The 44,288-nt window shown below is 68.6% G+C and carries 48 protein-coding genes, 3 pseudogenes and 2 riboswitches (1 of these 53 only partly in view); of the genes and pseudogenes, 23 read left to right on the plus strand and 28 right to left on the minus strand.

Annotation, left to right across the window (positions count from 1 at the left end):
• Window positions 1–907, plus strand: the 3' portion of a protein-coding gene (locus H7F49_RS03260) for a CpaF family protein (protein WP_185682123.1). 614 nt of this gene lie to the left of the window's left edge; 907 of the gene's 1,521 nt are visible here — the last part of the coding sequence; the start codon falls outside the window, past its left edge; it ends in the stop codon at window positions 905–907.
• 382 nt (window positions 908–1,289) lie between these two features.
• Here the strand turns inward: H7F49_RS03260 and H7F49_RS03265 are convergent, their stop codons facing one another.
• Entirely contained in the window at window positions 1,290–1,502 is a 213-nt protein-coding gene (locus tag H7F49_RS03265; RefSeq protein WP_185682124.1) for a hypothetical protein, read from the minus strand.
• Between the two features lie 43 nt (window positions 1,503–1,545).
• On the opposite strand from H7F49_RS03265, the gene H7F49_RS03270 reads away from it, so the two are divergent.
• Complete coding sequence (locus H7F49_RS03270; protein WP_328806489.1) at window positions 1,546–2,457, plus strand: DMT family transporter; 912 nt, start codon at window positions 1,546–1,548, stop codon at window positions 2,455–2,457.
• 107 nt (window positions 2,458–2,564) lie between these two features.
• The gene (locus H7F49_RS19745; protein ID WP_268958928.1) at window positions 2,565–2,699 is read left to right on the plus strand and encodes a hypothetical protein; all 135 of its coding nucleotides are present in this window, start codon (window positions 2,565–2,567) and stop codon (window positions 2,697–2,699) included.
• A 31-nt stretch (window positions 2,700–2,730) separates the two neighbouring features.
• On the opposite strand, the gene H7F49_RS03275 is transcribed toward H7F49_RS19745, so the two are convergent.
• From H7F49_RS03275 to H7F49_RS03340, 14 genes are all read right to left on the minus strand, one after another.
• Window positions 2,731–3,228 carry a CcdC protein domain-containing protein gene (locus H7F49_RS03275; RefSeq protein ID WP_185682125.1) on the minus strand — a complete coding sequence of 166 codons (498 nt, stop codon included), beginning with the start codon at window positions 3,226–3,228 and terminating at the stop codon, window positions 2,731–2,733.
• Window positions 3,229–3,235: 7 nt separating this feature from the next.
• Complete coding sequence (gcvPB, locus tag H7F49_RS03280) at window positions 3,236–4,789, minus strand: aminomethyl-transferring glycine dehydrogenase subunit GcvPB (RefSeq protein WP_185682126.1); 1,554 nt, start codon at window positions 4,787–4,789, stop codon at window positions 3,236–3,238.
• A complete protein-coding gene (gcvPA, locus tag H7F49_RS03285) occupies window positions 4,786–6,168 on the minus strand; it encodes an aminomethyl-transferring glycine dehydrogenase subunit GcvPA (protein WP_185682127.1) in 1,383 nt (460 codons plus the stop codon). The genes gcvPB and gcvPA overlap by 4 nt, the downstream gene beginning before the upstream one ends.
• Window positions 6,169–6,313: 145 nt before the next feature.
• Window positions 6,314–6,685 carry a glycine cleavage system protein GcvH gene (gene gcvH, locus H7F49_RS03290; RefSeq protein ID WP_185682128.1) on the minus strand — a complete coding sequence of 124 codons (372 nt, stop codon included), beginning with the start codon at window positions 6,683–6,685 and terminating at the stop codon, window positions 6,314–6,316.
• Between the two features lie 11 nt (window positions 6,686–6,696).
• Window positions 6,697–7,839, minus strand: coding sequence for a glycine cleavage system aminomethyltransferase GcvT (gene gcvT / locus H7F49_RS03295; protein ID WP_185682129.1), 1,143 nt, complete (start codon window positions 7,837–7,839; stop codon window positions 6,697–6,699).
• A 34-nt stretch (window positions 7,840–7,873) separates the two neighbouring features.
• A riboswitch (glycine riboswitch) is annotated at window positions 7,874–7,997 on the minus strand.
• A gap of 1 nt (window position 7,998) precedes the next feature.
• A riboswitch (glycine riboswitch) is annotated at window positions 7,999–8,120 on the minus strand.
• Between the two features lie 53 nt (window positions 8,121–8,173).
• Complete coding sequence (locus H7F49_RS03300) at window positions 8,174–8,887, minus strand: NAD(P)H-binding protein (protein WP_185682130.1); 714 nt, start codon at window positions 8,885–8,887, stop codon at window positions 8,174–8,176.
• Window positions 8,880–10,046: a deoxyguanosinetriphosphate triphosphohydrolase gene (locus tag H7F49_RS03305; RefSeq protein WP_328806491.1), complete on the minus strand. Its 1,167-nt coding sequence runs from the start codon at window positions 10,044–10,046 to the stop codon at window positions 8,880–8,882. Before H7F49_RS03305 ends, H7F49_RS03300 begins: the two co-directional genes overlap by 8 nt.
• Before the next feature lie 11 nt (window positions 10,047–10,057).
• A complete protein-coding gene (locus H7F49_RS03310; RefSeq protein ID WP_185682132.1) occupies window positions 10,058–10,750 on the minus strand; it encodes an aspartate/glutamate racemase family protein in 693 nt (230 codons plus the stop codon).
• Between the two features lie 105 nt (window positions 10,751–10,855).
• Window positions 10,856–11,188, minus strand: a complete 333-nt coding sequence (locus H7F49_RS03315) for a hypothetical protein (RefSeq protein ID WP_235981696.1) — start codon at window positions 11,186–11,188, stop codon at window positions 10,856–10,858.
• Entirely contained in the window at window positions 11,188–12,639 is a 1,452-nt protein-coding gene (locus H7F49_RS03320) for an NAD(P)(+) transhydrogenase (Re/Si-specific) subunit beta (RefSeq protein ID WP_185682133.1), read from the minus strand. The genes H7F49_RS03315 and H7F49_RS03320 overlap by 1 nt, the downstream gene beginning before the upstream one ends.
• Window positions 12,639–12,935, minus strand: coding sequence for an NAD(P) transhydrogenase subunit alpha (locus H7F49_RS03325; protein ID WP_185678558.1), 297 nt, complete (start codon window positions 12,933–12,935; stop codon window positions 12,639–12,641). The genes H7F49_RS03320 and H7F49_RS03325 overlap by 1 nt, the downstream gene beginning before the upstream one ends.
• The gene (locus H7F49_RS03330; protein ID WP_214647617.1) at window positions 12,935–13,315 is read right to left on the minus strand and encodes a hypothetical protein; all 381 of its coding nucleotides are present in this window, start codon (window positions 13,313–13,315) and stop codon (window positions 12,935–12,937) included. Before H7F49_RS03330 ends, H7F49_RS03325 begins: the two co-directional genes overlap by 1 nt.
• A complete protein-coding gene (locus tag H7F49_RS03335) occupies window positions 13,312–14,427 on the minus strand; it encodes an NAD(P) transhydrogenase subunit alpha (RefSeq protein WP_185682134.1) in 1,116 nt (371 codons plus the stop codon). The genes H7F49_RS03330 and H7F49_RS03335 overlap by 4 nt, the downstream gene beginning before the upstream one ends.
• A gap of 14 nt (window positions 14,428–14,441) precedes the next feature.
• Entirely contained in the window at window positions 14,442–14,579 is a 138-nt protein-coding gene (locus tag H7F49_RS03340; RefSeq protein WP_235981698.1) for an aa3-type cytochrome c oxidase subunit IV, read from the minus strand.
• Between the two features lie 186 nt (window positions 14,580–14,765).
• Between H7F49_RS03340 and H7F49_RS03345 the strand changes: the two genes are divergently transcribed.
• The 3 genes from H7F49_RS03345 to H7F49_RS03355 all read left to right on the plus strand — a co-directional run bounded on the left by H7F49_RS03345 (window position 14,766) and on the right by H7F49_RS03355 (window position 16,750).
• A complete protein-coding gene (locus H7F49_RS03345) occupies window positions 14,766–16,166 on the plus strand; it encodes a sigma-54-dependent transcriptional regulator (protein WP_214647632.1) in 1,401 nt (466 codons plus the stop codon).
• A gap of 62 nt (window positions 16,167–16,228) precedes the next feature.
• Complete coding sequence (locus H7F49_RS03350; protein WP_185682135.1) at window positions 16,229–16,432, plus strand: hypothetical protein; 204 nt, start codon at window positions 16,229–16,231, stop codon at window positions 16,430–16,432.
• 90 nt (window positions 16,433–16,522) lie between these two features.
• Entirely contained in the window at window positions 16,523–16,750 is a 228-nt protein-coding gene (locus H7F49_RS03355) for a hypothetical protein (protein WP_185682136.1), read from the plus strand.
• On the opposite strand, the gene folP is transcribed toward H7F49_RS03355, so the two are convergent.
• The 3 genes from folP to H7F49_RS03370 form a co-directional block, all read right to left on the minus strand.
• Window positions 16,721–17,818 (minus strand): dihydropteroate synthase, encoded by a 1,098-nt coding sequence (gene folP / locus H7F49_RS03360; protein ID WP_185682137.1) that lies wholly within the window; start codon window positions 17,816–17,818, stop codon window positions 16,721–16,723. The two genes, H7F49_RS03355 and folP, sit on opposite strands and share 30 nt — an antisense overlap.
• 192 nt (window positions 17,819–18,010) lie before the next feature.
• On the minus strand, window positions 18,011–19,168 hold the full coding sequence (locus tag H7F49_RS03365; RefSeq protein ID WP_185682138.1) for a site-specific DNA-methyltransferase: 1,158 nt from the start codon (window positions 19,166–19,168) through the stop codon (window positions 18,011–18,013).
• 239 nt (window positions 19,169–19,407) lie between these two features.
• Window positions 19,408–20,034, minus strand: a complete 627-nt coding sequence (locus H7F49_RS03370) for a ribonuclease HII (protein WP_185682139.1) — start codon at window positions 20,032–20,034, stop codon at window positions 19,408–19,410.
• A gap of 84 nt (window positions 20,035–20,118) precedes the next feature.
• Here H7F49_RS03370 and H7F49_RS03375 point away from each other — a divergent pair, with 84 nt between their 5' ends.
• The 5 genes from H7F49_RS03375 to H7F49_RS03395 all read left to right on the plus strand — a co-directional run bounded on the left by H7F49_RS03375 (window position 20,119) and on the right by H7F49_RS03395 (window position 23,662).
• Entirely contained in the window at window positions 20,119–20,637 is a 519-nt protein-coding gene (locus H7F49_RS03375) for a GNAT family N-acetyltransferase (protein WP_185682140.1), read from the plus strand.
• Between the two features lie 22 nt (window positions 20,638–20,659).
• Window positions 20,660–21,199, plus strand: a complete 540-nt coding sequence (locus H7F49_RS03380; protein ID WP_185682141.1) for a DUF1285 domain-containing protein — start codon at window positions 20,660–20,662, stop codon at window positions 21,197–21,199.
• On the plus strand, window positions 21,196–21,792 hold the full coding sequence (locus tag H7F49_RS03385; protein ID WP_328806493.1) for a CoA pyrophosphatase: 597 nt from the start codon (window positions 21,196–21,198) through the stop codon (window positions 21,790–21,792). The genes H7F49_RS03380 and H7F49_RS03385 overlap by 4 nt, the downstream gene beginning before the upstream one ends.
• Window positions 21,785–22,954, plus strand: a complete 1,170-nt coding sequence (locus tag H7F49_RS03390) for a CCA tRNA nucleotidyltransferase (RefSeq protein WP_185682142.1) — start codon at window positions 21,785–21,787, stop codon at window positions 22,952–22,954. The genes H7F49_RS03385 and H7F49_RS03390 overlap by 8 nt, the downstream gene beginning before the upstream one ends.
• Before the next feature lie 63 nt (window positions 22,955–23,017).
• On the plus strand, window positions 23,018–23,662 hold the full coding sequence (locus tag H7F49_RS03395) for a retropepsin-like aspartic protease family protein (RefSeq protein WP_185682143.1): 645 nt from the start codon (window positions 23,018–23,020) through the stop codon (window positions 23,660–23,662).
• A 259-nt stretch (window positions 23,663–23,921) separates the two neighbouring features.
• Here H7F49_RS03395 and H7F49_RS03400 read toward each other — a convergent pair.
• Window positions 23,922–24,230: pseudogene (locus H7F49_RS03400) on the minus strand (integrase core domain-containing protein); the annotation flags it as partial.
• 240 nt (window positions 24,231–24,470) lie between these two features.
• Between H7F49_RS03400 and H7F49_RS03405 the strand changes: the two are divergent.
• A pseudogene (locus H7F49_RS03405) lies at window positions 24,471–25,767 on the plus strand (IS110 family RNA-guided transposase).
• Between the two features lie 209 nt (window positions 25,768–25,976).
• Here the strand turns inward: H7F49_RS03405 and H7F49_RS03410 are convergent.
• Window positions 25,977–26,567, minus strand: a pseudogene (locus H7F49_RS03410) (DDE-type integrase/transposase/recombinase); the annotation flags it as partial.
• Between the two features lie 65 nt (window positions 26,568–26,632).
• Between H7F49_RS03410 and H7F49_RS03415 the strand changes: the two are divergent.
• Window positions 26,633–27,262 carry an HNH endonuclease gene (locus H7F49_RS03415; RefSeq protein WP_185686732.1) on the plus strand — a complete coding sequence of 210 codons (630 nt, stop codon included), beginning with the start codon at window positions 26,633–26,635 and terminating at the stop codon, window positions 27,260–27,262.
• 164 nt (window positions 27,263–27,426) lie between these two features.
• Here H7F49_RS03415 and parC read toward each other — a convergent pair whose 3' ends face one another.
• The 5 genes from parC to H7F49_RS03440 form a co-directional block, all read right to left on the minus strand.
• A complete protein-coding gene (parC, locus tag H7F49_RS03420) occupies window positions 27,427–29,715 on the minus strand; it encodes a DNA topoisomerase IV subunit A (protein WP_185682185.1) in 2,289 nt (762 codons plus the stop codon).
• A 148-nt stretch (window positions 29,716–29,863) separates the two neighbouring features.
• Complete coding sequence (locus H7F49_RS03425; RefSeq protein ID WP_185682145.1) at window positions 29,864–30,037, minus strand: Flp family type IVb pilin; 174 nt, start codon at window positions 30,035–30,037, stop codon at window positions 29,864–29,866.
• A gap of 116 nt (window positions 30,038–30,153) precedes the next feature.
• Window positions 30,154–30,486: a 2Fe-2S iron-sulfur cluster-binding protein gene (locus H7F49_RS03430; RefSeq protein ID WP_185682146.1), complete on the minus strand. Its 333-nt coding sequence runs from the start codon at window positions 30,484–30,486 to the stop codon at window positions 30,154–30,156.
• A 24-nt stretch (window positions 30,487–30,510) separates the two neighbouring features.
• Complete coding sequence (locus H7F49_RS03435) at window positions 30,511–31,584, minus strand: cysteine desulfurase family protein (RefSeq protein WP_185682147.1); 1,074 nt, start codon at window positions 31,582–31,584, stop codon at window positions 30,511–30,513.
• Complete coding sequence (locus H7F49_RS03440; protein WP_185682148.1) at window positions 31,581–32,636, minus strand: aminotransferase class V-fold PLP-dependent enzyme; 1,056 nt, start codon at window positions 32,634–32,636, stop codon at window positions 31,581–31,583. The genes H7F49_RS03435 and H7F49_RS03440 overlap by 4 nt, the downstream gene beginning before the upstream one ends.
• Before the next feature lie 136 nt (window positions 32,637–32,772).
• Between H7F49_RS03440 and H7F49_RS03445 the strand changes: the two genes are divergently transcribed.
• The gene (locus H7F49_RS03445; RefSeq protein ID WP_185682149.1) at window positions 32,773–33,429 is read left to right on the plus strand and encodes an alpha/beta hydrolase; all 657 of its coding nucleotides are present in this window, start codon (window positions 32,773–32,775) and stop codon (window positions 33,427–33,429) included.
• Between the two features lie 21 nt (window positions 33,430–33,450).
• Here H7F49_RS03445 and H7F49_RS03450 read toward each other — a convergent pair whose 3' ends face one another.
• The gene (locus tag H7F49_RS03450; RefSeq protein ID WP_185682150.1) at window positions 33,451–33,651 is read right to left on the minus strand and encodes a hypothetical protein; all 201 of its coding nucleotides are present in this window, start codon (window positions 33,649–33,651) and stop codon (window positions 33,451–33,453) included.
• A gap of 98 nt (window positions 33,652–33,749) precedes the next feature.
• Between H7F49_RS03450 and H7F49_RS03455 the strand changes: the two genes are divergently transcribed.
• Window positions 33,750–35,591 carry a DUF885 domain-containing protein gene (locus tag H7F49_RS03455; protein ID WP_235981700.1) on the plus strand — a complete coding sequence of 614 codons (1,842 nt, stop codon included), beginning with the start codon at window positions 33,750–33,752 and terminating at the stop codon, window positions 35,589–35,591.
• Between the two features lie 300 nt (window positions 35,592–35,891).
• On the opposite strand, the gene H7F49_RS03460 is transcribed toward H7F49_RS03455, so the two are convergent.
• Together H7F49_RS03460 and H7F49_RS03465 are read right to left on the minus strand one after the other, a co-directional pair.
• Window positions 35,892–36,248, minus strand: a complete 357-nt coding sequence (locus H7F49_RS03460) for a hypothetical protein (RefSeq protein ID WP_185682151.1) — start codon at window positions 36,246–36,248, stop codon at window positions 35,892–35,894.
• Between the two features lie 168 nt (window positions 36,249–36,416).
• Window positions 36,417–38,027 (minus strand): phosphoenolpyruvate carboxykinase, encoded by a 1,611-nt coding sequence (locus H7F49_RS03465; RefSeq protein ID WP_185682152.1) that lies wholly within the window; start codon window positions 38,025–38,027, stop codon window positions 36,417–36,419.
• Between the two features lie 285 nt (window positions 38,028–38,312).
• On the opposite strand from H7F49_RS03465, the gene H7F49_RS03470 reads away from it, so the two are divergent.
• From H7F49_RS03470 to H7F49_RS03505, 8 genes are all read left to right on the plus strand, one after another.
• On the plus strand, window positions 38,313–39,065 hold the full coding sequence (locus tag H7F49_RS03470; RefSeq protein ID WP_185682153.1) for a response regulator transcription factor: 753 nt from the start codon (window positions 38,313–38,315) through the stop codon (window positions 39,063–39,065).
• A complete protein-coding gene (locus H7F49_RS03475) occupies window positions 39,046–40,617 on the plus strand; it encodes an ATP-binding protein (RefSeq protein ID WP_407940285.1) in 1,572 nt (523 codons plus the stop codon). The genes H7F49_RS03470 and H7F49_RS03475 overlap by 20 nt, the downstream gene beginning before the upstream one ends.
• Window positions 40,617–41,027, plus strand: coding sequence for an HPr kinase/phosphorylase (locus H7F49_RS03480; RefSeq protein ID WP_185682154.1), 411 nt, complete (start codon window positions 40,617–40,619; stop codon window positions 41,025–41,027). Before H7F49_RS03475 ends, H7F49_RS03480 begins: the two co-directional genes overlap by 1 nt.
• Before the next feature lie 91 nt (window positions 41,028–41,118).
• The gene (rapZ, locus tag H7F49_RS03485; RefSeq protein ID WP_185682155.1) at window positions 41,119–42,042 is read left to right on the plus strand and encodes an RNase adapter RapZ; all 924 of its coding nucleotides are present in this window, start codon (window positions 41,119–41,121) and stop codon (window positions 42,040–42,042) included.
• 61 nt (window positions 42,043–42,103) lie between these two features.
• Entirely contained in the window at window positions 42,104–42,508 is a 405-nt protein-coding gene (locus tag H7F49_RS03490) for a PTS sugar transporter subunit IIA (protein WP_185682156.1), read from the plus strand.
• Window positions 42,509–42,547: 39 nt separating this feature from the next.
• Window positions 42,548–42,820, plus strand: a complete 273-nt coding sequence (locus H7F49_RS03495) for an HPr family phosphocarrier protein (RefSeq protein ID WP_185682157.1) — start codon at window positions 42,548–42,550, stop codon at window positions 42,818–42,820.
• A gap of 45 nt (window positions 42,821–42,865) precedes the next feature.
• Window positions 42,866–43,681, plus strand: a complete 816-nt coding sequence (locus tag H7F49_RS03500) for a TrmH family RNA methyltransferase (protein ID WP_185682188.1) — start codon at window positions 42,866–42,868, stop codon at window positions 43,679–43,681.
• A 189-nt stretch (window positions 43,682–43,870) separates the two neighbouring features.
• Window positions 43,871–44,288 (plus strand): IS110 family transposase (locus tag H7F49_RS03505; RefSeq protein ID WP_185682158.1); only part of this gene is annotated, 418 nt, incomplete at its 3' end.

A 44,288-nucleotide genomic window follows, 5' to 3' on the forward strand; every position in this document is an offset into this window, starting at 1 on the left:
CCAGCGCATCGTCAACCAGGTCGGCCGCCGCGTCGACCAGACCACGCCGCTGGCCGACGCCCGCCTCAAGGACGGCAGCCGCGTCAACGTGATCGTCCCCCCGCTGTCGCTGCGCGGCACGGCCATCTCGATCCGTAAGTTTTCCGAGAAGCCGATCACGCTCGACATGCTGCGCGATTTCGGTTCGATGTCGGACAAGATGTGCACCGCGCTGAAGATCGCGGGCGCGTGCCGCATGAACATCGTCATCTCGGGCGGTACGGGTTCGGGCAAGACAACCATGCTCAACGCCCTGTCGAAGATGATCGACCCGGGCGAGCGCGTGCTGACCATCGAGGACGCGGCGGAACTGCGCCTGCAACAGCCGCACTGGCTGCCGCTGGAAACCCGCCCGCCCAACCTGGAAGGCCAGGGCGCCATCACCATCGGCGATCTCGTCAAGAACGCGCTGCGTATGCGCCCGGACCGGATCATCCTGGGCGAAATCCGCGGCGCCGAGTGCTTCGACCTGCTCGCGGCGATGAACACCGGCCACGACGGATCGATGTGCACACTTCACGCGAACTCCCCGCGCGAATGCCTTGGCCGTATGGAAAACATGATCCTGATGGGCGACATCAAGATCCCCAAGGAAGCAATCAGCCGCCAGATCGCCGAATCGGTCGACCTGATCGTCCAGGTCAAGCGCCTGCGCGATGGTTCGCGCCGCACGACCAACATCACCGAGGTGATCGGAATGGAAGGCGACGTGATCGTGACCCAGGAGCTGTTCAAGTTCGAATATCTGGACGAGAGCGAGGACGGCAAGATCATCGGCGAGTTCCGCTCCACCGGCCTGCGCCCCTACACGCTCGAAAAGGCCCGCCAGTTCGGATTCGACCAGGCCTATCTCGAGGCTTGCCTCTGAGCACGGCCCGGCGCTGAGCCGAGGGCTGGCGCAGGGCAGCGGACCTTTTCCGCCAAGATGAGGACGGTCCCGAAGGTGCGCGTGGGTTACCGGTCCAGGCGGCCACGGGCCAGCCGGATCGCCAGCCGTGATGGGAACGGCCGTTTGCGCCCGGGATCGGACATTCCGATCCTTCCCCGTTTTGCGAAGCACAACGGGGAAGGGGGACCGCGCTGCCGCAGGCAGCGGGGTGGATGGGGACAGCAACCGGCCCCCTCCGTCAGCCACCTGCGGCGGCTGACACCTCCCCCGTTGCATCCTGCGGATGAAACAGGGGAGGATCGAAGAACGCCAGCTCCCCACCCCAGCCTGCCGCCATCCGCCTGGGCCCTGTCCCCGCAGGCTAGCGTCCGCCGAACCAGCCCTGCAGCCCCGCCGCACCGAGCAGCACCGCCGCTAGCAGCGCCCAGAAGAACAGGCCTTCCCACGGCATCAGCCCTACACGATCGAGATCGGCGCGGCGCAGGCGGCGGCGATCGCCCCACCAGGCGAACAGCGCCACGGCCAGCGCGACAAGGGCCGCGGCGAGAGCGGGATGGTCGGCCAGGAAATCCATTCGCGGCCCTTGCCTCAAACCCGCACCGGGCTAAAGCCGCAATGTGGCAACGCAGCAAAAACCGTTCCTGGCCCTGGGTTTGCGCCTGCTGGCGATGGTCGCGATGTCGTTCATGCTGCTGTTTTCCAAGCTGACGGGCACCTATGGCCTGCCCCTGCCGGAAACTCTGTTCTGGCGGCAGATGCTCCCAGCGCTGGGGATCCTCGGCTGGCTCGGGCTGCACGGCGAGCTTGGCCGCCTCAAGACACAGCGCTTCTGGGTGCACCTGCGCCGGGCCTTCATCGGCACCGCCGGCATGTTCACCACCCTGGGCGTGGTGCGCATCCTCCCGCTCGCCGAGGCGACGATCCTCAGCTTCACCACCCCGATGTTCGCGGTGGTGCTGGCCGCGGTGTTCCTGCGCGAGGCGGTCGGCCCCTGGCGCTGGGGGGCAGTGCTGCTGGGTCTGGTCGGCGTGCTGGTGATCGTCGGCCCCGATCGCGCGCACATGCCGGTGCTGGGCGTCGCGGTGGGCCTGACGGCCGCCTTTTCCGTGGCGCTGGTCTCGATCCAACTGCGCGATCTGGGCCGTACCGAGGAGCCGCTGACGGTCGTGTTCTACTTCTCGGCGCTGGGCGCGCTGATGCTGTTGCCTGGCGCGGTCGTCACCGGTGGGGCCCATACGCGTTTCGAATGGATGCTGCTGGCCGGGATCGGCGCGACCGGGCTGGTCACCCAACTGCTGCTGACCGCCGCGCTGCGCTATGGCAGCGTCGCCAGCGTGATCGTGATGGATTACAGCCAGTTGATCTGGTCGACGCTGTGGGGCTTCCTGTTCTTCCAGCAGCTCCCCCCGGCGACCAGTTGGCTGGGCGCGCCGCTGATCATCACCGCCGGGCTGGTGATCGCCTGGCGTGAGCACGTGCTGCATCGCCGCGCGCCGATCGATCCGGCCATCCCGATGAACGCCGACTGAGCCGGGAACAGGGCCGCAGCAGGGGCCCGGGGCATGGAACCGTGGGCGGCCCGGCCCGTTGCGCTGGCAGTGGCGTGGTCCCCGCGCCTCAGCGAAAGGATTCCGCCATGCTCCGCAAGACCCTGCTCACCCTCGCCGCCGGGACCATGCTGCTGTCGGTTGCGGCCTGCAACACGGTCAAGGGCGCCGGCAAGGACCTGCAATCGGCCAGCGATTCGACCAAGGACGCGATCAACAAGTAACCGGCCCCAGGGGTCGCCCGGGGCGCCGCGTTCACGCCAGGCCGCGGGCGCGGCGCCACAATTCGATGCGGCTGGCCCAGACCAACCCCACCGCGAAACCGAGCGACGCATAGAGCGCCAGCAAGGCTGGCAGGCTGTGCCTCAGGTCTGCCCCGGGGCTGACCCCGGCCTCCCACAACAGCAGGCGCCGTCCAGCGAGCAGGCCCAGCACCAGCAGGAGAGCCAGCGGGGAATTGCGCACCATGACTTGGCCGGATTCCGGATCGCGCTCCAGCCGCATCAGGCGGGAGCGCTGCCACCCGGCTACCGCCCCCAGCGCCAGCCCGGTGAGCAGGACCGGCAGCGCCCACTGCGCGGGCGGCAGGGTGAACAGGACCAGCCCGGCCACCATCGCCATGACCAGCGGCAGCGCGATCAACAGGGCCGGCCGCAGCACCCGAGGCCGGTTGATCGTCCGCCAGCGCAGGACCAGCACCCCCGCGATCACCGCGTAGGGGAACAGGACCTGCCAGTCGGCGGACGACGTCACCGCGCTGTCACTGCGGCTGGACCAGCACCGGCTTGCGCGCCGCCTGGGTCTCATCGAGACGGCGCCGCGGGGCCAGGTGCGGCGCCGACTTCAGCGCCGGATCGGCATTGCGGGCCCGCGCCGCGAGGCTGCGCATCGAGGCGATGAAGCGATCGAGCCCGGCCTTGCTTTCGGTCTCGGTCGGCTCGACCAGCATGGCGCCGTGGACGACCAGCGGGAAATAGACCGTCATCGGGTGGAAGCCCTCGTCGATCAGTCCCTTGGCCAGGTCCAGCGTCGAAAAGCCCTCGGCGAAACCCTCGTCGCTGAACAGCGCCTCGTGCATGCACGGCCCCGCCGCTCCGAACGGGGCGTCCAGGACGTCCTCGAGACTGCGCAGCACGTAATTGGCGTTGAGCACCGCGTCCTCGGCCACCTGGCGCAGGCCATCGGCGCCGTGGCTGAGGATATAGGTCAGGGCGCGGGTGAACATGCCCATCTGGCCATGGAACGCGGCCATGCGCCCGAAGCTCTGCGGGTGGTGCTGCGGAGCGTCCTCCTCCTCGACCAGGCGGATGATCCCGTCGGGGCCGCGCATGGCGAAGGGCAGCGGGGCAAAGGGGGCCAGCGCGGCCGACAGCACCACCGGCCCGGAACCCGGCCCGCCGCCGCCGTGCGGGGTGGAGAAGGTCTTGTGCAGGTTGATGTGCATGGCGTCCACGCCAAGGTCACCCGGACGGACCTTGCCGACGATCGCGTTGAAGTTGGCGCCGTCGCAATAGACCAGCCCGCCCGCGGCGTGGACCGCGTCCGAGATCGCCTTCATGTCGCGCTCGAACAGGCCGCAGGTGTTGGGGTTGGTGATCATCACCGCCGCCACGTCGGGCCCGAGCCGCGCGGTCAGCGCCGCCAGATCGACCCGGCCGTCCGCCGTCGCCGGGATGTTCTCGACCCGGTAGCCGGCGAAGGCCGCCGTCGCCGGGTTGGTCCCGTGGGCACTCTCCGGCACCAGCACCACCTCGCGCGCGTCGCCGCGCGCCTCCAGTGCGGCACGGATGCAGAGCAGGCCGCACAGCTCGCCATGGGCGCCGGCCTTGGGCGTCATTGCCACGGCGGCCATCCCGGTCAGCGTGACCAGCCAGTCGGCCAGTTCCGAGATCACCCCGATCGCGCCGCGCACCGTGTGCTGCGGCTGCAGCGGGTGGATATCGGCGAAGCCGGGCAGCCGGGCGACCTTCTCGTTGAGGCGCGGGTTGTGCTTCATCGTGCACGAACCGAGCGGAAACGGCCCGAGATCGATCGCATAGTTCTGCCGCGACAGCCGGGTGTAGTGCCGCACGGTCTCCGGCTCGGTCAGCCCGGGCAGGGCCGGCGGCTCGGCGCGGAGGAACCGGGCAAGTCCGGGCGCGATCTCGCCGCGCGGCTCGTCCAGATCGACCCCGCAGGTGCCGGGACGGCCCAGTTCGAAGATCAGCGGCTCTTCCAGGGTCAGCCCGCGGTCACCGCTGACGGTCAGGATTGCGGGGGCCTCGCCGCCCTCGCCCATGGCGGGACGCCAGCCGGATGCGTTGGGAGCGTTCATGTCGGGCTTCCTTCATGGGCGTTGGCGAGGACCTCGCCGAGGATCGCGGCAAGGGCGTGGATGTCCTGATCGGTCGTGGTCTCGGTGGCGGTCACCAGCAGGGCATGGCCCAGCTCCGGCCGGTCGGGATAGAGCCGGCCCAGCGAAACGCCGCCCAGCACGCCATAATCCGCCAGTTCGCGCACCACTTCGCGCGCGTCGCGCCGCAGCAGCACGGTGAACTCGTTGACGAAGGCGCTGTTCAGCACCTCCACCCCGCCGACCGCCGACAGGGCCTCGGCAGTCTGCCGGGCGCGGTCGTGATTGACCCGCGCCAGCCTGGCCAGCCCCTCGCCGCCCAGCAGGGTCATGTGGATCGAAAAGGCCAGGGCGCAGAGCCCGGCATTGGTGCAGATGTTGCTGGTCGCCTTCTCGCGCCGGATGTGCTGTTCGCGGGTCGAGAGCGTCAGCACGAAGCCGCGCCGCCCATCGGCATCGACGGTCTGGCCGCAGAGCCGCCCGGGCATCTGCCGGACAAACTTTTCGCGGCACCCGAACAGGCCGAGGTAGGGACCGCCGAACTGCAGCCCGACGCTCAGCGACTGGCCTTCGCCCACCACGATGTCGGCGCCCAGCTTGCCGGGCGCCTCGATCAGGCCAAGCGCGACCGGCTCGGTCACCACCGCGATCAGCAGCGCGCCGTGGGCCTGGGCCGCGGCGGCGATGGCCGGAAGATCGGGGATGCGCCCGAGGATGTCGGGATACTGCACGACCACGCACGAGGTCTCGCCATCGATCGCCGCGATCAGCGCGCCATGGTCGGGCTCGGCGGTGAGCACGGGCACCTGCCGCTCGATCTGGTCGCCGGTGAACTTCGCCATGGTCTCGATCGTGGCGCCATAGTGCGGGTGCAGGCCGCCGCAGAGCACCACCTTCCTGCGCCGGGTGATCCGCCCGGCCATGGCCACGGCTTCCCAGCACGCGGTCGAGCCATCGTACATCGAGGCGTTGGCGACCTCGGTGCCGAACAGCCGGGCCACCTGGGTCTGGAACTCGAACAGGACCTGCAACGTGCCCTGCGCGATTTCCGGCTGGTAGGGCGTGTAGGCGGTCAGGAACTCGCCGCGCTGGATCAGGTGATCGACCGAGGCGGGGATATGGTGGCGATAGGCCCCTGCCCCCAGGAAGAACGGCGCGGTGCCGGCCGACAGGTTCTGGGCCGCGAGGGCGCTCATGTGCCGCTCGACCGCCATCTCGCTGGCGTGGTTGGGCAGGCCGGGGACCGGTCCGGGCAGGCGCGCCTCGGCGGGCACGTCGGCGAACAGGTCATCGATCGTCGCGGCGCCGATCACGGTCAGCATCTCGGACCGTTCGGCGGGGGTCAGGGGAAGGTATCTCATAGCGATGTCCCATCAATCGGTTCTGCCGAACCGAACCAACCCCGCTCAGCCTGAGCTTGTCGAAGGCCACACGTCGGGCTGGCCTGGCGCGCGTGCTTCGACAGGCTCAGCACGAGCGGGGGTATGGTGAGCAACTGCGCGGCCATTACAGCCCCGCGACGTAAGCCTCGTAGGCGGCGCGATCCATCAGCCCGTCCAGCTCGGACGGGTTGGACAGGGTCAGGCGGAACAGCCAGCCCCCGGTCTCGGCCTCGCCGTTGACCAGTTCGGGGGCGTCACCCAGGGCCTCGTTGACCTCGGTCACGGTCCCGCTGACCGGGGCATAGACGTCCGAGGCCGCCTTGACGCTATCGACCACGCAGGGGGCATCCCCCTTGCCGATGGTCGCGCCGGGGCTGGGCAGGTCGACATAGGTGATGTCGCCAAGCTGGCTCTGGGCATAGTCGGTGATGCCGACCGTGCCGGTGTCTCCGTCAACGGCGATCCACTCGTGGTCCTTGGTGTAATAGGTGGGCACGGATCAGCTCCTCAGCGATGATAACGATGGGGGACGAACGGCAGCGGCACCACCCGGGCGGGCAGGCGCTTGCCGCGCATGTCGATGGTCAGGTCGGTGCCTTCGGCGGCATGGGCGGCATCGACGTAGGCCATGGCGATGGGGTGATTGAGGCTGGGCGAGAAGCCGCCCGAGGTCACCGTGCCGATGACAGCATCACCGGCCAGCACGCTGGCCCCTTCCCGCGCCGCCATGCGGCCTTCGAGGGTCAGCCCCACCCGGCGGCGGGCCGGACCGGCGGCCAAGGCCGCGAGCACCCGATCGGCCCCGGGGAACCCACCCTCGGCCTTGCGCCGCTTGTTGATGGCGAAGGTCAGCCCGGCCTCGACCGGATCGGTCTCGGGGCTGAGATCGTGCCCATAGAGGGGCAGCCCCGCCTCGAGCCGCAGGCTGTCGCGCGCGCCGAGGCCAATCGGCTTCACCTCGGGCTGGGCGCAGAGCGCATCGCAGACCGCCGCGGCGGCATCGGCGGGGATCGAAATCTCGAACCCGTCCTCCCCGGTGTAGCCCGAGCGGCTGATCCAGGCGTCGACGCCGGCCAGCTTGAAGGTGCTGCCCTTCATGAAGGTCAGGGCCTCCAGCGCGGTCTCACCCGTGGTCAGGCGGGCCAGCGCGGTGACCGCCTCGGGGCCCTGCAGCGCGATCAGGGCGCTGTCAGCCAGGTGGTTGATCGTCACCTCGTCGGGCAGATGCTCGCGCAGGTGGGCGATGTCGTCCCACTTGGTCGCCCCGTTGACCACCAGGTAAAGGCCGGTCTCCCAGCGCGTGACCATCAGATCGTCCAGCACGCCGCCGTTTGCGTCCAGCAGCAGCGAATAGCGCGGGGCATAGGGCTTCAGCGTGGCAAGATCGATCGGCAGCACCGCCTCGAGCGCGGCCTCGACGCCCTCTCCGCTGATGTAGAGCTGGCCCATATGGCTGACATCGAACAGCCCCGCATGCTCGCGCGTCCACAGGTGCTCGGCGATGATGCCTTCGTACTGGACCGGCATCCAGTACCCCGCAAAGGGCACCATGCGAGCCGAACGGGCGCGATGCCACGCATCCAGCGGCAGGGTCTCGGGCTCCAGCGGAGCCTCATCGGCAGAATCGATCGAATCGCTCTCAGCGCTCACAGGGCACAGCTCCGCACAGGTTGGCACACGTTTCCGTGCCCCCTCTGTCACGGAAGCCTGAGAGCTTTCCCCCGTCGGCGCCGAGCGAAACGACGCGAAACCGGGTTACCCCTTCGGCGGCACCACCCGAAGGCGGGGCACTTTCCAGAGCGACGCTATCGACCCATCGCGGTCCTGAAGCCTGAGAGATTCCGGGGCGGTTGCTCCTTCGGCGCCCAGCGAACCCACAGACCCCGAATGAAAGGGCAGCGATTCGCGTGGGACTCTCCCGCGCGGTCAGCGTCAGGCCCCGGTTGGACGCGCGGCGAGCCGAAGTCAACCGCCCGAAAGACGCTTAGTCCACAGCCTCTCCGGCACCCAGCGATCGCTCGAAGGCGTGGCGGCGCAGCACCCGGAGCATGCCGTCATGGTCATGGACGAACCGCCCCCGGGCCTTCTGGTGGGCCAGGGCCAGGATCACCTCGGCCAGGGTGGAACCGTGGATCGGCCGGAACCGGCGCGCGCCGCCATGCAGCAGCAGCGGGCCAAGGAAGGCCAGCGCACGCCCTACGGCCTCGGCCGGCCGTCGCTCCGCCCGGGGGCCGAGCAGCAGGCTGGGCTGCAGGATGTCAAGGCGCGCCTGGCCGGTCCGGGCCAGCGCCGCTTCGGTCTCGCCCTTGACCCGCAGGTAGAAGTTGCGCGCGTGGGGGTCGGCCCCGATCGAACTGACCACGATGAACTGCCGGGCCCCCGCCTCCACCGCCCAGCCGGCGCAGGCCAGAACCAGATCCTGATCGACCGCGCGGAAAGCGGCCTCATCGCCGCCAGCCTTCGCGCGGGTTGTGCCCAGGGCGCAGACCACCACGTCGGGTCGCGCGGCGGCGATCGCATCGGCCCAGTGCTCCGGCTCGGCCAGCAGGACCTCCATCGTCGCGCCCCGCGGCAGCGGCAGCTCACGGCGGGCGACAGCGACCAGCCGGATGTCGGTCCGGCCGACGCAGGCCGCGATCAGCGCGGTGCCGACCAGCCCGCTCGCACCGACCAGGCAGATGCGGGTCGGCCTAGACATTGCGCAGCCCTTCCGGCGCATGACCGGTGATCCGCGCATAGGCCGTGGCGGCGAAGCGGTCGGTCATGCCCGCGATATAGTCGACGATGTGGCGGGTGCGGTCGGGCTCGGCCTCGTCCAGGCGCCCCGCCCAGCCCTCACCCATCAGCGCCGGATCGGCCTGGTAAGCGCGGAGCAGCACGGTCATCACCTCGCGCGCGCGCTCGGCAGCGGCGGTCTGTTCGGGGTGGTAATAGAGCCGCTGGTACATGAAGGCCTTGAGCACCCGCTCATGCTCGGCCAGCTCCGGCGAGAAGGCGGCGGTCGCCCGGCCGGCGGCGCGAACCTCGTCGGCACTGGCAAGACCGGCGACCCGGGTGCGGGTCGCCTCGATCAGGTCATTCACCATCCACCCGATCTGCCCGCGGACCAGCTCGCGCAGTTGGCGATCGCGCGGCGCATGCGGGAACCGCCGTTCGACCGCACGCCATTGATCCGCCACGAAGTCGAGCGTCAGCAGATCATCGAGCGCCAGGAACCCGGCGCGCAGACCGTCGTCGATATCGTGGTTGTCGTAGGCGATGTCGTCCGCCAGCGAGGCCACCTGCGCCTCCAGCCCCGGCCACTGCCCCAGCTCGAGCGGCCAGGCGGCGTCCAGCTCGGCCAGGGCCCAGTTCGGCCTGGTCACCGGGCCGTTGTGCTTGGCCAGGCCTTCCAGCAGCTCCCAGGTCAGGTTGAGCCCGTCGAACTCGCAATAGGGGCTTTCCAGCCGCATCAGGGTGCGCAGGCAATGGGCATTGTGGTCCCACCCGCCGTGCGGCGCCAGCGCCGCATCGAGCGCCTCCTCGCCGGCATGGCCGAACGGCGGATGGCCGATGTCATGGGCCAGGCACAGCGCTTCGGTCAGGTCCTCGTCCAGGCCCAGCGCGCGGGCGATCACCCGGCCGATCTGCGCCACTTCCAGGCTGTGGGTCAGGCGCACCCGGTAATGATCGCCGTCCGGGGCGATGAACACCTGGGTCTTGTGGCGCAGCCGGCGGAACGCGATCGAATGGATGATCCGGTCACGGTCGCGCTGATAGGGCCCGCGCGGCCCCCGGGTGACCGTGTCATCAGCCGCGAACTCGCGCCCCCGGCTCCGGGCCGGGTCGGCCGCATAGGGTGCGCGCGAACCGTTCACCCCGGCGTCCGTCAATCGCCGAGGATCCATTCCACCGCCGCCTCAGCGTGAATGCGGGTGCAGTCATAGATCGGCAGGACGTTGGCATCGACGTCGACGATCATCTCCAGCTCGGTGCAGCCCAGCACCACCGCCTCGGCCCCGTCGCGTTCCAGCTCGACCAGCATGGTCTTCAGCTCGCGCTCGGACTGGCGGGTCGCCTTGCCCAGCATCAGCTCGTCGTAAATGATCCGGTCGAGCGTATCGACAAACGTCATCTCGGGTGGCAGCAGCTCCACATCCTGCGCGATCAGCTTCTTGCGATAGAAGCTTTCGATCATGACGTTGCGCGTGCCGATCAGCGCGGCCTTCTTTACCCCGTTCGCGGCAAGGCGCCGGCCGACGCATTCGGCGATGTGCAGCACCGGGACCGAGACGGCCGTGGCCACCTGGTCATAGACCTTGTGCATGGCATTGGCGCCAATCAGGATCGCGGTCGCCCCGGCCGCCTCGAGCCGCGCGGCGCTGTCGGCCAGGGTGGCCCCAGCGCGGGCCCATTCCTCGGGCCCCTGCAGCCGTTGCAGGCTGGTATAGTCCAGGCTTTCGATCAGCAGCGGCGCGCTCGCCTGCCGGCCGACCTTCGCCTGGACCAGCTTGTTGATGTGTTCATAGTAAGTGCGGGTCGACAGCCAGGACATGCCGCCGATCAGGCCAAGCTTGCGCAAAACGGGATACTCCCAAACGAGCCAGGACCAAGGTCGTCCGTCGGCGCGGGTCTTAGGCAAGCGGGACCGCAAGGTCCAGCCACAAGGGCATCCGGTCGGCCTGGCTCAGCCGAACCCGGTCGCACAGAGCGCGGCGGAGCTGGCCGTCACCTCGAGCACTTGCCGGTCCCCCACCTTGCGCACCGCCGCGACATAGTCCGCGACCGAACGCTTGGGCCCCTGCAGCGCCTGGAGCTTGCGCAACTGGCTGATCGTCAGGCGATCGACCATGCGTTTGGCCATGCAGTCCGACGTGGTCTCGGACAGGCCGGCACCGACCAGCGCCGAGCGCACCCGGCTCTCGGCGATCTTTTCCACGCAGCCGGACAGCAGCGGCCCGGCCAGCAGCAGCGGGGCCGCCAGCAGCGCCATCGCGCGCAGGGCAGCCCCGCGAGCCATCAATGGGCCAGCGCCTTGACGATATCCTCCACCATCTTCTTGGCATCGGCGAGGAGCATCATCGTCTGGTCCATGTAGAACACGTCGTTGTCGACACCGGCATAGCCGACCCCGCCCATCGAGCGCTTGACGAAGAAGATGGTCTTGGCCTTGTCCACGTCGAACACCGGCATGCCGTAGATCGGGCTGGACTTGTCGGTCTTGGCGGCCGGATTGACCACGTCGTTGGCGCCGATGATGAAGGCCACGTCGGCCTGGGCGAACTCGCTGTTGATGTCTTCCAGCTCGAACACCTCGTCATAGGGCACGTTCGCCTCGGCGAGCAGCACGTTCATGTGCCCGGGCATGCGCCCTGCCACCGGGTGGATCGCGTACTTGACGCTGACGCCTTCCTTCTTGAGCGTATCGGCCATCTCGCGCAGCGCGTGCTGCGCCTGGCTGACCGCCATGCCGTAGCCCGGGATGATGATCACGCTTTCGGCCTGCTTCATCATGTAGGCCGCGTCCTCGGCCGAGCCCCGCTTCCACGGGCGCTGTTCCTTGGCCGGACCGCCCGAGGCGCCTCCGGCATCGGCGCCGAAGCCGCCCGCGATCACGCTCAGGAACCCGCGGTTCATCGCCTTGCACATGATGTACGAGAGGATCGCGCCCGACGAGCCGACCAGCGCGCCGGTGATGATCATCGCGGTGTTGTGCAGGGTGAAGCCCATCGCCGCCGCAGCCCAGCCCGAATACGAGTTGAGCATCGAGACGACCACCGGCATGTCCGCGCCGCCGATCGGGATGATCAGTAGGAAGCCGATGAGGAAGGACAGGATCGTGATCGTCGCGATCACCCAGCCCGACTGGTCCTGCGTGAAGTAGCCGACTAGTCCGAGGATCGCGACTAGGGTTCCCAGGTTCAGCACATGGCGGCCGGGCAGCAGGATCGGCGATCCGCTCATCTTGCCCGCCAGCTTGAGGAAGGCGATGACCGAGCCCGAGAAGGTGATCGCACCGATGGCGATGCCCAGGCCCATCTCGATCCGCGACTGCGGCTCGATCAGGCCGTCGGCCCCGGTGATCCCGAAGGCCTCCGGATTGAGGTAGGCGGCCAGGCCCACCAGCACAGCCGCCAGACCCACCAGCGAGTGGAACGCCGCGACAAGCTGGGGCATGTCGGTCATGGCGATCTTGCGGGCGATGAACCAGCCGATCCCGCCGCCGATGGCGAGGGCGCCGACGATCTCGGGCAGGCTGGCCACCTCATGCGTGACCAGCGTGGTGGCCACGGCGATGGTCATGCCGATCATGCCATAGCGGTTGCCCGCCTGGCTGGTCGCCGGACTGGACAGCCCGCGCAGCGCGAGGATGAACAGCACGCCCGAGACCAGGTAGGCCAGCGCCACCCAGGCCGGCACAGCCAGGTGCCCGGCTTCGGCCGCGGCGGCGGAAAGGAGCGCGAAGCGCATCACTTCTTCTCCTTCTTCTTGTACATCGCGAGCATGCGCGCGGTCACGGCGAAGCCGCCGAAGATGTTGACCGAGGCCAGCACCACCGCGCCCAGCCCCAGCCACTTGGCCGTGGTCCCGCTGGCGCCCAGCACCGGCGCGGCCGCCGCGATCAGCGCGCCGACCACGATCACCGAGGAGATCGCGTTGGTCACCGCCATCAGCGGCGTGTGCAGCGCCGGGGTGACCGACCAGACCACATAGTAGCCCACGAAACAGGCGAGCACGAAAATGCTCAGGATCGAAATGAAGTCCATCAGCGTCTCTCCGCGGTCCAGGGCAGCACGAAATTGCGCCCTTCCGCCCATGTCTGCCCCACCATGCGCCCGTCGATCAGGCACGCCGAAGAATGATAGAAGCCCTGCCCGTCGGTCGTCCGGAAGGCGACGCACGAGCGGCCCTGCGCGGTTCCGGCCCGACCGGCCAGGATCTCGCTGTTGTAGAAGCTGCCGGTGATCCCCTTGTCCGCCGCGATCGTCAGGATCATCGGCTGGCTGTAGGGGGCGTCATCCAGCGACGGCCGCAGGTCCACGCTCCACGTGCCCTCCATCGCCGCATAAGCCGGCAGGGGTGCGGGAGCCGGCGCGGCGGCCGGGGCGGATGCCTGGGCCGCTGCCCAGATCAGCAGGCCGATCACCCGAGCAGCCTCGGGTTCACCACCTGGCCGCCCTGGGTCAGGCGGATCGCATTGCCGATTTCCTCGTCCAGCACCGGCTTGCCCTGTTCCTTGTCCCAGAAGGCGGCGAGGAAGTTGTAGAGGTTGCGCGCGAACAGGGCCGAGGCGTCGGCCGGCAGCTTGGCCGGGGTGTTGCTGTAGCCCAGGATCTTGACCCCGTGCTTCTCCACCACCTGGTCGGGCACCGAACCCTCGACATTGCCGCCCTGCGCCACGGCCAGGTCGAAGATCACAGAACCGGGCTTCATGCTGGCAATCTGCACGTCGCTGATCAGGCGGGGCGCGGCACGGCCCGGGATCAGCGCGGTGGTGATGACGATGTCCTGCTTGGCGATGTGGCTGGAAACCAGCTCGGCCTGGGCCTTCTGGTACTCCTCGCTCATCTCGGTGGCATAGCCGCCGGCGCCCTCACCCTCGATCCCGGCGACGGTCTCGACGAAGATCGGCTTGGCGCCGAGCGAGATGATCTGCTCGCGCGTGGCCGAGCGCACGTCGGTGGCCGAAACCTGCGCGCCGAGGCGCCGCGCGGTGGCGATCGCCTGGAGCCCGGCAACGCCGACGCCCATCACGAAGGCCTTGGCCGCACTGATCGTGCCCGCCGCGGTCATCATCATCGGAAAGGCGCGGCCATAGAGGTTGGCCGCCTCGATCACGGCCTTGTAGCCGGCGAGGTTGGACTGCGACGAGAGGATGTCCATGCTCTGCGCGCGGGTGATGCGCGGCATGAACTCCATCGCCAGCGCTTCCAGCCCGGCGGCGGCATAGGCATCCACCCGGCCCCGCTGGCCGAACGGATCCAGCCCGGCGACGATCCAGGCGCCCGGCGCCGCGGCGGCCAACCCGGCCGGATCGGGGCCCTGGACGCCCAGCACGATGTTCGCGCCAGCCACCGCATCGGCGGCGACCGTGGCGCCGACCGCCACATAGTCCGCGCCGGCAATCGAGGCATGGCTCCCCGCGCCCGGCTCGACCGCCACGGTTGCACCCAGCGCAATGAACTTCTTCACCGTTTCCGGTGTTGCCGCCACGCGCGTCTCACCGGGAGCCTGTTCCCGGACTACAGCGAGTTTCATGCCCCCGGACAGCGTCAGACGAGGAGATAGACGACGAAGGCCGTCAACAGCATGAGCAGCGGGGTCGTCCACTTGACCGCATTGATGAACCCTTCGTAGGTCTCGCGGGCGGCCTTGATGTTGTTGCTCGATGCCATCTCATTCGATCCCATGTTGCGACCCCTTGGGGGGCCTGCTGCGGCTTGTTTCGCCGAAGCCTCTATCCTGCAGCGGGTTCCCGCTCAAGAGTCGATAGCCCCCCCTGATCTTTAAGCTGGTTTTTACCCTCATGCGCTAAGACTTCCGCCGTGCGAGGGAACCAGACACCATCGATCGCTGAGTTCGAACAGCGCCTGTTGATGCTGATCGACGACGAGCCGGCGCAAAGCCGCCTGATCACGGCCCTGGCGGGTCGGGAAGGCTGGCGCACGCTGGTCGTCCGCGATCCGGAAACCGCGATCGCCACGCTGGGCACCCGGCAGGGCATGCAGTTGTCCGCCATCATCCTGGACCAGTGGGTCCCCGGCGACGAGGCCTGCGCCCTGATCGCCGAACTCAAGGCCCGCCGCCCGGCCCTGCCGATCCTGATGCTCACCACCAGCTCCTCGCCGCTGCTGGCGGTCGAGGCGATGCGCGCCGGGGCGACCGACTACCTGATCAAACCGGTGGCTCCGGAGCGTCTGATGCAGGCGCTGCGGGCAGCGACCACCAAGGGCATGCCCCGCGACGAGCTGGCCCCGCTGACCGAGAAGATGCCGGGCAAGCCCGATTTCGACGCGATGATCGGCGCCGCTCCGACCTTCCGTGCCGCTTTGGCCGTCGCCGCCAAGGCGGCGCGCGGGCACAACCATGTGCTGATCGAGGGCGAAAGCGGGACCGGCAAGGAAATGCTGATCCGGGCGATGCACGCCGCCAGCCCGCGGGCCAAGGCGCCGTTCCGCATGGTCAATATCGGAGCCGTGCCCGCCAACGCCATCGAATCGGTCCTGTTCGGGCACGAAAAGGGCGCCTTCCCCGGCGCCTTCGACCGCCTGGTCGGGGCGATCCAGCAATGCGACGGCGGCACCCTGGTGCTCGACGAGATCGACCGGCTGCCGGCCCCCGTGCAGGAACGGCTCGCCGAATCGCTCGCCCGGGGCGATGTCCGTCCGATCGGCGCGCGCCATTCGTTCCGCATCGACGTGCGCATGATCGCGGCGAGCAACCTGCCCCTGCAGGACCTGGTCGCCGGCGGACACTTCATGTCGGAACTGCACGAGGCGATGGCCCAGGTCACCCTCACGCTGCCACCGCTGCGCGAGCGGGCGCAGGACATCCCGGCGCTGGCCCGGCACTTCCTGGCCCGTATCGGCGAACAGCCCGGGCTGCGCCGCCTGTCGATCACCGACAGCGCCCTGTCGCTGCTGTCGGCCTATGACTGGCCCGGCAACGTGCGACAATTGCAGGCCGTCCTGTTCCGCGCCGCGGTGTTCTGCGACGGCGATGGCCTGACCGCCGAGGACTTCCCGCAGCTTTCGACCATGCTGGGCGTCGATCAGCCCGTCACCCCCGGCAACCAGGCGGTGCATGGCTCGCCTGGCGTGCTGCTCTACACCCCGGACGGCAACTTGCGGCCCCTGGAAGAGATCGAGGCCGATGTCATCCGCCTGGCCATCGGCCACTATCGCGGCCGCATGACCGAAGTGGCCCGGCGGCTGGGAATTGGCCGGTCGACGCTGTACCGCAAGCTCTCCGACCTCGGCATCGACAGCGCCGCGTGAGCGACCCTCACCCCGACCGCAATTCAAGATCGACCGCGAGCCGGGTGCTTGCGATCCTGCTCATGCTGACCGTCGTCATCTCGGCCACGCGGATCGGCCTCGCCTTGCGGGACGGCGCCATCACCGACAAGCACGGTCAGACATGGTCCCGCACGGCTGAACCCGAGCACTTCTGGCTGCTGCTGATCCCCTGCCTGGTGTCGGTCGTGATCCCGGCCGGTGTCGTGATCGCGCTGTGGCGCAGGACAGACGACCGATCGCGCTGAGTTCATCCTGTTTCTTCGCAAGCCACGCGAACAATCTGGAACACAATGCCGATTGTCCCATTTCCGTCCTGTCAAACAACGGAAAGAGCCATGGGCATTCTCAGCATCAACGAACCGGCCGGAACCCTGCTGACCGGCTGGGAGCTGATTCCGACCGCGGAGGACATGGACCCGCGCGTGCCGGCTCCGGCGGATCGGCAGCACTGCGACACCGGACCGGAAGTGGACACGAAGCCGGGCGAGGATGACCCCAGTGCGCCCCCGCTCACCGCATCCCGGTCGACGCGATCAAAGTGGGAGCTGCGCGAAGTCGGTTAGCGCCGCGTCGCGCATCCCGCGCCAGACCCGGGCCGCCTGCACCGTGGGAGCGGCATCGTGGACCCGGTGGAGTTGCACGCCGGCGTCCATGGCCTTGAGCGCCAGGGTTAGCGAACCGCCCAGCCGTTGATCCGCCGGCGCCTCGTTCGACAGGGCGCCGATCATCCGCTTGCGGCTGGCGCCGACCAGCAACGGCTGGCCCAGCGCGTGGAACAGCGGCAGCGCGTTCAGCAATGCCAGGTTATCGGCCAGCGACTTGCCGAAACCGATACCGGGATCCAGCACGATCCTGTCCCGGGCGATACCCGCCGCCAGCGCGGCATCGCGGCGCGCCTCCAGCCAGTCGAACACGTCGAGCACCACGTCGGCATAAGCGCCGTTGGCGTGGAGGTCTTCGCCCTCGCCCGGTGCGTGCATCAGCACGACCGGCGCGCCGCTGCGGGCGGCAAGATCGAGGCTGCGCGGATCGTGGCGCAGCGCGGACACGTCGTTGAACAGGTGGGCTCCGGCGGCCAGGGCCGCCTCCATCACCGCGGCGCGACGGGTGTCGACGCTGATCGCGGCGCCCATGGCGGCAAGCCCCTGCACCACCGGCACGACGCGCTGGATCTCATCGCCTTCCCACACCGCCGCCGCGCCCGGCCGGGTGGACTCCCCGCCCACGTCGACCAGCGCGGCTCCCGCCTCGAGCATGGCGGCGGCATGAGCCAGCGCAACCTCGGGCCGGTCCATGAAGGCCCCGCCGTCGGAAAAGCTGTCGGGCGTCACGTTGAGGATGCCCATGACCTGCGGCTGGTCCAGGCGGATCGTCCGCTCCCCCAGTTGCAGCGGCGGATGGACCCGGCGCAGGTTGTCCCACTGGGTCCGCACGGCCTCGGGCCAGTCGTCCAGTCGCGCCTCGATGTCCCGGACCGAGAGCAGATCGCGCCGGACCACCCGCCCGGCCTCCCGCTGGACCAGGGCGAACCGGCTGGCATAGACCAGCCCCCCGCCGAGCCGGATGGCGGCGCCTTCCTCGCTCTGCGGGCTCTCGGCAAGGGCGGTCGGGCGAAGGTAGTAACGGGTCATGACCGGTCCTTAGCCGCGCCGCGCCGCGGGCAGAAGCGCGATCAGCGCGGGGCGCGGCGAAACCGCGCGGGCCCGCGCCGGCGCGGCCCGGCCAGCCGTGCGAGCGGACCGGCCATGCGCTGCCGGGCACGCGCCAACCGCGGGTCCCGCAAGGTGTGCAGGATCACCACCAGAGCATCGCCGATCGGCATTTCAGGGTTCGGTGGCCAGCAGGTACAACTGACGGATATCGTCGAGCGGCTTCAACTGGCCTTCGTGCTCGATGTGCCAGAAGCTCCAGCCGTTGCACGAAGGCGCGCCTTGCAGCTTGGCGCCAAGGCCGTGGATCGAGCCGCTGTCGGCCCCGGTATCGAGCGAGCCATCGGCCCGGACCAGCGCCACGAAGCGCCGCTTCTTGTCGCAGACCACACTGCCCGGCTGGATCCAGCCGGTCTCCACCAGGGTCCCGAAGGCCACCTTCGGCGCGGCCTTGGGGCTTTGCATCGTGGTGATTGCGCTCTCGTCGAGCGGCAGGGCTAGCTCGATCCGCTCGAGCGCAGCCTCGCGGTACGCGCTCTCGCGCTCGCAGCCGATCCACTGGCGACCGAGGCGCTTGGCGACCGCTCCGGTGGTGCCGGTGCCGAAGAACGGGTCGAGCACCACGTCGCCCTTGTTGGTGGTGGCCAGCATCACCCGATAGAGCAGCGCCTCGGGCTTCTGGGTGGGATGAACCTTCGCCCCGCCCTTCTTGAGCCGTTCCTGCCCCGAACAGATCGGCAGGACCCAGTCCGACCGCATCTGCAATTCGTCATTGAGCGTCTTCATCGCCCGGTAATTGAAGGTGTAGCGCGATTTTTCGCCCATGCTCGCCCAGATCAGCGTTTCGTGCGCATTGGTGAACCGGGTCCCCTTGAAATTGGGCATCGGGTTGGCCTTGCGCCAGACGATGTCGTTGAGGATCCAGAACCCCATGTCCTGCAGGATGGCGCCGACCCGGAAGATGTTGTGGTAGCTGCCGATCACCCACAGCGAGCCGGTAGGCTTGAGCACGCGGCGCGCCTCGGCCAGCCATTCGCGGGTGAAGGTGTCGTATGCGGCGAAGCTGTCGAACTTGTCCCAGTGATCGGTCACGGCATCGACGTGACTGCCATCGGGCCGGTTGAGATCGCCGCCGAGCTGGAGGTTGTAGGGCGGATCGGCGAAGACCATGTCGACGCTGGCGCTCGGCAGCGAGCGCATCGCCGAGATGCAGTCCCCCGCGAGGATCTGGCCGACCGGCAAGGCCACCTGTACGTCCCGGGGTCCACGCCCCGCGCTCCGCGCCCGGGTTCGCGTGCCCGCGTTCCGTTCCTTGAGCATCAGCTCGGCCATGATCCCTGCAACCCCCTGTGGAAAAGTCTCCCTATGGTGAGTCATCACAGAGTCGTCGTCAAGCCACGACTCGCCAGAATCCGGCGAGTCGCACCACTCAAGGGGTGAGAACGGAACGAGTCCGGCACCACATGTTGAGCCTGTCTGCTGGCCCGGGCCACCAGATGTGGCGTGCGGGCTCCCGGCCAAAAATCGTCGGCCCGGCCCTTGCCCGCCCCGGGCCGGGCAGGTTTCGCGGGTCAGAACAGCGCCAGCTGGGCCACCGGGGCGAAGCTGCGGCGGTGCAGCGGACTGGGGCCATGTTCGCGCAGCGCGGCCAGATGCTCCGGAGTGCCGTAGCCCGCATTGCGTTCCCAGCCATAGTGGGGATGGCGCAGCGCGTGTTCGCGCATCACCGCGTCGCGGTGTTCCTTGGCGATGATCGAGGCGGCCGAGATGCAGGGCTCGATCGCGTCCCCGCCGACGATCGCGCGCGCCGGCCAACGCCAGTCGGGCTGGCGGCCCTGGGGGGTGAGGTTGCCGTCGATCAGCACCTCGTGGGGATCGCGGCCGAGCTGGTTGCACAGTCCCGCGACCGCCATGGTCATGGCACGCATCGTCGCGGCGAAGATGTTGATCCGGTCGATCTCCTCGGCCTCGACCACGCCCAGGGCCCAGTGGCAGCGACGGCGGATCTGTTCGTCCAGCCGGGCGCGGGCCGCGCGGGTCAGCTTCTTGGAATCGTCGAGTCCGCCCGGGCGCGGGCGGCACAGCACCACCGCGGCGGCGACCACCGGCCCCGCGAGCGGCCCGCGCCCCGCCTCGTCGACGCCGACCACGATCCGTTCGGGCAGGGAACCGGGGCAGGCCGGGCGGCGATCATCCATGCCGCTGCCTATCGCCCGCCGGTCGCCCGGGGGGCAAGAGATTCGTTGCACGGCCGGGCGCTTGGCCCTATCCGCCCCCGACCTATGACCCAGGCCGCCAACCTGATCCCGCTCGACGCGGTCGACCCTGCCCTGATCGAGGACCTGCTCGATCGGGCGTTCGAGCCCGGCCGGCACCAGCGGACCGCCTACAAGGTGCGCGACGGGATGGACTGGCTGCCCGGCCTGTCCTTCGCCGCGCTGGATGGCGAGGAGCATCTGGTCGGGACGATCCAGTGCTGGCCGGTCGCCCTGACCGATCCCAACGGCCGCGCCCATCCGCTGATCATGGTCGGCCCCGTGGCGGTCCTGCCCGAGCAGCAGGGCGCCGGCTATGGCAAGGCGCTGATGACCGCCGCGCTCGCCGCGCTGAGCCCGCAGGCGCCGCTGCCGCAGGTGATGATCGGCGATCCCGAATACTACGGCCGGTTCTTCGGCTTCTCCAACGCCCACACCGGCGGCTGGGACCTGCCCGGTCCGTTCGAGCCGCGCCGCCTGCTGGCGCGCTGCGACAATCCGGCGATCCTGCCCGAACGGGGCATGCTGGGGCCTTGGCGCCGCTGATCCGATCTGGCATCGCGCCGCCATGCCCTATACCCCGCCGCCCGAACTCGCCGCCCTGTCGCTGACCGAGATCGCGGCCCTGGTCGCCGAACGGAAGGTGCCGCCCATCGGCGAATGGACCCCCGCCGAGACGGTGGAGAGCGGGATCGCGATCCACGCCGACGGCAGTTGGTACCACGAGGGCGGGCGGATCACCCGCCCCGCCATGGTGCGCGCCTTTTCCAGCCTGCTGGTGCGCGACGCCGAAGGCCGCCACTGGCTCTGCACGCCGCATCAGCGCCACGCGATCACCGTGGCCGACGCGGCCTTCATCGCGGTCGACGTCGTGGCCACCGGCGGGGCGCTGGCGTTCCGGCTCAACACCGACGACACGGTCATCGCCGGGCCGGACCATCCGCTGCGCGCCGCGGGCAGCGCCGAGGCCCCGGCGCTGTACCTGGCGGTGCGCCACGGCTGCGAGGCCCGGATCAACCGCAGCACCTGGCTGCAACTGGCCGAGCTGGCCGAGCCCGACTGGACCGTGACCAGCCAGGGCCAGCGCTTTTCGCTGGTGCCGCAGTGAGCCCGCTGTTCGATCGGCTGGCCGAGCGGCACCGGCTGGGCCATGCGCGCGACGACGTGGCGCTGACCGTCGACCAGCGCCTGCCCCCCGATCGCACCGGGTTCCGCCCGGCTGCCGTGCTGGCAGCGATCACCGAGCGCGAGCGCCCGGGCGTGCTGCTGATCCACCGCCCCTCCAACATGCGCGCGCATCCCGGCCAGGTGGCCTTTCCCGGGGGCAAGCTCGATGCCGGGGAGACTGCGGTCGAAGCCGCCCTGCGCGAGGCGCACGAGGAGCTGGGCATCCCGCCCGAGGCGGTGACCGTGGTGGGCGAGAGCGATCTCTATTTCACCGGCACCGGCTATGCGATCACCCCGGTCATCGCCACGATCCCGCCCGACGTGACGATCGTTCCCAACCCGGCCGAAGTGGCCCAGTGGTTCGAGGCCCCGCTGGACTTCATGCTCGATCCGGCCAATCACCGCGAGGTTCCGGTCGAATGGGAGGGGCGTCCGCATGCCTATTGGGAAATCGTCTGGAACGAGCACCGCATCTGGGGCGTGACCGGCGGACTGATCGTCAATCTTTCGCGAAGGCTGAGCTGGCATGACTGAGCTACCCCCGGCCGACTGGACGCGCCGCGCCGACCTGGCCGCGCTGGTCGCCGCGCTCGGCCCCGGCCAGGCCCGCTATGTCGGCGGCGCGGTGCGCGATACGCTGCTCGGCCTGCCGGTGAAGGACATCGACATGGCCACCCCGCTGCGCCCGGACGCGGTGATGGAGCAGCTCGCGGCGGCGGGCATCCGCACGGTCCCGACCGGGATCGAGCACGGCACGGTCACCGCGCTCCTGGCCGGTGGCCCGGTGGAGATCACCACCCTGCGCCGCGATGTCAGCACCGATGGCCGCCGCGCCACCGTGGCCTTTGCCGAGGCCTGGCACGAGGATGCCGCCCGGCGCGATTTCACCATCAACGCGCTCTACGCCGATCCCGACAGCGGCCGGATTCACGACTGGTTCGACGGCCTGGCCGATCTGGCCGGCCGGCGCGTGCGGTTCATCGGCGCGGCGCGGGAACGGATCCGCGAGGACCACCTGCGCATCCTGCGGTACTTCCGCTTCCAGGCGCGGTTCGGCACGCTCCCGCCCGACGCCGAGGCCGAGGCCGCCTGCGCCGAGCTGGCGCCGACCCTGAAGGGCCTGTCGCGCGAACGGGTGGCGATGGAACTGCTCAACCTGCTGGCCCTGCCCGATCCGGCCCCGACCGTGCAGCGCATGGCCGATCTGGGCGTGCTGGCGGTGATCCTGCCCGAGGCCGATCCCGCCCCGCTCGCCCGGCTGACCGCGACCGAGCGGCGCGAACAGGTCACGCCCGATCCGCTGCGCCGCCTGGCCGCCCTGCTCCCGGCCGACCCGCCGCTGGTCGATCAGGTCGGCGCGCGGCTGCGCCTGTCGACCGCGCAGCGCAAGCGGCTCGCCACCGCCGCAGGACGCGATCCGACCGATCCGGCGACACCGCGCGCCCTCGCCTATCGGCTCGGCCTGACCGAGGCCAGCGACCGGCTGCTGCTGGCCGGCGGAAGCGTGGCGGCGCTGACCGGCTGGGACGTGCCGCGCCTGCCGCTGAAGGGCGGCGACATCGTCGCTCGCGGCATCGGCGCCGGGCCCGAGGTGGCCCGCGTGCTGCGCGCGGTCGAGGCGCGGTGGCTGGCCGAGGACTTCCCGGGGCCGGAGCGGGTGCGGGACCTGCTCGAGGCCGTGCTCGCGACGCGATGACCAGGCCCACCGCCTTGGCGAGTCAGGCTGCGGACAGCCGGGGACGGCGATAGGGTGGGCACCATGGACCTCGCCCCGCTGGGACAATACCTGCTGAGCCAGCCGCTGCTCGCCCTCGCCCTGGTGTCGATGGCGACCGTGCTGCTGGGCGGCCTGCTGCGCCATCTCTCGCCGCTGCTGGGCGGGCTGGTCCGCTCGATCGGCAACATCGGCCTGTTCGGGGCCCTGCTGCTGACCGTGATGCAGATCGTCCGCGTCAACCAGAATGTCGATTTCGGCCTGCCGCAGCTCGGCCTGCCCACCCAGCAGGTGAGCGGCCGGGAAACCCGCGTGCCGATCGCGCGCGACGGGCACTTCTGGGTCACGGCCAGCGTCAACGGCGTGCCGCAACGCTTCCTGGTCGACACCGGCGCCACCGTGACCGCGATCGCCCCCGAAGTGGCCGAGGCCGCGCGGGTGACGGTGCAGCCGATGCGCCAGCCGATCCTGATGCGCACGGCCAACGGCACGGTACCGGCCCGGCTGGTGACCATCGGCGAGGTGCGCATCGGCAATGTCGTGGCGCGCGACCTCGACGCCGTGGTCGCGCCGGGACTGCAGGGGACGAGCGTGCTGGGCATGAACTTCCTCTCACGCCTGGCGAGCTGGCGGGTGGAAGGCCGCACGCTGATTCTGGTGCCGCACCATCCGCAGGAGGTGGAGAGCTGAGGCCGCCACCGGCCCCGACCCGTTCAGGCAAGACCTGCTTCGGCTGAACAGGTTGACACGGTTGACAGGGTCCATGGGAGGAACTGTCACTCCGCCTGCGCGGGGCTGTTGCGGGGCGGGATCGGCGGGGGTTCCGGGGCTGGTCATGGCGGAACTGTGCCATCGCGCTGGCGGGTAGGAAAATGGGTGGGTGTTGGTGCGGGGTTTGGGACGCCGTGGGAGGCTTGTCGCGACCACTTAACCAAGGGACAAATGCCTTGTTTGGTCCCGGGATTTGATGGTGCGGGTCTGATGTGAATCGGTTGGGTTCTTTTGTCCAGCATTTGCAGATGAACTCGTATGGTGTGAGTCCCTGCAGGGTCTTCAGCCGCTTGGCGAAGTTGTAGGCAGCGACGAAGTTGGCGAGATGATCACGCAGCTGGTCGTGCGTCTCGTAGTAGAAGCGCTTGACGGTCGCTTCCTTGATGGTGCGGTTCATCCGCTCGACCTGACCGTTGGTCCAGGGATGCTTGGGCTTGGTGGTGCGGTGATCGATGTCGCTGAGGGCGCAGGCATATTCGAAGGCATGAGCACGGAAGAGCTCACCGTTGGCGATCGCTTCCTTGATGAGCGGCACGGCCGAGCCGCCGGCACCCGGCGTCGTGAAGTGGATACCATAGCACATTGGGAACCGGTCCCTCGCAGGGCCGCGATGCCTTGATGAAGACAAGGGCGCGTCGCGCCCGCCGGCTTCATCAAGGCGGCCATGACCGGCCAGCAGGTCTCTAAAGTGAAGTTGTCGACTCAACCCTTTGGAGACGGACCGACCATGACCAAGCGCAGTTCTACCCCCGCCGACGCCGTGCTGGTAGCCATCGATATGTCGAAGCACCGGCAGGAGGTATTGATTGAACGCCCCGAAGGCGGCCGCCGCCGGCGCATGACGATCATGGCCACCAAGGCTGACTACGATCGCCTCGCCGACGAGCTCAGCTGCATAGGGCGCCCGATCGTCGTCGGCTTCGAGGCGACCGGCAACTACCATCGCACCCTGGCGCATCGGCTGCTCTCGGCAGGCTTCGAGCTGCGACTGATTTCGTCGGTTGCCCTCGCTCGCACCCGCGAGGCGTTGCACAATGGTTGGGACAAGAACGATTCCAAGGATGCGCAGGTGATTCTGCACATGCTGCGGATCGGTGCCACGCAGCGTTACGTCGATCCGCTGGCCGCCGGGATCAACGACCTGCAGGAGATGTCGAAGACCCATGAAGCCATCTCCAAGGCCAAGACTCAGACCTGGCATCGGATCCTGACACACTATCTGCCGCTGTATTTTCCTGAGATCGAGCGCTTCGCTGGCAACAGCCGATCCGACTGGTTTCTGGCCCTGCTTGAACGCTTCCCAACCCCTGCCAGCATGACGGCGCTCGGCCAGGAAGGCTTTACGCACGAGGCTTGGTCTCTCGTCGGTCGCAAAGTGTCCAAGGCACGGTTAATCAACGACATCTACGAGACGGCCTGTGCTTCGGTGGCGCTGCCGATCGACGAGAACTCGGTCGCAATCACCATGTTCCGCATGGTCATCGCTCAAGCCAGGAGCCTCATCCGGCAGCGCGACGAGATCGAACGAACCGCCCACGCCATGCTGAGCGACAACCGCGATTACCAGCTGTTGCGCATGATTCCGGGGATCGGGCCGATCAACGCGCTGACCATCCTCGCCGAAGCAGGCGACCTTCGCCGGTTCGCCCACCATCGCCAGTTTCTCAAGTTCTGTGGCCTCGATCTGGCGACCTGCCAGTCGGGCACATTCCGCGGGCGGACCAAGCTCTCCAAGTACGGCAACGCCCGGCTACGGCGAACCTTCTGGATGGCGACCCAGGTTGCCATCCGCCAGCGCGACAACAGCTTCCGTGACAAGCTTGGCCGTTATGTCGCCGGCCATGGCAACGACCCTGATCGCCGCCGCAAGGCGATGACCGCACTCACCGCCAAGATGGCGCGCGTCGCTCACGCCGTCATCAAGACGGGAGCCGAGTACCGCCCGTTCGTCGAACGGGCGGACACCAGATGGAAGGACCCCTCTCTGCTGTGCCGTGAGGGCGCTACGGCGACCCTGTAGATAATGTTCGGGCCTTCCATCTGGCATCCGCATCTCATTTTAAGGACGGTGAGGACCACGACCTGCTCGGCCGCTGGATCCTGTGTTTGCTATGGCCGAGAGCGCATTCCTTGACGATGGAAGCCATCTGGATCAGAACGCAACCAGCGCCGATCACAATCGGCGCAACGAGACCTGCTGGCCGTTTCCCGCTGCTGCTTCCCAACCTAGGACGTTATCGGTCAGCACAGTGTGGATCTTGTATGGCACGGCAGCGATCAGTCGGTGCAGGAAGTCGCGAGCGGTTGCAGTCTTTGCCTTCTCGTGCAGCTCGACGAAGGCGAACTTGCTGGTCCGATCGATCGCCACGAACATGTACAGCCTGCCCTGCTCGGTCCGGACCTCGGCAATGTCGATGTGGAAGTACCCGATAGGGTATGAGCGGAACTTGCTCCGCTTCGGCTTGTCGCCTTCGACTTCGGGCAACCGAGAGATGTCGTGCCGCTGGAAGCAGCGGTGCAGTGAGGATCGCGTCAGGTGGGGGATTGTCGCTTGGAGGGCGTAGAGACAGTCGTCCAGCGCGAGGAGCGTATGTCTGCGGAAGGCGACGATGATCGCCTCTTCTTCGACCGACAACACAGTCGACCTCGGCTCCTTCGGTCCGGTCTTCCGGTCGTTGAGAGACCGGCGCTGGCGCCACTTGGCCACCGTCTTGGGGTTGATCCCGTGACGCTTGGCGAGAGCCCTCAGGCTCTCTTGACTATCTTGTATTGCTCGACGGACTGCCGCTGTCGTGCGGGCGCTCCCGTGCAGAACTTGGCCCATAGTGCATCCTTCCATCCCTGGTCGAATAATGCACCATCAAATCCCGGGACCAAACATCTAAGCAGTTGGCGGAAGATGATCCAGAGCAAGCCAAAGCTTTGAGGGATCTGCTGGGCGTTGACCCAGCTTCCATCAAGACGACGCAATATGCATTGGTGAGGGCGGAGCAGGACCGCGATGCCGCTTTTCGGTGGCACCGATTGAATTCAATTCGAAAGAAAAAGATTGCCGTCAAGGATAAGCTCCTTGAGTACCTGCGCGCAAACGTTGGTCAACCAGTCTCTGGTGAAGATTTGCGCTACCTAGCAAACAACAAGAAAGAATGGGCTCGACGGACCCGAGAGCTGCGGACGCAGGGCGGGTGGCCGGTGATGACGTTGCAACAGGGACGGAAGGATTTGCCTGTTGGGAGCTACGTACTAGAAGAAGATCGGCAAACCTATGAACATGACCGGAAGATTCCTGATTCTGTTCGTATCGAAGTTCTAGAGCGGGACAAGTTCGGTTGCCGTGTCTGCGGTTGGACACGCGATGCGGCACATAGGGACGATCCACGTCGCCTGCTCGAATTGCACCATATTGAAGAGCACGCGAAGGGTGGGAGCAATGAGGCAGCAAACCTAGTAACGCTGTGCAATGTCCATCATGACGACTATCACGCCAATCGCCTCGATTTGACTTCCTATCTTCCTTGAGCGATGTAGGCTGTAAGTACCCATCTACAAATGTGCGCGACAATTCCGGTCGTAATAGACAAAAACATCACTTTGCCATACACTTAGGCCGAATGCGCCAAATTTGGCCACAGATGCAGTCTGTAGCTTAAACGTACAGACCACCAGCCCCCTACCACCCGTCCCTAAAACTTATTATCCCGCGGGAACCCGTTCGGCGGCATGCGCCCTGCCGCGCCGCGGGCGACCTTCCACAGGCGGACGTCGCTCTCCGTCCGGGTGCGGCCGGTTTCGCCGCCCATCTTCCAGCTCAGGCCGTCCTCCAGCCGCAGGGTGGTCGCGTCGGACAGGCCGCCCTCGCGGAAGCGCATCAGGGCCACGCCCTGGCCCTTGGCCATGACCGGCATCTCGGCCAGGCTGAAGATCACCAGCTTGCGGTTCTCGCCCACGGCAGCGACATGGTCGTGCTCGGGCGGGATCTCGCGCACGATAGTCAGGCGCACGTCGGGCTTGGTGCTCATCACGCCGCGGCCCTTGCGGGTTTCGGCGAGCAGCTCGTCCATTTCGGCGACGAAGCCGCGCCCGGCGTTGCTGGCCAGCAGCAGTTGCGCCTTGGGCCGATAGACCACCACCGCGATGATCTGCGCCGCGGCGTCGATATCGACCATGGTCCGCACCGGCTCGCCAAAGCCCCGGGCCGAGGGCAGCTTGTCGGCCCCCAGCGTGTAGAACCGGCCGTTGTCGCAGGCGAGCAGCAGCTTGTCGGTGGTCTGGGCATGCAGCACGAAGGCCGGGCCATCGCCCTCCTTGTACTTGTAGTCCTTGTCGAGCGGCTCGTGCCCGCTGGCCCCGCGGATCCAGCCGCGGGCCGAGAGGATGACGGTAACCGGCGCCTTCTCGATCATCGCGTCCAGGCTGAACTCGCGGGTGGGCGCGGCCTCGGCGATGGTGGTGCGGCGGCGGCCGAGCGGGGTGTCCGGGCCGTATTCCTTGCGCAGCGTGGTCAGGTCGCGCTTCAGGCGGGTGCGCTGGCGGGCCGGGCTGTCGAGCAGCTTCTGCAGCTCGTCCTGTTCGGCCAGCAGATCGTCGCGCTCCTGCCGCAGCTCCATCTCCTCCAGCTTGCGCAGGGAGCGCAGCCGCATGTTGAGGATCGCCTCGGCCTGGCGGTCGGTCAGGTTGAACTCGGCGATCATCACCGGCTTGGGCTCATCCTCGTTGCGGATGATGGCGATGATCCGGTCAAGGTTGAGGTAGGCGACGATATAGCCTTCGACCAGCTCGAGCCGGGCGGCGATCTTGTCCAGGCGGTGGCGGCTGCGGCGCACCAGGATATCGATCTGGCTGATGATCCATTCCTGCAGCAGCTGCTTCAGCCCCAGCACGCCCGGAGTCCGCCGCGCATCCAGGACATTGAGGTTCAGCCCGAAGCGGCTTTCCAGGTCGGTCAGCTTGTACAGCGATTCCTTGAGCAGATCGGGATCGACGTTGCGGCTCTTGGGCACGAAGACAATGCGGATGTGCTCGTCGCTCTCGTCCCGGATGTCCTCCAGGATCGGCAGCTTCTTGTCGGCGATCAGCGTCGCCACCTGTTCGATCAGCTTGCCCTTGGGCAGCATGTAGGGGATTTCGGAAATGACCAGTTGCCACTGGCCGCCACCGAGCTTCTCGATCCCGGTCTCTTCCCAGTTCCCCGCCTCGTCGCGCCCGGTGGAGAAGCGGCCGCGCACGCGGATGGCGCCCTTGCCGCTTTCATAGGCCGCGCTGATCGCCGCCGGACTGTCGACCACGACCCCCCCCGTGGCGAAATCGGGCCCGTGGAACACCTCCATCAACTGGGCGTGTTCGGCATGGGGATTGTCGATCAGCAGCAGCGTGGCATCGACGATCTCGGCCACGTTGTGGCTGGGGATCGAGGTGGCCATGCCCACGGCGATGCCGGTGGCGCCGTTGGCCAGCAGGTTGGGGAACAGCCCGGGGAAGATCTCGGGTTCTTCCTCCTCGCCATTGTAGGTCGGCACGAAATCCACCGTGCCCTCGTCCAGCCCGGCCATCAGGCGGATCGCCGTGCGGGTCAGGCGCGCTTCGGTGTAACGGTAGGCAGCGGCGTTATCGCCATCGATGTTGCCGAAGTTGCCCTGCCCTTCGACCAGCGGATAACGCAGCGACCAGTCCTGCGCGAGCCGGACCATCGCATCGTAGACCGAGGCATCGCCATGCGGGTGGTACTTGCCGATCACGTCGCCGACGACGCGGGCCGATTTCTTGAAGCCGCCGGTGGGGTCCAGCTTGAGTTGGCGCATCGCCCAGAGCAGGCGGCGGTGGACCGGCTTCAGCCCGTCACGCAGATCCGGCAGGGAGCGCGCGGTGATGGTCGACAGGGCATAGACCAGGTACCGTTCGGACAGGGCGCTGTCGAACGGGGCATCGACGATGGCGTCGAACGGATCGGGCTCTTCGGTGGTGGTGCTCGGCATCGCCGGATGCCGTAGCATCGGGTCGCGCCATGGGGAAAGCCATGCCGCGCCGTCTTCCCCGGGTTTTCCTGTCGGGTCGGGGGAAGAAGCGGGTTTCCCGTGCCCTCCCCAGGGCACGGGTCATCCCGGCGGGGTCACCCCCGACAAATCAGGCGTTCGAGGCCTGCAGACGCGACGACGTGCGCGAGAAGGTGGTGTTGAGCTGGCTGCCCAGGCCGGCCACGGTGGTCATCACGGCCACGGCGAGCAGAGCGGCGATCAGGCCGTACTCGATGGCGGTGGCGCCGGATTCATCGTTCAGCAGTTTCTGGAAAAAGGTCATATCTGGTCCCCGACGTGCGGCCGCTACCCCAGCAGCCAAGCCAGACCCGTCTACTCATGACCCCTTAACAACTAACTAAAGTTATATCGTTAAAAACTGATGGCTTGCGCTCCGGATCAGAAGCGCTGGATGTCGCGGGCCTCGCCCGGGACGCGCACCTCGAGGCCGTCCAGCGCCTCGGTGATCACGATCTGGCACGACAGGCGGCTGGTGCGGGTGACCCCCGCGGCCAGGTCGAGCATGTCCTCCTCGTCCTCGGAGGCGGGCGGCAGGCGATCGAACCATTCGGGCGAGACGATGACATGACAGGTAGAGCAGGCCATCTGCCCCTCGCAGGTGCCTTCCAGCGCCATGCCGACCGCCTGTCCCACTTCCAGCAGCCGCTGGCCGACCTCGGCCCGGGCCGGGACCTTCTCGCTCTTGTCGTTGACGAAACTGACCGCAACCATCGCACGCTCCCGAAGGCCAGACTTTCATTGCGCCGCGGCCGCCGCGGCCATCCGCGTACAGGCCTCGATCACCTCCGACATCCCCGTATAGCGGCCGAAGCCGATGCGGATCGAACCACGGGCCGCCCTGGCGTCCAACCCGATCGCCTGGAGCACGTGGCTCGGTCGCCCCGAGCCACTGGCACAGGCCGAGCCGGCGGAAAAGCCAATATCTCTTAAATCGGACATAAGTCGGGCAACGTCGAGCCCCTCGCGGCGCAGGTTGAGGTTGCCGGGCCAGCGCCGCGCGGCCGAACCGTTCAGTGTGAAGCCCTCGAGCGCAGCGCGCGCCTCGGCCCACAGCGCGGCCAGATGCCGCTCCTCGGTGGCGGCGTTGCTGCGGGCCAGGGCCGCCGCCGCACCGAACCCGGCACAGAGCGCCGGGCTCAGCGTGCCCGAGCGCAGCCCCTGCTCCTGCCCGCCGCCGTGGATCAGCGGGGTCAGCCCGACGCCATCGCGCACCCACAGCGCTCCGATCCCCTTGGGGCCATAGAGCTTGTGGGCCGACAGCGCGATCAGGTCGGCCCCGGCGGGTGGGGACAGCTTGCCGGCGCCCTGCACGGCATCGCACAGGAACAGGGCCCCGCCCGCCCGCGCCCGTTCCGCCAGGGCCTCGACCGGCTGGATCGTGCCGATCTCGTTGTTGACCTGCATGACCGCGACCAGCTCGGTCCCGTCCGGCCAGTCCACCGTGGCATCGACCAGCCCCTCGGCATCGACCGGCAGGATGGCCGCCTGCGGATCGACCGCCCGGGCGGTGTCGAGCACCGCCGCATGCTCGATCGCGCTCACCGCCAGGCGGCGGGCGCCGCTGCCCTTGATCGCCAGGTTGAGCGCCTCGGTCGCGCTGCCGGTGAAGATCACCCGTCCCCCGGGGGGCAGCAGCGCGGCCACTTGCTCGCGCGCGACCTCGATCGCGGCGGCAGCGGCGCGACCGGCGCGGTAGGGGCTGTGCGGATTGGCGAAGCCCGTGCCGCCCGGCCCGTCGAGCCAGGGCAGCATCGCCTCGCGCGCTTCGGGCGCCAGCGGTGTCGTGGCCTGGTGATCGAGATAGATCATCCGGCGATCTCGGCCCAGGCCGCGGCGAAGGCGTCGAGCTCGTCCGGCGTGGTGCTCCACCCCAGGCTGACCCGGACCGTGCGCCGCGCCACGTCCGGATCGATGCCGAAGCCCTGCAGCACCCGGCTGGGCTTGAGGCTGCCCGATGAGCAGGCGCTGCCCGCCGAGATGGCGAAGCCCAGCGCATCCATGCGGATCAGCATCGCATTGGCGGCCATCCGCGGCGCGGCGACGGCGAAGATGTGGCTGCACTGCCGGCCCGGGCTCAGCACCTCGCCATGCCGGGCCAGCGCATCCCGGAACCCCGCTCGCTGCGCCGCCGTGGTGGCCCAGCCCACGCTGCCGCCCGCCTCGAGCGCGGCGGCCAGGCCCAGCGCCCCGGGCAGGTTCTCGGTTCCCGGACGATAGCCCCGTTCCTGCCCGCCGCTGGGTTCGAGCAGGGCCCAGTCGCGCACCAGCAGCGCCCCGATCCCGATCGGGCCGCCCAGTTTGTGGCCGGAGACGACGATCAGATCGGCATCGGGCAAGGGGTCCTTGCCGGCGGACTGCGAACAGTCGGCCAGCAGCAGCCCGCCCGCGGCGCGGACCGGCCCGACCACCGCATCCCCGAGCGGCGGCAGCAGCACCGTGCCGGTTTCGGAATTGATCGACTGCACCGCGACGATCGCCCGCCCCGGCGCCGCCAGCAGACCAGCGAGCGCCTCGGCATCGGGCGCACCATCGCGGATGGGGAGAACCTCGGCCCCTGGCGCGGCCCGCCAGACAGCGTCGTGCTCCACCGCCGAGACGATGCGCCGGTCGACCTTGGCCCGGCCCAGCGCAATCGCCAGCGCCTCGCTCGCCCCGCTGGTGAAGACCAGTTCACCCTCCCAGCCCAGCGCGGCCTTGCACCGCGACCGCGCCTCCTCGAGCGCGGCCCGGGCCGCCCGTCCCGCGCCATGGGGACTCGATGGATTGGCCCATCGCGCGAACCCCTCAAGCATCGCCTCGCGCGCGGCGGGCAGCAGCGGCGTGGTCGCGGCATGGTCAAGATAAAGCGAATTCGCGATCATCGGGGGCAAAACGTTGCTTTCAGGCCAGCGGTTTCTATATAGCGCTCTCCTTCCATTCACAGCCCCCTCCGCCCCGGCGCCCGAAAGGGCCGGTCGCCGCGGACCAGGCGCAACCCGAAGCAGAGCCCGCACAGCCATGCCAGCCGTCATCTTCCCCGGACCCGAAGGCCGCCTCGAAGGCCGCTTCCAGCCCGCCTCGCGGCCGCGCGCGCCGGTCGCGATGATCCTTCATCCCCACCCCCAGGCCGGCGGGACGATGAACGATCGCATCACCATGGCGCTGTACAAGACGTTCCAGGCCCGCGGCTTCGCCACGCTGCGCTTCAACTTCCGCGGCGTGGGCCGCAGCCAGGGCAGCTTCGACAACGGCATCGGCGAGCTGTCGGACGCGGCCGCCGCGCTCGACTGGGTCCAGTCGATCCACCCCGAGGCCAGCACGACCTGGATCGCCGGCTATTCGTTCGGCGCGCTGATCGGCATGCAACTGCTGATGCGCCGGCCGGAAATCCGCGGCTTCATCTCGATCGCGCCGCCGGCCAACATGTACGATTTCAGCTTCCTCGCGCCCTGCCCCGCCTCGGGCATCATCGTCCAGGGCGCCGCCGACACGGTGGTGACGCCCAACGCGGTGCAGAAGCTGGTCGACAAGCTGCGCACGCAGAAGCACATCACGATCCACCACGACGAGATCCCGCGGGCCAACCACTTCTTCGAGAACGAGCTCGACGACATGATGCTGTCGGTCGACAAGTATCTCGACTTCCGCCTCAGCCCGGACTGCCCGATCCGCTGAGGCTGCAGGCTCCGGTCAGGATCAGTCGGGTGTCCGGCTGACCGGGGCCGACCCGCCGGAGGTGGGCAGCACCCAGATCGCGACATTGGCCGCCATCACCACGGCCAGGACCAGCATCAGCACCACCTGCTTGCGCGCCCCGCCCCGGCGCCACAGCACCAGCGCGCCCAGCGGCAGGGCGAAAACCATCAGCATGGCGAGCGACAAGGCGACATCCTGCATGGCCGCGCCTCTAGCGCGGTCCGGGCCGCTGCGGAAGACGTCCGGGCGGACCGCCGAACGGGTTTGACAGAGCCGCGTTCCGCCAGCAGCATGGTTTCATGCAAAACCATCCCGTTACCCGCCGTACGGTCCTGGCCGGCACCGGCTCCGCCCTGGCCCTCGCGTCCGCCCCCGGGCTTGCCGCCAGCCCCGGAATTGCCCAGAGCCCGGGCGATGCCTTCGCCGCCCGGGTGCTGGACCGGATCGCCTGGAACCTGATGACGCTGGAGCCCGAACGGGCCACCGGGCTGGGGCTCGACACCGGCACCCATGCCGCGCTGCGGGCCCGCTCCAGCGATCGCTCGCCCGCCGGACAGGCCCGGACCGTGGCCCTGCTCAAGCAGGACCTGTCCGCTGCCCAGCGCATGCCGCGCATGGTGATGAGCCCGGCCACCATGACTCACCTGGCCGTGGTGCAGAGCGCCTACCGCACCGCGCTGGACGGCTTTGCCCTGCCTTATGGCGACGTGTCGATCGGCGGCTGGCGCAACAGCCCCTATGTCGTGATCCAGAACGTCGGCGCCTGGATCGACGTGCCGCGCCTGCTCGAGGTGGACCAGCCGGTGAAGACCCGCGCCGATGCGCAGGCCTGGCTCGACCGGCTGGCCGCCATGGCCCCCCAGCTGGATGGCGAGACCGCGCGGATCGCCGCCGCTCGCGGACTGGGACTGGTTCCGCCCGATTTCCTGCTCGACAAGACCATCGCCCAGATGGGCCAGTCGATCGCCACCCTGGGCGGCGACGGCGGCACCATGCTCAAGAGCTTCGCCGACAAGACGCGGACGATCCCCGGCACCTGGACCGCCCAGGCGCGGGCCCTGCTGCGCCAGCGGATCGTGCCCGCGCTGGAGCGCCAGTTGGCCGAGCTGCGCCGGGAACGGGCCATGGCCACCAGCGCGGCGGGGCTGCGCGGCCGGCCGCATGGTGAACAATGGTATGCCTGGGGGCTGCGCGCCGGAACGACCACGACCCGCGCACCGGAAGAGATCCACCGCCTGGGCCGCGAACAGCTGGCCGAGTTGCAGGCGCGCATGGAGGAAATCCTGCGGTCCCAGGGGCTGACCACCGGCACCATCGCGCAGCGGATCGACGCGCTGCAGAAGGACGCGCGGCAGGCCTTTCCCACCGGGGACGAGGGCCGCCGCCAGATCGTCGCCTACATGCAGGACCGGGTCGACTGGGCCCGGGCGCAGATGCCGCGCGCCTTCCGCAAGCTGGTGCCGGGCAAGCTGGAGATCCGCCGCCTGCCCGAAGCCGAGGAGATCGGCGCGCCCCCGGCCTATGGCGGTGCCGGCGCGATCGACGGATCGATCCCCAGCCGCATCTGGGTCAACCTGCGCGACACCACGATGCACAACCGGGTGACCATCCCCGACCTGGTGTTCCATGAAGGCATTCCCGGCCATGTCTGGCAGGGCGAATACACCCATACCATGCCGCTGATCCGCTCGCTGCTGGCCTTCAACGCCTACAGCGAGGGCTGGGCGCTCTATTCCGAGCAACTGATGGACGAGCTGGGCGCCTATGCCGACGATCCGGCCGGACGGCTGGGCTATCTCCAGGGCTTCGCCTGGCGCGCGGTGCGGCTGATCGTCGACACCGGCATCCACGGGATGGGCTGGACCCGGGACCAGGCCCTGGCCGAATTCACCGCGGCCACCGGCCTGCCCGGCTCGACCGCGGTGTCCGAAGTGGAGCGCTATTGCGCCTGGCCGGGCCAGGCCTGCGGCTACAAGATGGGCCAGAACGAAATGGTCGCCCAACGCGAACGGGCCAGGGCCGCGCTGGGCGATCGGTTCGACCTGCGGGATTTCAACCAGGCCGTGATCGATGGCGGCAATGTCCCGCTGGACGTGCTGGCCACCAATGTCGGCCACTACATGGCGGACGCGCGGGGCTGAGCCCCTGCGCACCGGCCGGAGCGAGGTCGCCGGGTGCGAAGGGCAACTTTCGCCCGGGAGCGGACGTTGGTTTCCTCCCCCGACGGGGGAGGGGGACCATGCGAAGCATGGTGGAGGGGCACCCTGTCTGGACGAGAGGCCTTGCCCCAAGGAGGGTGCCCCTCCACCACCTGCGGTGGTCCCCCTCCCCGTGCCGGGGAGGAGAGTATGGCAGCCCCCCACCCTTAATCGTCGTCCCAGGCCCGACAGTCGGGACCCGGGACCGCCGGTCCGCTGCGACGCACCGCAGAGGTGATCAGGTCAGTTGCCGAACAGGCCCTTGGCGAGGCTCGCCACGTCGTTGAGCGGATTGCCGTCGCCGTCCTTGTCGAGCATCCCCGACAGGCCCGCCAGCGCCGAGTTGCCCTGCAGCAGGCTGGCGAACTGGCCCAGCGACCCCTCGCCCCCGATATGCCCGACGATCTGGCTGAGCACCGAGGCGTCGAGCCCGGTCTTGGCCGCGGCCAGGGTCACCGTGTCCTCGGGCGCGCTGTGCGCGGCGCCCAGTGCGGCCACGGCCTTTTCCGCCATGGCCGGATCGATCCCGACCTTGGCCGCGAGATTGGCGATATCGACGTTCTGGGTGACTTGGCCAAGCAGGCCATCGAGGAGGCTCATGGGACGATTCCTTGTTGCCGGAAAACCGCGCCCAGCCTCTGCGCAGGGCCAGCGCCGGGCAAGTAAAATGCCCGGCAACCTTCAGCCGGCAACCGGCCAGGCTCAAGCGCTGGTGGGAAACCGGAGGGCCGCGCCTGGTCCGCGGCCCGGCCCTCCGGCAAGCCGATATCAGGCAGCGACCGCCACGACCGGGGCCGCGGCGCGAACGCCCTCGTCGACATGGTCGGCGAACTGGGCGAAGTTGTCGATGAACTTGTTCACCAGGTCCTGGGCGGTCTTGTCGTACTCGGCCGCATCGGCCCAGGCCCCGCGCGGATCGAGCAGCGCGCTGTCGACCCCCGGCACGGCCACCGGCACTTCGAAGCCGAAGTTGGGATCCTTGCGGAAATCGGCGCTGTTCAGCGAACCATCCAGCGCGGCGTTGAGCAGGGCGCGGGTGGCCTTGATCGGCATCCGCTTGATCCCCTCCATCGTCGCCTTGCCGCCCGACCAGCCGGTGTTGACCAGCCAGCACTTGACCCCGCCCTTGGCGATCCGCTCCTTGAGCAGGTTGCCATAGACCGAGGGATGGCGCGGCATGAACGGCGCGCCGAAGCAGGTGCTGAAGGTCGCCTCGGGCTCGGTCACGCCGATTTCGGTGCCGGCGACGCGCGCGGTATAGCCCGACAGGAAGTGGTACATGGCCTGATCCGGGGTCAGCCGAGCGATCGGCGGCAGCACACCATAGGCATCGGCGGTCAGGAAGATCAGGTTCGCCGGCACCGGCCCGAGGTTCTCTTCCGAACAGTTCGGGATGAAGTCGATCGGATAGGACCCGCGGCTGTTTTCGGCCAGCGAGTTGTCGTCCAGGTCGATCTCGCGCGTGACGGGATCGATCACCACGTTCTCCAGCACGGTGCCGAAGCGCTTGGTGGTGGCGAAGATTTCCGGCTCGGCCTCGGCCGACAGGCGGATCATCTTGGCGTAGCAGCCGCCTTCGAAGTTGAACACGGCCGTGTCCGACCAGCCATGCTCGTCATCGCCGATCAGCGTACGGCTGGCATCGGCCGAGAGAGTGGTCTTGCCCGTGCCCGACAGGCCGAAGAACACCGCGGTCTTGCCGTCCGGACCGATGTTGGCCGAACAGTGCATCGGCATCACGCCCTTGGTCGGCAGCAGGTAGTTGAGGATGCCGAAGACCGACTTCTTCATCTCGCCGGCATAGGCCGTGCCGCCGATCAGGATCAGCTTCTCCGAGAAGTTGACCGCGATCACCGTCTCGCTGCGCGAGCCATGGCGCGCGGGATCGGCGCGGAAGCTGGGCAGATCAATGATGGTGTATTCGGGCACGAAGCTGGCAACCTCGGCCGCGCCCGGGCGGACCAGCAGGGTGCGGATGAACAGGTTGTGCCAGGCGAACTCGTTGATCACCCGCACGTTGACGCGGTGTTCCGGCTGCGAGCCGCCGAACAGGTCGGCCACGTAGAGCTGATCCTTGTCGGCCAGGGCGGCGAGGAAATCGGCCTTGAGCGCGGCGAAGTGCTCGGGCGTCATCGCAACGTTGGTCTTGCCCCACCACACGGTGCTTTCCGTTTCGGCATCGCGGACGATGAACTTGTCCTTGGCCGAACGCCCGGTGTGCTTGCCGGTCGCCACCACGAAGGGCCCGTCCTTCGACAGCACGCCTTCCCCATTGCGCACCGCGTGCTCGACCAGCGGGGCCGTGCCCAGGTTCGCGAAGACGGTCGCAGAGGTGGAGATGCCCTGGCGGTCAAGCGGGTGGAAAAGCGTAGCAGTCAAGGTCGTCTCCCTGTGGTCGGGACCGGTCCCCGGGACGCCCGGGATCGGCGCATGCATAGGTATGTGCATAGGTATGCGCGAGTCAGCCCGCGCATAGTGCAAGGGTTGCCAAGCGTCAAACCCGTAGGGTTAATTTCCCCGCCGGATGACGGATGGCTTCCGTCCAATGACTCAGGACCATACGCGATCCCGCCACCCCGCGCGGCGGAGCGAATTGCATCGGGCGCGCCGCTCCGCTAGGTCCGGTGGCCTCGGAAAAACGCGACAGCGAAGGCTCTTCCGCGCATGCCTGCCACGCCCGATCCCGCCAGCTCGACGCCTGCCGCCCGGCAGGTGATCGCGCTGGTCGACGATGATCGGAACATCCTGACCACGGTCTCGATTGCGCTGCAGGCCGAAGGATTCGCGACGCGGGTCTACACCGATGGCCAGACGGCCCTGCGCGCCCTGCTCGACAACCCGCCCGACCTGGCGATCTTCGACATCAAGATGCCGCGGATGGACGGGTTCGAACTGCTCGAGGCCCTGCGCGCCCGGTCAAGCCTTCCGGTGATCTTCCTGACCTCGAAGGACGAGGAACCCGACGAGGCACGCGGGCTCGCCCTGGGGGCGGACGACTATATCGCCAAGCCGTTCAGCCAGCGGCTGCTGGTCGCCCGGATCCGCGCCATCCTGCGCCGCACCGAACTGGCCCGCGCCACGGCCGAGGCCGGACAAGGCGGCGGCGAGGACCAGCAGATTGTGCGCCGCGGCCGGCTCGAGATGGATCCCCCGCGCCATCTGGTGACCTGGGACGGCAAGCCGGTGGGCCTGACCGTGACCGAGTTCCTGATCCTGGAGGCGCTGGCCAGCCGGCCGGGCGTGGTCAAGAGCCGCAACCAATTGATGGACGCGGCCTACAACGACGACGTGTTCATCGACGACCGGACGATCGACAGCCACATCAAGCGGCTGCGCCGCAAGTTCCGCGAGGTCGATCCCGACTTCTCCGGGATCGAGACGCTCTACGGGGCGGGCTATTCCTTTGCCGAAAGCTGAGCGCGAAAGCCTGCCCATCCCGGAGCGGCTGTTCTGGACGCGCCGCTTCTCGCTCACCGCCCGCATCCTGGCGGTCAACCTGATCGTGCTCGGGCTGATGGGGGCGAGCGTGATCTACCTCGATTCCTACCGCAACCAGCTCATCGCCGAGCGGTTCAAGCTGGCCCGGTCGGAAGCGCTGATCATTGCCGACGCCCTGGCCGAAACCCCGCGCAGCGAGCGCAAGCCCCTGCTGGCGCGGATCGGCAGCGAGCAGATGCTGCGGCTGCGGCTCTATGACGCCAAGGGGCGCCAACTGGCCGATAGCTTCCTGATCGCCGACGAGCCCGGCTTCACCTTCGTCGATCCGGCCGGCGAACCCTGGCCGATGAAGGCGGCCCGGGTGATCGATGACGCGATGGACCGCATGGTCGGCGCTCCGCCCGTGCCGGACTATGTCGAGGCCGCCATCGCCACCGCCGACGCCTGGCCCGAAATCCGCGAGGCGCGCGAGAGCGGCGAGGTGGCGGTCCGCCTGCGCCGCGCCCCGGATCGCACCCCGGTGATCACCGCGGCCGTGCCCTATGGCGAACGCGACGAGATCCTGCTGACCACCCGCAACGCCCGCGACATCGTCGAGAAGGTGCGTTACGCGCGGCAGACGCTGGCGATCGTGATCGGCATCGCCCTGGTCATCTCGATCCAGCTCTCGCTGTTCCTGGCCCGCACTATCGTCCAGCCGCTGCAATTGCTGGTCCGCGCCGCGGTGCGGGTCCGGCTGGGGCGCGAACGCGAGGTGGTGGTGCCGCGGCTGCCCGAACGCGGCGACGAGATCGGCCTGCTGGCCCGCGCGGTCTCCGACATGACCGCCGCGCTGCGCCAGCGGATCGACGCCGTGGAAAGCTTCGCCGCCGATGTCTCGCACGAGATCAAGAACCCCCTCGCCTCGCTGCGCAGCGCGATCGAGACGCTGGGCAAGGTCGACGATCCCGAGCTGCGGCGCGAGCTGACCCGAATCGCCGCGCACGACGTGCGGCGGATCGACCGGCTGGTCACCGAGATTGCCGATGCCAGCCGGATCGATGCCGAGCTGACCCGCACCGCGTTCGAGCGGGTCGATCTGGTCAAGCTGACCACGGCCATCGTGCGCAGCCGCAGCGAGCGCGGCACCGACGGCAATGTCGCCATCGCGCTGGTGCACGGTCGGCCCCGCTGCTGGGTGATGGGCGATCCGGCACGGCTCGAACGGGTGCTGCTCAACCTGATCGACAATGCCGTCTCGTTCTCTCCGCCCGAGGGCCGGATCGAGATCGCCATCTCCGTGGGCGGAGGACGGGTCAAGGTCTGCGTGACCGACGATGGGCCCGGCATCCCGGCCGAATCGCGCGACAAGGTGTTCGAACGGTTCCACTCGCTGCGCCCCGACAGCGAGGACTTCGGCAGCCACAGCGGGCTGGGCCTGGCCATCGCCCGCACCATCGTCACCGCGCACGATGGCACCCTGACTGCGGCCGACCGGCCCGACGGGCAGAGCGGGGCGCGGCTGGTGATCGATCTGCCGGAGGCGACGTGATGCTTCACCAGGCCACCTGCGTGGCGATCGGCGGCCGCGGCCTGCTGATCGAGGGCGAACCGGGCAGCGGCAAATCAAGCCTGGCGCTCGCCCTGATCGATCGCGGCGCCGAGCTGGTGGGCGACGATGGCGTGGCCCTGACCGCTGCCGGCGGGCACCTCGCGGCCGCCCCGGCCCCGGCCACCGCGGGTCTGCTCGAAGTCCGCAATGTCGGGCTGGTCCGGCACGAGCCCCGTGCCACCTGCCTCGTGGCCCTGGTGATCCGGCTCGACCCGGAGGCTCCGCGCTTCATCGACGCGCCCGAATCGACCACGCTTGCGGGTGTGCGACTTCCGCTGGTCCGGCTCTGGCCGGACAGCCCCGTGCTGCCCCTGCGGGCCGAGGCGGCCCTGGCGCTTTACGGAACCTGAGGCTTTATGGAGCTGGAGCGGGCCGATCCGCCGCTCTCCGCAGGCTGCACAGGTTTACATTCAACCGCCGCGCGCTCAAACCGACCCGACGATGACCGCCGAAGCCGCCCCTGATTCCCGCCAGCGCGTCCTGCTCGTCACCGGCCTGCTGGGCGCGGGCAAGACCACCGTGCTCAAGGTCCTGGAAGACCTGGGGTGGGAAACGATCGACAATTTCCCCATGCGCCTGCTGGGCCAACTGGTCGGCCCGTCCGGCCGCAAGAGCGCCGAAGCGCGCCCCCCGCTGGCCATCGGCTTCGATTCGCGGACCCGGGGGTTCGATCCCAACCGGATCATCGAGCAGGTGAAGACCCTGTCCGACCGGACCGATCTGGAAGTGACCACGCTGTTTCTCGACTGTTCGGGCCAGGAGCTGGAGCGGCGCTATAACGAGACCCGCCGGCGCCACCCGCTGGCCAGCGACCTGCCCGCCAGCGCCGGGATCGCGGCCGAGCGCGAACTGCTCGAGCCACTGCGGCGCTGGGCCGATATCGTCATCGTCACCACGCCGTTCACCTCCAACCAGCTCCAGCAGGTCGTGCGCGAACGCTTTGCCACCCTCGCCGACCAGCAGTTGACGGTAACGGTGTCCAGCTTCGGGTTCTCGCGGGGGATGCCGCCGGTGGCCGACCTGGTGTTCGACATGCGATTTCTGGACAACCCGCACTGGGATCCGGCGCTGCGTCCGCTGACCGGGCGGGACGCCGCCGTGGGCGACTATGTCAGCCGCGATCCCGCCTTTGCCGAGGCCTTCGCCCGCATCCGCGACCTGATCCTGCTGCTGCTTCCCCGCTACCAGGCCCAGGGCAAGGCCTATGTCCATGTCGCCTTCGGCTGCACCGGCGGGCGCCACCGTTCCGTCTTCGTGGCCGAGCAGATGGCCCAAGTCTTGCGCGATGCCGGGTTTTCGCCCACATTGCTGCACCGCAACCTCGGCTCACGCGCCGCCGACCTGGTCGAAGGCGGAGCGGCGTGAGGTCCGGGAACGCAGGCCGGGTGCCCCGGCGGGTCGCACAACGTCGGAGCGCATTCTCTTCATGATCGGGCTGATCCTCGTCACACACGGCAAGCTTGCCGAGGAGTTCGTCCATGCCATGGAGCATGTGGTCGGGCGGCAGGATGCAGTCGCCACGGTCTGCATCGGCCCGAACGACGACATGGAACGCCGCCGGCGCGAGATTGCCGATGCGATCAAGGCGGTGAACAGCGGCGCCGGCGTGATCGTGTTGACCGACCTGTTCGGGGGCACGCCGTCCAACCTGGCCATTTCCCTGATGCAGGCGGGCAAGGTCGAAGTGATCGCCGGGATCAACCTGCCGATGCTGATCCGCCTGGCCGGAGCGCGCAAGAACATGGCGGTGGGCGCGGCGGTGATCGCAGCGCGCGAGGCCGGGCGCAACTATATCACGATCGCCTCGGAGTTCCTTGGTCAGGACGACTGACGGGGAACCGGAACGGCGGCAAGCGAGGGGATTGCCAGGGTGGCCAGCGAGACTGTCGAGATTGTCAACCAGCGGGGGCTTCACGCCCGGGCCAGCGCCAAGTTCGTCAATGCCGTGGCCAAGCTGCCCGATGGCATTGCCGTCACCGTCACCAAGGACGGGACCGAGGCCAATGGCGGATCGATCCTGGGCCTGATGATGCTGGGCGCGGCCAAGGGGGATTCGATCGAGATCACGGTCGAGGGGGCCGAGGCCGAGCTGATCCTGCCCCGGCTGGTTGGGCTGGTGAAGGACGGGTTCGGCGAGGACTGAGTCCCCCCTGCCCCACCGGAGACCCGCCGCTTGCCCCCCCATGCCCTGAACCCGCGCCGCACCATCACCGGCTTTTCCAATCCCACGGTCAAGCTGCTGCGCTCGCTGCGCGACAAAAAGCATCGCAAGCGCGAGGGCAAGTTCCTGGCCGAGGGACTGCGCCTGCTGACCGATGCGCGCGAAAGCGGCCGTCTGCCCGAAATGCTCGTCATGGCCCTGGGCCGCGACGAGCATCCGCTGCTCAGCGCGCTCGAAGCGGCGGTGGTCGCAGCCGGGGGCAGCGTGATCGAGACCGAGGCCGAGATCCTCGCCAAGATCACCGGCAAGGACAATCCGCAGGCCGTGGCCGGGGTCTTCGCCGAGTTCGACACCGGCCTCGCCGCGCTGGACCGCAGCCGCGCGCCGATCTGGCTGGTGGCCCAGGCGCTGCGCGACCCGGGCAATCTGGGGACCATGCTGCGCACCGGCGATGCGGTGGGTGCGGGCGGCCTGATCCTGCTGGACGATTGTGCCGATCCCTTCTCGGTCGAGGCGGTGCGCGCGTCGATGGGCGCGATCTTCACCCAGCAGGTGGTCCAGGCGCGCTGGGACGAATTCCACGCCTGGCTGCGGGGTGGCCCCGGCCAGCTTGTCGCCGCCAGCCTGCGCGAGGCCCGGCCCTATCGCGGCGCGCCCTATGCCGCCCCATGCTTCGTCATGGTCGGCAACGAATCGCGCGGCCTGCCCGAAGACTATGAAATGGCCTGCGACCTTCGCGTCACCATGCCGATGAAGGGCCGCGCCGACAGCCTCAACGCGGCGGTCGCCGGGGCGGTCCTGGCCTATGAGGTGCTGGCCGCGCTCGACCCTGCGGCTACCTGAACAAAACCCTTAGGCGCCGTTCAGGCCATACTAACCTCGGGCCGCTAGACCGGGACCTGCAATGCGATTGCGTTGCCCCTCCCTTGGACTTCAAACCCCGCCTTCGGGCGGGGTCTTTATGGGATGGCCCGCCCCTTTTCCCCGGCATCGGATATGATGCCGGTGCTTGAAGAGGAAAGGAGCGGACCGATGTCTATTGTGATCCTTGGCATTGATTTGGGCAAGAATGCCTGCAGCGTGGTCGGCGTCGATGCGGCAGGTGCTGTCGTCGTGCGCAGGTCGATGCGCCGCCAGACGCTGATCGACTACGTAGCCAAGCTTCCCGCGTGCGTGGTGGCGATGGAAGCGTGTTGCGGTGCCCATAACCTCGGGCGCGTTTTCGCCGCGCAGGGACACGAGATCAGACTGATGTCTCCCGAGTACGTGCGCCCGTACATCAAAGCGCAGAAGAACGATGATCGTGATGCCGAGGGGATCGCTGAGGCAGCCTCGCGCCCGACGATGCGCTTCGTCGAACTCAAGACCCAGGAGCAGTTGGACATCCAGACGCTCCACCGAGTGCGGTCTCGCCTGGTGGCCGAGCGCAGGAGCCTGATCAATCAGTTGC

The organism is Novosphingobium aerophilum (genome assembly GCF_014230305.1).
GTDB classification, from domain to species: Bacteria; Pseudomonadota; Alphaproteobacteria; order Sphingomonadales; family Sphingomonadaceae; genus Novosphingobium; species Novosphingobium aerophilum.

Excerpts from the sequence above, each read along its gene's own strand:
- gcvPA (WP_185682127.1), bottom strand. The coding sequence starts at position 6,168 with ATGAGATACCTTCCCCTGACCCCCGCCGAACGGTCCGAGATGCTGACC.
- H7F49_RS03340 (WP_235981698.1), bottom strand. The coding sequence starts at position 14,579 with ATGGGATCGAATGAGATGGCATCGAGCAACAACATCAAGGCCGCCCGC.
- H7F49_RS03425 (WP_185682145.1), bottom strand. The coding sequence starts at position 30,037 with ATGACCTTTTTCCAGAAACTGCTGAACGATGAATCCGGCGCCACCGCC.
- H7F49_RS03265 (WP_185682124.1), bottom strand. The coding sequence starts at position 1,502 with ATGGATTTCCTGGCCGACCATCCCGCTCTCGCCGCGGCCCTTGTCGCG.
- H7F49_RS19745 (WP_268958928.1), top strand. The coding sequence starts at position 2,565 with ATGCTCCGCAAGACCCTGCTCACCCTCGCCGCCGGGACCATGCTGCTG.
- H7F49_RS03335 (WP_185682134.1), bottom strand. The coding sequence starts at position 14,427 with ATGAAACTCGCTGTAGTCCGGGAACAGGCTCCCGGTGAGACGCGCGTG.
- H7F49_RS03345 (WP_214647632.1), top strand. The coding sequence starts at position 14,766 with ATGCTGATCGACGACGAGCCGGCGCAAAGCCGCCTGATCACGGCCCTG.
- parC (WP_185682185.1), bottom strand. The coding sequence starts at position 29,715 with ATGCCGAGCACCACCACCGAAGAGCCCGATCCGTTCGACGCCATCGTC.
- H7F49_RS03430 (WP_185682146.1), bottom strand. The coding sequence starts at position 30,486 with ATGGTTGCGGTCAGTTTCGTCAACGACAAGAGCGAGAAGGTCCCGGCC.
- H7F49_RS03355 (WP_185682136.1), top strand. The coding sequence starts at position 16,523 with ATGGGCATTCTCAGCATCAACGAACCGGCCGGAACCCTGCTGACCGGC.
- H7F49_RS03380 (WP_185682141.1), top strand. The coding sequence starts at position 20,660 with ATGCCCTATACCCCGCCGCCCGAACTCGCCGCCCTGTCGCTGACCGAG.
- H7F49_RS03315 (WP_235981696.1), bottom strand. The coding sequence starts at position 11,188 with ATGGCTCGCGGGGCTGCCCTGCGCGCGATGGCGCTGCTGGCGGCCCCG.
- H7F49_RS03320 (WP_185682133.1), bottom strand. The coding sequence starts at position 12,639 with ATGCGCTTCGCGCTCCTTTCCGCCGCCGCGGCCGAAGCCGGGCACCTG.
- H7F49_RS03440 (WP_185682148.1), bottom strand. The coding sequence starts at position 32,636 with ATGATCGCGAATTCGCTTTATCTTGACCATGCCGCGACCACGCCGCTG.
- H7F49_RS03370 (WP_185682139.1), bottom strand. The coding sequence starts at position 20,034 with ATGGATGATCGCCGCCCGGCCTGCCCCGGTTCCCTGCCCGAACGGATC.
- H7F49_RS03450 (WP_185682150.1), bottom strand. The coding sequence starts at position 33,651 with ATGCAGGATGTCGCCTTGTCGCTCGCCATGCTGATGGTTTTCGCCCTG.
- H7F49_RS03445 (WP_185682149.1), top strand. The coding sequence starts at position 32,773 with ATGCCAGCCGTCATCTTCCCCGGACCCGAAGGCCGCCTCGAAGGCCGC.
- H7F49_RS03435 (WP_185682147.1), bottom strand. The coding sequence starts at position 31,584 with ATGATCTATCTCGATCACCAGGCCACGACACCGCTGGCGCCCGAAGCG.
- H7F49_RS03395 (WP_185682143.1), top strand. The coding sequence starts at position 23,018 with ATGGACCTCGCCCCGCTGGGACAATACCTGCTGAGCCAGCCGCTGCTC.
- H7F49_RS03325 (WP_185678558.1), bottom strand. The coding sequence starts at position 12,935 with ATGGACTTCATTTCGATCCTGAGCATTTTCGTGCTCGCCTGTTTCGTG.
- H7F49_RS03460 (WP_185682151.1), bottom strand. The coding sequence starts at position 36,248 with ATGAGCCTCCTCGATGGCCTGCTTGGCCAAGTCACCCAGAACGTCGAT.
- H7F49_RS03300 (WP_185682130.1), bottom strand. The coding sequence starts at position 8,887 with ATGTCTAGGCCGACCCGCATCTGCCTGGTCGGTGCGAGCGGGCTGGTC.
- H7F49_RS03455 (WP_235981700.1), top strand. The coding sequence starts at position 33,750 with ATGCAAAACCATCCCGTTACCCGCCGTACGGTCCTGGCCGGCACCGGC.
- folP (WP_185682137.1), bottom strand. The coding sequence starts at position 17,818 with ATGACCCGTTACTACCTTCGCCCGACCGCCCTTGCCGAGAGCCCGCAG.
- H7F49_RS03350 (WP_185682135.1), top strand. The coding sequence starts at position 16,229 with ATGCTGACCGTCGTCATCTCGGCCACGCGGATCGGCCTCGCCTTGCGG.
- H7F49_RS03375 (WP_185682140.1), top strand. The coding sequence starts at position 20,119 with ATGACCCAGGCCGCCAACCTGATCCCGCTCGACGCGGTCGACCCTGCC.
- H7F49_RS03365 (WP_185682138.1), bottom strand. The coding sequence starts at position 19,168 with ATGGCCGAGCTGATGCTCAAGGAACGGAACGCGGGCACGCGAACCCGG.
- rapZ (WP_185682155.1), top strand. The coding sequence starts at position 41,119 with ATGACCGCCGAAGCCGCCCCTGATTCCCGCCAGCGCGTCCTGCTCGTC.
- H7F49_RS03490 (WP_185682156.1), top strand. The coding sequence starts at position 42,104 with ATGATCGGGCTGATCCTCGTCACACACGGCAAGCTTGCCGAGGAGTTC.
- H7F49_RS03480 (WP_185682154.1), top strand. The coding sequence starts at position 40,617 with ATGCTTCACCAGGCCACCTGCGTGGCGATCGGCGGCCGCGGCCTGCTG.
- H7F49_RS03390 (WP_185682142.1), top strand. The coding sequence starts at position 21,785 with ATGACTGAGCTACCCCCGGCCGACTGGACGCGCCGCGCCGACCTGGCC.
- H7F49_RS03470 (WP_185682153.1), top strand. The coding sequence starts at position 38,313 with ATGCCTGCCACGCCCGATCCCGCCAGCTCGACGCCTGCCGCCCGGCAG.
- gcvPB (WP_185682126.1), bottom strand. The coding sequence starts at position 4,789 with ATGAACGCTCCCAACGCATCCGGCTGGCGTCCCGCCATGGGCGAGGGC.